The sequence below is a fragment of the Streptomyces triticisoli genome (assembly GCF_003270085.1).
Classification (GTDB): domain Bacteria; phylum Actinomycetota; class Actinomycetes; order Streptomycetales; family Streptomycetaceae; genus Streptomyces; species Streptomyces triticisoli.
The window spans coordinates 1-53,510 of sequence record NZ_QFDQ01000069.1 but is presented as its reverse complement, the minus strand read 5'-3'; the positions used below and the strand labels follow the sequence as shown (position 1 = coordinate 53,510).

At 70.3% G+C, this 53,510-nt stretch carries 40 protein-coding genes and 7 pseudogenes; 21 read left to right on the top strand and 26 right to left on the bottom strand.

Features of this window, described 5'->3' with window-relative positions:
- Positions 1-110: 110 nt before the first annotated feature.
- The gene (locus tag DEP02_RS12675; RefSeq protein WP_112467417.1) at positions 111-869 is read right to left on the bottom strand and encodes a GOLPH3/VPS74 family protein; all 759 of its coding nucleotides are present in this window, start codon (positions 867-869) and stop codon (positions 111-113) included.
- A gap of 247 nt (positions 870-1,116) precedes the next feature.
- Here DEP02_RS12675 and DEP02_RS12670 point away from each other — a divergent pair, with 247 nt between their 5' ends.
- Complete coding sequence (locus DEP02_RS12670; RefSeq protein ID WP_112467416.1) at positions 1,117-4,005, top strand: D-alanyl-D-alanine carboxypeptidase; 2,889 nt, start codon at positions 1,117-1,119, stop codon at positions 4,003-4,005.
- A gap of 165 nt (positions 4,006-4,170) precedes the next feature.
- The gene (locus DEP02_RS12665; protein WP_112467415.1) at positions 4,171-6,066 is read left to right on the top strand and encodes a DUF8823 domain-containing protein; all 1,896 of its coding nucleotides are present in this window, start codon (positions 4,171-4,173) and stop codon (positions 6,064-6,066) included.
- 36 nt (positions 6,067-6,102) lie between these two features.
- On the opposite strand, the gene DEP02_RS12660 is transcribed toward DEP02_RS12665, so the two are convergent.
- The 7 genes from DEP02_RS12660 to DEP02_RS12630 form a co-directional block, all read right to left on the bottom strand.
- Positions 6,103-7,275: an MBL fold metallo-hydrolase gene (locus DEP02_RS12660; RefSeq protein WP_198668410.1), complete on the bottom strand. Its 1,173-nt coding sequence runs from the start codon at positions 7,273-7,275 to the stop codon at positions 6,103-6,105.
- A gap of 155 nt (positions 7,276-7,430) precedes the next feature.
- On the bottom strand, positions 7,431-8,435 hold the full coding sequence (hpaD, locus tag DEP02_RS12655; RefSeq protein WP_112467414.1) for a 3,4-dihydroxyphenylacetate 2,3-dioxygenase: 1,005 nt from the start codon (positions 8,433-8,435) through the stop codon (positions 7,431-7,433).
- Positions 8,432-9,928, bottom strand: a complete 1,497-nt coding sequence (gene hpaE / locus DEP02_RS12650) for a 5-carboxymethyl-2-hydroxymuconate semialdehyde dehydrogenase (RefSeq protein WP_112467413.1) — start codon at positions 9,926-9,928, stop codon at positions 8,432-8,434. Before hpaE ends, hpaD begins: the two co-directional genes overlap by 4 nt.
- Positions 9,929-9,940: 12 nt before the next feature.
- Positions 9,941-10,870, bottom strand: a complete 930-nt coding sequence (gene dapA, locus DEP02_RS12645) for a 4-hydroxy-tetrahydrodipicolinate synthase (protein WP_112467412.1) — start codon at positions 10,868-10,870, stop codon at positions 9,941-9,943.
- Positions 10,867-12,330: a fumarylacetoacetate hydrolase family protein gene (locus DEP02_RS12640; protein ID WP_112467411.1), complete on the bottom strand. Its 1,464-nt coding sequence runs from the start codon at positions 12,328-12,330 to the stop codon at positions 10,867-10,869. Before DEP02_RS12640 ends, dapA begins: the two co-directional genes overlap by 4 nt.
- A complete protein-coding gene (gene hpaB / locus DEP02_RS12635; RefSeq protein WP_112467410.1) occupies positions 12,330-13,781 on the bottom strand; it encodes a 4-hydroxyphenylacetate 3-monooxygenase, oxygenase component in 1,452 nt (483 codons plus the stop codon). The genes DEP02_RS12640 and hpaB overlap by 1 nt, the downstream gene beginning before the upstream one ends.
- Before the next feature lie 70 nt (positions 13,782-13,851).
- On the bottom strand, positions 13,852-14,307 hold the full coding sequence (locus DEP02_RS12630; protein WP_232839077.1) for a flavin reductase family protein: 456 nt from the start codon (positions 14,305-14,307) through the stop codon (positions 13,852-13,854).
- A gap of 530 nt (positions 14,308-14,837) precedes the next feature.
- Between DEP02_RS12630 and DEP02_RS12625 the strand changes: the two genes are divergently transcribed.
- The gene (locus DEP02_RS12625; RefSeq protein WP_112467408.1) at positions 14,838-16,220 is read left to right on the top strand and encodes an MFS transporter; all 1,383 of its coding nucleotides are present in this window, start codon (positions 14,838-14,840) and stop codon (positions 16,218-16,220) included.
- Positions 16,221-16,243: 23 nt separating this feature from the next.
- Entirely contained in the window at positions 16,244-16,783 is a 540-nt protein-coding gene (locus DEP02_RS12620; protein ID WP_232839076.1) for a MarR family winged helix-turn-helix transcriptional regulator, read from the top strand.
- A 237-nt stretch (positions 16,784-17,020) separates the two neighbouring features.
- On the opposite strand, the gene DEP02_RS12615 is transcribed toward DEP02_RS12620, so the two are convergent.
- The 3 genes and pseudogenes from DEP02_RS12615 to DEP02_RS12605 all read right to left on the bottom strand — a co-directional run.
- A complete protein-coding gene (locus DEP02_RS12615; RefSeq protein ID WP_438947757.1) occupies positions 17,021-17,869 on the bottom strand; it encodes a MerR family transcriptional regulator in 849 nt (282 codons plus the stop codon).
- A 128-nt stretch (positions 17,870-17,997) separates the two neighbouring features.
- Positions 17,998-18,507: a glutathione peroxidase gene (locus DEP02_RS12610; protein ID WP_112467406.1), complete on the bottom strand. Its 510-nt coding sequence runs from the start codon at positions 18,505-18,507 to the stop codon at positions 17,998-18,000.
- A pseudogene (locus DEP02_RS12605) lies at positions 18,504-18,752 on the bottom strand (helix-turn-helix domain-containing protein); the annotation flags it as partial. The gene DEP02_RS12610 and the pseudogene DEP02_RS12605, both read right to left, overlap by 4 nt.
- Between DEP02_RS12605 and DEP02_RS12600 the strand changes: the two are divergent.
- Positions 18,749-19,666, top strand: a pseudogene (locus DEP02_RS12600) (MFS transporter); the annotation flags it as partial. The pseudogenes DEP02_RS12605 and DEP02_RS12600 overlap by 4 nt on opposite strands.
- 131 nt (positions 19,667-19,797) lie before the next feature.
- On the opposite strand, the gene DEP02_RS12590 reads toward DEP02_RS12600, so the two are convergent.
- On the bottom strand, positions 19,798-20,226 hold the full coding sequence (locus DEP02_RS12590; RefSeq protein ID WP_232839078.1) for a hypothetical protein: 429 nt from the start codon (positions 20,224-20,226) through the stop codon (positions 19,798-19,800).
- A gap of 316 nt (positions 20,227-20,542) precedes the next feature.
- Here DEP02_RS12590 and DEP02_RS12585 point away from each other — a divergent pair, with 316 nt between their 5' ends.
- Positions 20,543-20,761, top strand: coding sequence for a hypothetical protein (locus DEP02_RS12585; protein ID WP_112467404.1), 219 nt, complete (start codon positions 20,543-20,545; stop codon positions 20,759-20,761).
- A 52-nt stretch (positions 20,762-20,813) separates the two neighbouring features.
- On the opposite strand, the gene DEP02_RS12580 is transcribed toward DEP02_RS12585, so the two are convergent.
- Positions 20,814-21,134 (bottom strand): GYD domain-containing protein, encoded by a 321-nt coding sequence (locus tag DEP02_RS12580; protein ID WP_112467403.1) that lies wholly within the window; start codon positions 21,132-21,134, stop codon positions 20,814-20,816.
- 659 nt (positions 21,135-21,793) lie between these two features.
- Between DEP02_RS12580 and DEP02_RS12575 the strand changes: the two genes are divergently transcribed.
- Positions 21,794-22,735 (top strand): NAD-dependent epimerase/dehydratase family protein, encoded by a 942-nt coding sequence (locus DEP02_RS12575; protein ID WP_112467402.1) that lies wholly within the window; start codon positions 21,794-21,796, stop codon positions 22,733-22,735.
- Positions 22,736-22,911: 176 nt separating this feature from the next.
- Here DEP02_RS12575 and DEP02_RS12570 read toward each other — a convergent pair whose 3' ends face one another.
- A complete protein-coding gene (locus DEP02_RS12570) occupies positions 22,912-23,136 on the bottom strand; it encodes a helix-turn-helix domain-containing protein (RefSeq protein WP_112467401.1) in 225 nt (74 codons plus the stop codon).
- Positions 23,136-23,756, bottom strand: a complete 621-nt coding sequence (locus DEP02_RS12565; protein WP_112467400.1) for a DUF2975 domain-containing protein — start codon at positions 23,754-23,756, stop codon at positions 23,136-23,138. Before DEP02_RS12565 ends, DEP02_RS12570 begins: the two co-directional genes overlap by 1 nt.
- 345 nt (positions 23,757-24,101) lie before the next feature.
- Between DEP02_RS12565 and DEP02_RS12560 the strand changes: the two genes are divergently transcribed.
- Positions 24,102-24,980, top strand: a complete 879-nt coding sequence (locus DEP02_RS12560; protein WP_198668408.1) for a universal stress protein — start codon at positions 24,102-24,104, stop codon at positions 24,978-24,980.
- Between the two features lie 78 nt (positions 24,981-25,058).
- Here DEP02_RS12560 and DEP02_RS12555 read toward each other — a convergent pair whose 3' ends face one another.
- Positions 25,059-25,217, bottom strand: coding sequence for a hypothetical protein (locus tag DEP02_RS12555; protein ID WP_232839075.1), 159 nt, complete (start codon positions 25,215-25,217; stop codon positions 25,059-25,061).
- Positions 25,218-25,627: 410 nt separating this feature from the next.
- Here DEP02_RS12555 and DEP02_RS35980 point away from each other — a divergent pair.
- A pseudogene (locus tag DEP02_RS35980) lies at positions 25,628-25,740 on the top strand (tyrosine-type recombinase/integrase); the annotation flags it as partial.
- Between the two features lie 253 nt (positions 25,741-25,993).
- On the opposite strand, the gene DEP02_RS12545 reads toward DEP02_RS35980, so the two are convergent.
- From DEP02_RS12545 to DEP02_RS12520, 5 genes are all read right to left on the bottom strand, one after another.
- Positions 25,994-26,515 carry a GNAT family N-acetyltransferase gene (locus DEP02_RS12545; protein ID WP_112467399.1) on the bottom strand — a complete coding sequence of 174 codons (522 nt, stop codon included), beginning with the start codon at positions 26,513-26,515 and terminating at the stop codon, positions 25,994-25,996.
- Between the two features lie 331 nt (positions 26,516-26,846).
- Positions 26,847-27,932, bottom strand: a complete 1,086-nt coding sequence (locus DEP02_RS12540) for a hypothetical protein (protein ID WP_112467398.1) — start codon at positions 27,930-27,932, stop codon at positions 26,847-26,849.
- A 792-nt stretch (positions 27,933-28,724) separates the two neighbouring features.
- On the bottom strand, positions 28,725-33,389 hold the full coding sequence (locus tag DEP02_RS12535; RefSeq protein WP_112467397.1) for a caspase, EACC1-associated type: 4,665 nt from the start codon (positions 33,387-33,389) through the stop codon (positions 28,725-28,727).
- 2 nt (positions 33,390-33,391) lie between these two features.
- Positions 33,392-33,835, bottom strand: a complete 444-nt coding sequence (locus tag DEP02_RS12530; protein ID WP_157977435.1) for an effector-associated constant component EACC1 — start codon at positions 33,833-33,835, stop codon at positions 33,392-33,394.
- A 1,016-nt stretch (positions 33,836-34,851) separates the two neighbouring features.
- Complete coding sequence (locus DEP02_RS12520) at positions 34,852-35,307, bottom strand: Lrp/AsnC family transcriptional regulator (RefSeq protein WP_112467395.1); 456 nt, start codon at positions 35,305-35,307, stop codon at positions 34,852-34,854.
- A 70-nt stretch (positions 35,308-35,377) separates the two neighbouring features.
- On the opposite strand from DEP02_RS12520, the pseudogene DEP02_RS12515 reads away from it, so the two are divergent.
- Positions 35,378-35,833 (top strand): annotated as a pseudogene (locus DEP02_RS12515) (Tn3 family transposase); the annotation flags it as partial.
- Between the two features lie 123 nt (positions 35,834-35,956).
- Here DEP02_RS12515 and DEP02_RS12510 read toward each other — a convergent pair.
- Both DEP02_RS12510 and DEP02_RS12505 read right to left on the bottom strand, forming a co-directional pair.
- The gene (locus DEP02_RS12510; protein WP_112467394.1) at positions 35,957-36,541 is read right to left on the bottom strand and encodes a DinB family protein; all 585 of its coding nucleotides are present in this window, start codon (positions 36,539-36,541) and stop codon (positions 35,957-35,959) included.
- Positions 36,542-36,653: 112 nt separating this feature from the next.
- Positions 36,654-37,442 (bottom strand): class I SAM-dependent methyltransferase, encoded by a 789-nt coding sequence (locus tag DEP02_RS12505; RefSeq protein ID WP_198668411.1) that lies wholly within the window; start codon positions 37,440-37,442, stop codon positions 36,654-36,656.
- Between the two features lie 269 nt (positions 37,443-37,711).
- On the opposite strand from DEP02_RS12505, the gene DEP02_RS12500 reads away from it, so the two are divergent.
- The gene (locus DEP02_RS12500; RefSeq protein WP_112467392.1) at positions 37,712-37,981 is read left to right on the top strand and encodes a type II toxin-antitoxin system Phd/YefM family antitoxin; all 270 of its coding nucleotides are present in this window, start codon (positions 37,712-37,714) and stop codon (positions 37,979-37,981) included.
- Complete coding sequence (locus tag DEP02_RS12495) at positions 37,971-38,438, top strand: type II toxin-antitoxin system VapC family toxin (protein ID WP_112467391.1); 468 nt, start codon at positions 37,971-37,973, stop codon at positions 38,436-38,438. Before DEP02_RS12500 ends, DEP02_RS12495 begins: the two co-directional genes overlap by 11 nt.
- A gap of 248 nt (positions 38,439-38,686) precedes the next feature.
- Here DEP02_RS12495 and DEP02_RS12490 read toward each other — a convergent pair whose 3' ends face one another.
- Positions 38,687-39,256, bottom strand: a complete 570-nt coding sequence (locus DEP02_RS12490) for a maleylpyruvate isomerase N-terminal domain-containing protein (protein WP_112467390.1) — start codon at positions 39,254-39,256, stop codon at positions 38,687-38,689.
- A gap of 264 nt (positions 39,257-39,520) precedes the next feature.
- The gene (locus DEP02_RS12480) at positions 39,521-39,838 is read right to left on the bottom strand and encodes a hypothetical protein (RefSeq protein WP_112467388.1); all 318 of its coding nucleotides are present in this window, start codon (positions 39,836-39,838) and stop codon (positions 39,521-39,523) included.
- Positions 39,839-40,119: 281 nt separating this feature from the next.
- On the opposite strand from DEP02_RS12480, the gene DEP02_RS12475 reads away from it, so the two are divergent.
- The 6 genes and pseudogenes from DEP02_RS12475 to DEP02_RS34640 form a co-directional block, all read left to right on the top strand.
- Complete coding sequence (locus DEP02_RS12475; RefSeq protein ID WP_112467387.1) at positions 40,120-40,536, top strand: hypothetical protein; 417 nt, start codon at positions 40,120-40,122, stop codon at positions 40,534-40,536.
- A gap of 608 nt (positions 40,537-41,144) precedes the next feature.
- Positions 41,145-42,590: a serine/threonine-protein kinase gene (locus DEP02_RS12470; protein ID WP_112467386.1), complete on the top strand. Its 1,446-nt coding sequence runs from the start codon at positions 41,145-41,147 to the stop codon at positions 42,588-42,590.
- 300 nt (positions 42,591-42,890) lie between these two features.
- A pseudogene (locus DEP02_RS35315) lies at positions 42,891-43,642 on the top strand (transposase family protein); the annotation flags it as partial.
- An 856-nt stretch (positions 43,643-44,498) separates the two neighbouring features.
- The gene (locus DEP02_RS12460) at positions 44,499-44,696 is read left to right on the top strand and encodes a hypothetical protein (protein WP_112467385.1); all 198 of its coding nucleotides are present in this window, start codon (positions 44,499-44,501) and stop codon (positions 44,694-44,696) included.
- Between the two features lie 681 nt (positions 44,697-45,377).
- Positions 45,378-45,578 carry a hypothetical protein gene (locus DEP02_RS12455; protein ID WP_157977434.1) on the top strand — a complete coding sequence of 67 codons (201 nt, stop codon included), beginning with the start codon at positions 45,378-45,380 and terminating at the stop codon, positions 45,576-45,578.
- Positions 45,579-46,125: 547 nt separating this feature from the next.
- Positions 46,126-46,315, top strand: a pseudogene (locus DEP02_RS34640) (glyoxalase/bleomycin resistance/dioxygenase family protein); the annotation flags it as partial.
- Between the two features lie 132 nt (positions 46,316-46,447).
- Here the strand turns inward: DEP02_RS34640 and DEP02_RS12440 are convergent.
- On the bottom strand, positions 46,448-48,145 hold the full coding sequence (locus DEP02_RS12440; protein WP_112467382.1) for a helix-turn-helix transcriptional regulator: 1,698 nt from the start codon (positions 48,143-48,145) through the stop codon (positions 46,448-46,450).
- 111 nt (positions 48,146-48,256) lie between these two features.
- On the opposite strand from DEP02_RS12440, the gene DEP02_RS12435 reads away from it, so the two are divergent.
- The 3 genes and pseudogenes from DEP02_RS12435 to DEP02_RS12425 form a co-directional block, all read left to right on the top strand.
- A complete protein-coding gene (locus DEP02_RS12435; RefSeq protein ID WP_112467381.1) occupies positions 48,257-51,490 on the top strand; it encodes a M36 family metallopeptidase in 3,234 nt (1,077 codons plus the stop codon).
- 60 nt (positions 51,491-51,550) lie between these two features.
- On the top strand, positions 51,551-52,636 hold the full coding sequence (locus DEP02_RS12430; protein WP_112467380.1) for a S8 family peptidase: 1,086 nt from the start codon (positions 51,551-51,553) through the stop codon (positions 52,634-52,636).
- Between the two features lie 205 nt (positions 52,637-52,841).
- A pseudogene (locus DEP02_RS12425) lies at positions 52,842-53,228 on the top strand (helicase-related protein); the annotation flags it as partial.
- Positions 53,229-53,510 lie beyond the last annotated feature (282 nt).

The following is a 53,510-nucleotide window of genomic DNA, read 5'->3' as shown; positions in this document are numbered from 1 at the left end:
GGCGGGACACGTACGGACTCGTACGGTCCCGCCGCCCCGCTCGGTCCGGCGGCTCGCGAACCGGGCCCGGGGGGACTGCGGTGCGACGTTTCTCCTCGGTACGGCGCGGCTCAGTGGACCACGGCACGGCCGGCCATGGAGCCGCGGTGTGGCTGCACGGGGACGCCTCGGGCCGGCTCTGCGGCCGACTTGGCTCGCGCACCGGTCTGACGGCCCGCCGAACCCGCACCGCGGCGCGGCTGGGTCGCCACGCCGTTCTGGACGTCCATCACGGCGTGCGCCACGAGTCCGCCCATGGGGTCGTGCCGGATCAGGTCCCTGAGCCGGGACCGCGAGGACCGCCCCTCGTTGCCCGGATACAGGTGCTTGCCCAGGCCGACCGCGTGCGCCAGCGCGGCGAGCGCCGCCGTCCGCGGGTCCGGCGGCACGCCGGTACGGATCGCGGAGTCCAACCGGGCCCTGATCTCCCGGCTGATGGCGGTGTTCGTCGCCTGGTAACGAGTCGTCGGCAGCACCCCGCACATCTGACCGGGTACGGCGGCGACCATGCCGCACCGCTCCAGATGCGAGAGGTAGGTCTGGCGTAGCCCGAGACGGGGTCCGCCGATCCAGTGGACCGCCCGTACCGGAGCGCCGCGCCTTCGCAGCAACTCCAACGCACAGTCCAGAGTCGGATCTCCTGTCGGCCGTGGCACCACCACGGCGATACGATCCCCGTCTGGGGCTATCCGTCCGGCCAGCGCCAGCTCCACCAGCTGTGCTCCGGCCAGACCAAGGTCGAGCGACTGCGGCTGCGCAGTGGTACCCGTCGCCGGGTCCAGTGCCAGCAGCAGAAGCTCCTCCGGAAGTGTTCTGCGGCTCCTGCCCATCCATGCCTCCCCGCGTGGATGAATGACAGGGTGACCCCTCTCACAACGGTCTGTCGAGGGTGCGTGACCGGTTCGTAAGGGAACCGGTAGGTATGTCGTTCTCGTCTTCCACTTGGGTTTGGTCCGCACACAGGACACTGGTACATGGTTCGGACAGCGGTACGGCCGCGTGGTACGGCTGCTTCGTCCGGGTGGCGGTTCAGATCGTGGTTCACGGTTCGATAGCCGCGCGCGGGGCGTGCGGCGCATGGAGGAGGCATCGGTGGCGGGCGAGTCCCCCGACAGGTCGAAGCAGCGCGAGTCGTCGGCACAACCGACGTCGGGGAGCGCGGGTCCGGTTCCCGAGGCCAGGAGCGGGGCGCGCGACCCGCGGCTTTCGCTGACGGGTGATGCGGAGGCGTCGGACGGGGCCGAGGACTCGGGTGCGTCCGGTGCGTCCGGTGCGTCCGGTGCCTCCGAGAGGCGCGGGGGCGTCGATACGGCCACGCGGGTGCTTTCGGTGCGGGACCTGGTGGCGGACGGGGAGGGTGCCGGGGACTCCGGGGACGGCGAGGGTGCCCAGGCGTCCGGGAAGGGGCAGGGGGGCCGGGACGCCGGGACGGCGGGGGAGCCGGGAAGGAGCGTCCAGGCGGAGAAAGCTGACGGCGCGAAGGACGACGCGGGGGCCGCCGACGACCAGTCCGGGGACGCCACCGCGCCGGAGAGGGACGGCGAGGCGGAGGCAGCGGCCAGGAGCGGCGAGGCTGAGGCCGGCTCGGCGGACAGGAGCGGGGACGCCGACAGGAGCGCGGAAGCCGCTGAGGTCCGGGGCGCCGGCAAGACCGTGGGCACCGGCACCGGCACCGGCACCGGCACCGGTTCAGCGGAAGGCGCGGCTGGGGATGCCGCCCCCGGGGCCGGCGACCGCGAGGCCGGGAAGGCCGGGGAAGCGTCGCGGGACTCGGACTACGGTGACGAGGGCGACGCGTCGGGTGACGCACGTCTGCGCGAGGCGGTCGCCGCGCGGGTGGACACCGCGGACGCCCCGGACGCCCCGGATTCCGGGAAGAGTCCGGCGGGCTCGAAAGCCGACGACGCCGGCAGGGCGAAGGGCGTGCGGGAGACCGACGCCTCCCAGGAGGCCAAGGGCACCAAGGACATGGCGGAGGCCGACGACGCCGAGCGCGGCGGGACCGCCCGGGGCGCCGCCCCGGCAACTGCCGACGCGGACGCCGCCGATTCCGATGCCGACGACGACGACGCCGCCGACGGCGACCGGAGCACCGACACGCCGTCCGGCACCGCCGACAGCCGCCCCGGGAAGGCCGCCCGCCCCGCCAAGGGTGCTGGGGACACAGAGGACGCCGAGGACGTCGTAGAGGCCGGCGGCGCGACCGCCGACGACAGCGCCGACGACGATGCCGAGGACACCGGCGGAGCCGACGACTCACCGAAGTCCGGCCCCACCACGGCCCCGGAGTCGAAGACCCCCCGTGGCGACGGCGACCCGCAGGGGTCGGCCGACGACCGGAAGCCCGGCGGCAAGCCGTCCGTGGATCAGCCCACCGCCATGCTCAGGGTCGGCGGTGCCGCCAAGCCCCGGGTCGACCAGCCCACCACCATGCTCAAGCTGGGCGGCGAAAGAAAGCAGGACGAGCGGGACCAGCAGGGCAAGCAGGGCAAAGAAAAGCAGGACACACGCCTCCCCGAGTCCGATGCCGAGCGCACCAGCAAGTTCGTCGCGCTCAAGCCGCTCGACCTCCCACAGCTCCCCGAGCCGAAGCCCGCACAGCCGGCCACGCCCAGGCCCCTGCCCGCGGACGCCACGGCCGCCGTCCCGCAGATCGGCCCCGAGCGCACCACCCAGCAGCCGCTGCCGCCCAAGCCGCCGCTGGACCTGCTGGCCGAGCTGACGAACACTCCGCCGCCCCCGGAGACCCCGATGCGCACCCTGGTGCGCCGGGTCAAGATCTGGACCCCGCTGGCCGTGCTCCTCGTGATTGTCTTTGCGATCGTGCAGGCCGTACGCCCGCTGCCGGCCCCCACCCTCGCGCTCTCCGCGAAGGACACCTACACCTTCGACGGCGACCAGGTGAAACTGCCCTGGCCGAACGAGGGCCAGGGCTGGATGGAGGCCGACGGCGTCGGCACGATGGACCACTTCGGCGAGCAGAACCCGGTGCCCATCGGCTCGGTCGCCAAGACCATGACCGCGTACATCATCCTGCGCGACCACCCGCTGAAGCCGGGCGAGGAAGGCCCGAAGATCGAGATCGACCCGACGGCGGAGAAGGAGGGCGGTTACCACAAGGTCGGCGAGTCCACGCTCGACAGCGTCAAGGCCGGCGACTCCCTCACGGAGAAGCAGGCCCTGTCCGCGGTCATGATCCCCTCCGCGAACAACATCGCGCGCCTGCTGGCCCGTTGGGACGCCGGTTCCGAGGAGGCGTTCGTCGAGAAGATGAACGACACCGCCAAGGAACTCGGGATGACCAACACGACGTACACCGACCCCTCGGGCCTGAAGGAGACCACCGTCTCCACCGCCGAGGACCAGGTGAAGCTCGGCAACGCGGCCATGAGGATCCCGGCCATGGTGGCCATCACCAGCGCGGCCAGCTGGACGGACCCGACCGGGAAGTACTGGAGCAACTACAACGAGTTGCCCTACACCATCGGCGCGATCGGCATCAAGACCGGCTCCACCACCAAGGCCGGCGGCAACCTGCTCTTCGCCGCCCACAAGAAGGTCGGCGGCCGGACGGTGACGATCGTCGGCGCGATCCTCGGCCAGCACAAGCCGCCGATCCTCACCACGGCCAACGCGGTCAGCAAGACCGCGCTGCTCGCCGCGCAGGACGTGCCGACCTCGGCGAAGATCCTGAAGAAGGGCGACGTCGTCGGCTACGTCGACGACCGGCTCGGCGGCCACACCCCGGTCGTCGTCACCAAGGACGTCACCGCGGTCGGCTGGGCCGGCCTGAAGGTGAAGCTGTCCCTCGTCGCCAAGGACGTCCCGTCCGTCGGGAAGGTCGGCGACGAGGTGGGCACGCTCACCGTCGGTGACGGTTCGGACGGTGCCGTGAAGGTCCCGGTCGCCCTGCAGGAGGACCTCGTCGAGCCGGGCTTCACGGCCAAGCTGACGCGCCTCGGCTGACTCGTGCGTCACCCGGCGCCACAGCCACCGCCCGCGCAGCCCGTTCGGGCAGCCCCCACCCGGGAGCTGTCCGGACGGGCTGCGTGCTAGCGTCACGAATCGGGCACGTCGCCGGTCGCGGGACGCGGCCGCGGACAGAGGACAGGACACGGGGAGTGCCTTCAGGTGGCGACAGCGGAGCCGACACACGCCGACGACGCCGATCGGGGCCCGAACGACAGCCCGGGCGACGGCCCGCGAATAGACGTGTCCACGACTGACCCGGAGTCCACGACTGACCCGGAGTCCGCGACTGACCCGGAGAGCGACCGCACGAACGGTCACCGCTCCCGCACCCGGGCCACCGCCATGGCCGTCCGGGAGCGGATGCTGCGGCACCCCGCCCTGTCCGTCACGGCCCTGGCGGGCCTGCTGCACATCGCCTGGTTCTTCACCTTCGCGAACAGTGGCGGCGATCTCGCGGCGCAGGACGCCTGGGCCGAGTTCGTCGGCCGGCACCCGGACTCGGCGTACAACCTCGCCTGGTACGGCGGCATGCACCCGGTGTCGTACAGCGTGGTCTCGCCGTATCTGATGTCGGTCCTCGGCGTCCGTACGACGATGATGATCGCCGGCACGCTCTCCGCGGGCCTGCTGACGATGGTCCTCATCCGCAGCCGCGCGGTCCGGAACCCCCTGTGGGCCGCGCTGGCCGGCGTCTTCGGGCTGCTGTGCAACGCGCTGTCGGGCCGGGTGACGTTCGGCCTGGGCACGCTGTTCGCGCTGGGCGCGGTCGCGGCCGTGTTCTGCTGGCCGTACCGCTGGCGCCACAAACGCTGGGCGAAGGCGCTGATCGCGGCCCCGCTGGCCGCGCTCGCCACCATGTCCTCGCCCGTGGCGGGCCTGTTCGTGGGCCTGGTCGCGGTCGCGCTGTTCCTGCAGAAGCGCCGCCCGGGCGCCTGGGCGCTGGGTCTCGCCCCGGCCGCGGTGGTGGCCGTCTCGGCCTGGCTGTTCCCCTTCTCCGGCACCCAGCCGATGTCGTTCGCCTCGGTGGTCCTGCCCCTGCTCTACGCCGTCCTCGCCGTCGTCCTCGTCCCCCGGGAGTGGAAGACGGTCCGGATCACGTCGGCGGTGTACGGCCTGGGGGTCGTCCTGGTGTGGCTGATCAGCTCCCAGATCGGCTCCAACATGACCCGGCTGGCGATGCTGTTCGCCGGAGTGACGCTGGTGGCGGCGCTGCCGTACGCGGTCCCGCGCTCGCGCAAGTGGTACGCGATCGTGCTGGCCTTCCTCGGCTTCGTCGGCTGGATCGGCTTCAAGTCGGTCGACGACATCGTCAACACCACCCCCGCCGCCTCCTGGGCGCGCGAACTGGCCCCCCTCGTCAACCAGCTGCAGCAGGTCGGCGCGGAGAAGGGCCGCGTCGAGGTGGTCCCCGCCCGCTCCCACCGTGAGGCCTCCGCGCTGGCGCCGTACGTCAACCTGGCCCGCGGCTGGAACCGTCAGGCCGACATGCAGCGCAACCCGCTCTTCTACGACGGCACGCTCAACTCGGCGAACTACCACGAGTGGCTCCAGCGCTGGGCCGTGCACCACGTGGTCCTGCCCAAGGACGACCTGGACGGCGACGGCGGCGAAAAGGAACGCGCCCTCGTGCAGCAGGGCATGCCGTACCTGAAGCAGATCTGGGGCGACGCCAACTGGCAGCTGTTCGAGGTCACCGACCCCACCCCCCTCGCCGAGCCCGACGCGGTCGTGATCCGCGCCGAGCAGGACGGGATGACCCTCCAGGTGCACAAACCGGGTCGCGTCCTCATCCGCATCCCGTACTCGCCCTGGCTCAGCCTCGTCGACGACAACGGCAAGAGCCTCAAGCCGCCCCAGGAGACGGACGCCTCCAAGGACCGCGCCGAGGGCGAGCCGAAGACGTACGACAACGTCAACGGCTGCCTGAGGGAGACGGAGGAGGACGCCGAGGGCGACAAGTGGACGATGCTGCTCGCCCCGGAGGCGGGCACGTACCGGCTGGCGTCGCCGTACCAGCTGCCGCGGGGCACACCGTGCCCGGACGAGCTGAAGTGACCGTCCGCCGGCCCGGGAGTCGCCCCGGCCATGCGATCACCGGGCAGGGCGGCCGACCCCGATACGGTCGAGGTCACGGCCGACGATGAGCCGGCCGGAGTAGGTCTTGCGAGCCTGTGCCCAGCGGGATTCCGGGATGTTGCCGGGCACGAAGTGGTTGAGGACGAGGGTGGGCACGCCTGCCCGCTCGGCCACCCTGCCGGTGTCGGCGACGGGGGTGTGGGCAGTGAGGTGGTGGTTGATCAGGGCTTCCTGGTCCGGTGTGTAGGGCGGTTGGCCGTAGCGTCCGCGGATCCACTGGTCGTCGACCACCTCGTGGACGAGGACGTCCGCGCCGGTGGCGAGCCGGACGAGGTTGTCGCACACGCCGGTGTCACCGGAGAAGACGACGGATCCGTGGTGCGAGTCGAAACGGAAACCGAAGGCCGGGGCGGCGGGTGCGTGCTTCACCAGGGTCGCCGAGACCCGCACCCGGTCGTCCTCGTGGACGACGAACGGCGCCATGTCCGGTGTCGGGTTGTCGTTGGGGTGGAACGGCACGTCGGCCGGGATCTCGATGTCGTGGGGGACGACCAGTCGGCGCAGGTCGGTCTTCAGGTTGTCCCGCATGCGGTCGTTGATGTCGGTGGCGTAGGCGCGCAGGAGGGAGTCGGTCATGCCAACGAGCCCCGGTGTGGGGTCGTCGGGGCTGATGACCGGCGGTACCTGCTCGGGGTGGCCGAAGAGGGGCGGCAGCGCTCCGCGGTCGCCGGGGCCATAAGCGTGGACGGGCCGGTGCGCCTTCTCGAGGTTCTGGTACCAGCCGTAGAGCTGCAGGGTGAAGTAGTCGCTGATGTGGTCGGAATGCAGATGGGTGATGAAGATGGCCCGCAGGTCGGCCAGGTCGAGCCCGGCGCGGAAGAGCTGCCGCCCGGCTCCCGCTCCGCAATCGACCAGGTAGACCGCGCCGTCGACGACGACCGCCGAGGAGATGCCTTCGCGGGTGATGCCGTTCCACCAGGAGGGGCCGCCCGCGGTGCCGAGGAGAGCCAGCCACATGGGGTACCGGTCGGCCGCGGCGATGCCCCTGCCGCCGGCCCGAGCCGGCGCAGCCGTGACGGCCGGTAGGCCCAGGGCGGTGGCCGTGGTCGCGCTGCCGGCGAGGAATCGACGGCGGTTGAGTCCGGTGGTCGTGAACCGCCGCATCGGGTTGTCCATCGGGTTGTCCATGGAGAGGGAACCTCTTTCGGTAGGGCGTCGGGTGGGCCGAGGCCGCGGTGGAGCGCGGTCGGGTGCCGTCCACCGCGGCCCGGACCCTCGATGCGCCGGGCTGCGTAAGGTCGCGGACCGGGGAGCGGGTTCGGGCTCCCCGGTCCGGTCCGCTGTCAGCCGAGGCCGTCGGCGCCGACGGTGACGGCGGACTCGTCGAGAAGGGTGTCGGTGACGGGCTGGGGGGTGCCGTCGAGGTCGAGGACCGGGGCGGCCTCCTTGTACCAGGACTCGATGACGGCGTTGCCCCAGAAGTCCCGGCGTCGGTCGTCGTGGACGTTCCACCGGTAGGTCTCGTGGTCGGGGTCGCCGGTGTAGTAGTCGGAGGTGTAGATCTCCACCCGGTGGCCGTCGGGGTCGCGCAGGTAGAGGTAGAAGGCGTTGGAGACGCCGTGCCGGCCGGGGCCGCGCTCGATGTGCTTCTCCTCGTGCAGCGAGCCGAAGAGGTCGGCGGTGCGCAGCACGTGGTGGGACTCGTGGGTGGCCACGCCGACGTGGTGCAGGCGGGGGCCGGCGCCTCCGGTGAAGGCGACGTCGTGGACGGTCTGCTTGCGGTACATCCAGGCCGCGTACAGCTCGTGTTCGTCGCCCTCGATGGTCTCCGAGCAGCCGAAGCCGAGATTCTGGTAGTGGGCGTAGGCGGCGGGGATGTCGGGAGTGCAGATGTTGAAGTGGTCCAGGCGGGCGATCTCGGCTCCGCGGCGCAGGTCGTAACGCTGGATGAGCCGCTCGCCGCGTTCGATGGTGTGGAAGAACTCCACGGGGAAGCCGAGCGGGTCGATGACGCGGACCGCGTCGCCGACGCCGCGGGCGCCCTGGCCGGCGGGGACGCGGCGGACGGGGCGGCCGAGGTCGCGGAAGTACTTCTCGGCGCGGTCGACGTCCTCGGGGGTGCGGACGCGGTAGGCGAGGTGGTCGAGCGCGGCCACCTCGCCCCGGCGCAGCACGAGGGAGTGATGGGTCAGCTCGTCGGTGCCGCGCAGGTAGAGGGAGTCGGCATCCTCGTACTGCACGTGGAAGCCGAGCATGTCGACCCAGAACCAGCGGGCCTTGGCCAGGTCGGTGACGGCGAGCTGGGCGTAGGCGGAGCGGACGACGTCGGGGGCTCCTGGTGCGGTCATGAGGCGGCTCCGAAACGGGGGGTGTGAACGTCGCCGAGGGCGACGTGGACGATCTTGGACTCGGTGTAGAAGTCGATGCTGTGCGCGCCGCCCTCGCGGCCGACGCCGGAGGCTTTGACCCCGCCGAAGGGGGTGCGCAGGTCGCGGACGTTGTGGGAGTTGATCCAGAGCATGCCGGTCTCGACGGCGTGCGCGACGCGGTGGCCGCGCTTCAGGTCGCTCGTCCAGACGTAGGCGGCCAGCCCGTACCGGGTGGCGTTCGCCAGTTCGACCGCCTCGGCCTCGGTGTCGAAGGGAGTCACGCACACCACGGGGCCGAAGATCTCCTCCTGGAAGATCCGCGCGTCGGACGGGACGTCGGCGAAGACCGTGGGCTGCAGGTAGTTGCCCGCCTCCAGGTGGACCGGGCGGGAACCGCCGGCGACCAGCTTCGCCTCCTTCTTCCCGATGGCGACGTAGTCCAGCACCCGGGCGTAGTGCTCGGGGTGGACCAGGGCGCCGACCTCGGTGGCCGGGTCCGCGGGCGGGCCGACCTTGACGCGCTCGGCGCGCTCGGCGAGCCGGCGGGTGAACTCCTCGTAGACCGGCCGCTCGACCAGCACCCGGGAGCCGGCGGTGCACCGCTCGCCGTTGAGGGAGAAGACGCCGAAGACCACCGAGTCCAGTGCCGCCTCCAGGTCGGCGTCGGCGAAGAGGACGACCGGGGACTTGCCGCCCAGTTCCATGGAGGTGGTCTTCAGGTGCTCGGCGGAGGAGCGGATGATGTGCTTGCCGGTGTCGGTGGAGCCGGTGAAGGAGATCAGCGGCACGCCGGGGTGGTCGACCAGGGCCTGGCCGGCCTCCTCGCCGATGCCGTGCACGATGTTGACCGCTCCGGCCGGGAGCCCGGCCTCGGCGAAGATCTCCGGCCACAGGCTTGCCGAGAGCGGGGTCCACTCGGCGGGCTTGAGGACCAGGGTGCAGCCCGAGGCCAGTGCCGGAGCGAGCTTCCAGCTCTCCAGCATGAACGGTGTGTTCCACGGAGTGATCAGCCCCGCGACGCCGACCGGGGTGCGCACCACGTAGCTGATCTGGCTCCCGCCCTGGCGGAAGGCCTCCTCGCCGAGCGCGACGATGACGTCGGCGAAGTAGCGGAAGTTCTCCGCCGCGCGGCGGGCCTGGCCGCGGGCCTGGGTGATGGGCAGTCCGGAGTCGAAGGACTCGAAGGCGGCCAGCTGTTCGTGGCGGGCCTCGACGGCGTCGGCGATGCGGTTGAGGACGTCGGCGCGCTCACGGTTGCCGAGCGCGGACCAGGCGGGGAAGGCGGCCCGGGCGGCGGCCACCGCGCGGTCGACGTCGGCGGGGCCGCCCGCGGCGGCCTCGGCGTAGGGGGTGTTGGTGACCGGGTCGGCGACGTCGAAGGTACGGCCCGATACGGAGTCGACGAGGTCGCCGCCGATCCAGTGCCGTATCCCGGTGGGCAGTCCTGCGGGGGGAGTGGTGGTGTCGGTCATGATCGTGTTCCCTCAGATCTGCTGGGTCAGGTCGCCGCCTTCGGCGAGCAGCGCGCGGATACGGGCCAGGCCCGTATCGGTGGGCGGGGTGAGCGGGGCGCGCACGTGCGGGGAGGCGATCCGGCCCTGCTGGGCGAGCACCCACTTGGCGGGGGCCGGGTTGGTCTCGACGAACAGCAGGTCGACCAGGGGGTGCAGCCGGTAGTGCAGTTCGCGGGCGGCGGCCATGCTCTCGGGGGTTCCGGCCTCCCACAGCTCGTACATCCGCGCCACCGCACCCGGGGCGAGGTTGGTCACCGCGGAGACGAACCCGGCTCCGCCCAGTGCCAGCAGCGGCAGGCACAGCAGCTCGATGCCGGACCACACCAGCAGTTCCCGGCCGCATGCGTGCAGCACCCGGGAGAAGTGCTCGAAGTCCTTCGTCGTCTCCTTGATGCCGACGAAGTTGTCGAAGTCGGTGAACAGCCGCCGCACGGTCTCGGGCGCGATGTCCACCGCGGTGCGCGAGGGCACGTTGTAGGCGACGATCGGCAGGTCCGGGAACTCCGCCGCCACAGTGGCGTACCAGGTGTACAGCGCCTCCTGGGTCGGCCGGGCGTAGTACGGGGTGATGACCAGCGCCGCGTCCGCGCCGAGCTCGCGGGCGGCCGCGGTCAGTTCGAGGGTCTCGTCCAGCTTGGCGCTGCCGGTACCGGGCAGGAAGGGCGCCCGGTCGGCGATCTCCTCGGCCACGGTGCGCATCGCGGCGATGCGCTCGGTGACCGTCTGCGCGGACGGCTCGCCGGTCGAGCCGCCCAGTGAGATGCCGTGCGAGCCGGAGTGGAGCTGCCAGCGGATCAGCTCGCGCAGACTGTCGTGGTCGACCGCGCCGTCCTCGGTGAACGGGGTGACGACCGGGGCGATCGAGCCGCGGATACCGGACGGGTCGCTGCGGAACTTCACGCCTGTTCTCCTTCGATGTCGTTCTTCTTGCACCAGGCCTCGTACTGCGCGCGCCAGACGGGGTCCAGCGGGTACAGGCCCTCGACGCTCTCGCCGGACAGCACCTGCTCGGTGATGAAGGCCTCCTGCCGCTCCTGCTCACGGCAGTCCGCGATCAGTTCGCTCGCCAGGTCCGGGGGCACGACCACCACGCCGTCCGTGTCGCCGACCAGGATGTCTCCGGGCTGCACCAGCGCTCCGCCGCAGGCCACCGGCACCCCGGTGTCCCACGGCACATGGCGTCGGCCCAGCACCGAGGGGTGCTCACCGCCGTGGTAGACCGGCAGGTCCAGGGCGGCGACCGCGGCGCTGTCCCGCAGCCCGCCGTCGGTGACCACCCCGGCTGCCCCGCGCTCCTGGGCGCGCAGCGCGAGGATGTCGCCGAGGGTCCCGGCACTGGTGTCCCGCCGGGCATCCATGACCAGGACCTGTCCGGGGCGCAGCTCCTCGATGGCCCGCTTCTGGGCGTTCATGCCGCCCCCGTATTTCTTGAACAGGTCCTCGCGCAGCGGCAGATAGCGCAACGTGTGGGCGACGCCGACCATCCGTGTGCCGGGCCGGGTGGGCCGCACCCCGTCGATGGACATGTGCGGCAGACCGTGCTTGGCGCGCAGCTGGGAGGAGAGGGTGGCCACGGCCACCGACTGCAGCCCCTGCTCGATCTCCGGGTCCAGCCGGACGGTGTCCGGCGACCCGGCCGTGTACGCCGACCCGTACGCGGCCGCGCGCTCCGCGGGATCGACCCGGGGCATTGCGCCCCAGGTCTCCAGGTCGTGCCCGGCGATCGCGACGCGGTTGCGCAGCCGTCCCGTGCTCAGCTCGTCGCTGCTGACCTCGACCTCGACGACGTCGCCCGGTGAGGCGACCGAGGCGCCCGCCGGAGTGCCGGTCAGGATGACGTCCCCGGCCTCCAGGGTGACCAGCCGGGACAGGTCCGCGATCAGATGTCCGAAGCCGAACAGCAGGGTGTCGGTGGTGTCCTCCTGCACCAGCTCGTCGTTGACCCAGGTCCGCAGCCGCAGTGCGGCCGGGTCGAGTGCGGATGCCTCCAGCAGTCGCGGGCCGATCGGGGTGAAGCCGTCCGCGCCCTTGGAGCGAAGGTTCGATCCGCGGTCGGCGTAGCGCAGGTCGTACACGCCCGAGTCGTTGGCGGCCGTGACCCACTTGACATGGCTCCAGCCCTGCTCCGGCGTCACCCGGCGCGCCGGACGGCCGATGACCAGCGCGATCTCCCCCTCGAACCCCATCAGTTCGCAGCCCCGCGGGCGCAGGATCGCGTCCCCGCTCCCCGCCAGCGAGGATGGCGGCTTGAGGAAGTACGACGGATGGTCCGGGACGCGACCGCGCTCCTTCGCCCGGCTGCGGTAGTTCAGATGGACCGCGATGATCTTCGAGGGGGTCAGGCCCAGCGGATGCGGCATCAGGCACGCTCCAGGAACGCCTGGACCCTGGCCTTGTAGGGCTCGCGGTCGTAGGACTTGACGTAGGCGCCGGCCATCCGCACCGGGTCGCCGAAGAAGTAGTACTCGTACAGCGACTGACGGCTGGAGAAGGCCGAGATGCAGGTGTCCCACACCAGGCGGAACAGCCTGATCCGCTCCGGGCCGGTGAGTGTCGCCGACTGCAGGTAGGTCGCGATGTCCGTGCCCGCCGGGCCGACGACATCGGCCTCGGTGGGGGTGGCCATCAGACCGCTGGCGCCGAGCTTGCGCAGGATCTGCGGCAAGCGCTGGTAGAGCTTGGGGTAGAGGTTGCGGGCGGCGTTCAGCGGGGCCCAGGCGGGTGTCAGCACACCGAATTCGTTGAGCTCCGCGTCGGCCTCGGCGGCGCGGAGGAACGCGCGCAGCATCTCCAGTGTGGAGATGACGTCGGCGATGTCCTCCTGGACGTGCTGGAACTGCTCGATGCCGATGGCCTCGGTCAGCAGCGAGACCAGCCCGAGGATGTACTCGGTCTTGGCGGAGGTGCGCGTGACCACCTGGTGGGTCATGTGCACGACCGCCGAGGTCTTGGCGTAGAAGCCGTTGCACAACTCGGCGTTGCCGATGGCGAAGCAGCGTTCGTAGGGCACGTGGACGTCGTCGAAGACGACGACGGCGTCGGACTCCTCGAAGCGGGAGGCGAGGGGGTGGTCATGGCGCGGTCGGTCGTAGTCCAGCGGCTCGCGTGCGATGTAGCGCAGCCCCTTGGCGTCGTTGGGGACGGCGAAGGCGTAGGAGTACGGTGCGTCCTCGGGCGTGCCGCGCAGCACGGTGGAGGGGAAGACGAGCATCTCGTCGGCGAACGGGGCGATGGTCGCCAGCATCCGGGCGCCCCGGATGACGATGCCGTTGTCGTCCTCGTCGACGATCCGGGCGGCCAGCTTGCCGCCGGCCTGCTGGGTGCCGGCCACCGCACGGTTGACCTGCGGCGGGATCAGGGTGTGGGTGCAGAGCAGGTCCTCCTCGCGGACCTTCTCGTAGTAGCGGCGGATGTTCTCGCCGAACGCCGGGTTGGCCTGGGCGAACCAGTCGGCGGCCGATGCCAGGGCCATCAGCGAGCTGTTCATGTAGTCGCCGGTGCGGCCCAGCATGCCGTTGCTGTGGTCGGCCCAGACCTTGTACGCCTGGCGGCGCTTGACGAGGTCCTCGGGTGTCTTCGGGGTGAGGAAGGAGGTGCCCACCGGCTCGCCCGAGGTCGGGGAGGTGTAGGTCAGGACGTCCTTGTGCTCGGGGGCGTGCTGGAGGTCGTACAGCTCGGCGTAGGTGCGGACCACGTTGCGGAAAGCCGGGTGGTCCTGGATGTTCTCGGTGACCGTCTCGCCCTGGACGTGAACGGTGGGGCGGGAGTTGGACAGTCGCTCGAGGAATTCCTTGCCGGTGCGTGCGGCCATGGGGAGTCTCCTTGAAGGGGCGGGCGGTTCAGAAGGGTGCCGGGTACGCCGAAAGCGTGGTTCTACGAGGTCAGATGAGGTGTTCGATGCCCTCGGAGCACTCGATGGCCCGGCCGAAGCGGCTCCAGGCGTAGGTGAGGGCGTCCCCGTCGCGGTGACCGAGGTCGGTGACCTGCCCCAGGACGAGGGTGTGGTCGCCGCCGTCGTACGAGCGCCATGGATCGCACTCGATCCAGGCCAGGGGATTCGCCAGCCGGGGAACGCGGGCGCCGGGCACCCAGCGGGGTTCGAGGAGGCCCTGGGCACCGGCGAACAGGCGGGCCAGCGGCTCCTGTTCGGCGCCGAGGATGTTCACGCAGAACGGGCGGAGCGCCAAATCGTCGTGACTTCGGGCCCGTTTGGCGACACTGACCAGCACCAGCGGGGGATCGGCGGAGACGGACGTGAACGAGTTCATGGTGGCACCGCGCGGCCCGTCGTCGCCCTGGAACGTGACGACGGTGACGCCGGTGGCGAAGCGCGACATGCAGGCCCTCAGGGCTCCGGGGCTCGGTGGGGCGAGGATTGGGGACATCGGGCGTACTCACCTGCTTTGCGAACGGGTGGTGCGGATGTGGCCGGCTGCGGCTCTCCCGGCGGGCGGGCCGGGAGAGCGTGCAGGGGGCGGAGAGGGCCGGGCATCGGGCGGGATGCCCGGCGACGACCGCCGCCCTGCGGGGGTGCGAAGACGGCGGATGTGGCACTGGAAGCAATTAATCAAAGCTTTGATTAGTCGGGGACGGTACTCCCACTGCGGCGCCGTGTGAACCCCCACCCGGGATTTTTTTCGCGCGGGCGGCCGACGGCCTTCTTCCACGGGCGGCTGACGGCGGACCCGATCACGGTCCTGTCCGGAGTCTTGCCAGGGTGGGAATCGTCACCTAACTTGTGCGCTCGAGGCCCGGGAGTGTCCAAGAAGCATCCGACGACGGCGTCCGATGGGAACCCCGCGCCACTGGTCGAACCGTGGGCGGACGGCTCGGCTCCTCTTCCCTGTCCCAGCTCGAGGAGCCCTTCATGGCCCGCACCCACGCCTGCCCATCCCCGGAAACAGCAAAAACGACGGAAACGGTTTCTCCTGTGCTGCGCCGGGCAGCCACCGCCAGTTTCATCGGCACCGCGGTCGAGTGGTACGACTACTTCATCTACGGATCCGCCGCGGCCCTGGTGTTCGGACCGCAGTTCTTCCCGCAGTTCTCCGCCACCGCCGCCACCCTCGCCGCCTTCGCCACCTACTCGGTGGGCTTCGTGGCCCGGCCCATCGGCGGCGTGATCATGGGGCACTTCGGCGACCGCATCGGACGCAAAACCATGCTGGTGGTCTCCCTCACCGTGATGGGCCTGGCCACCACCTTGATCGGCCTGCTGCCGACGTACCGGACCATCGGGGTCTGGGCCCCCGTCCTGCTGGTGCTGCTGCGCTTCGTCCAGGGCCTCGGGGTCGGCGGTGAGTGGGGCGGTGCCGTTCTCATGGCGGTCGAGCACGCGCCGCCCGGCAAACGCGGTTTTTACGGCAGCTTCCCGCAGATGGGCGTGCCGGGCGGCCTCATCCTGGCCAACGTGGTCTTCCTCGCCACCTCCCACGGCCTGGGCACGGCCGCCTTCGTCGACTGGGGCTGGCGCCTCCCGTTCCTCGCGAGCTCCGTCCTCGTCGCGGTGGGACTGGTGATCCGGCTCAAGGTCGACGAGAGCCCGGAGTTCTCGTCGGTGCGGCAGGGCGACGCGGGCCAGGAGCGGGCACGCATGCCCGTCGTGGAAGTGCTGCGGCGACAGTGGAAGGACGTGGTCCTGGCCGGCGGCACCTTCATCGGCAACAACGCCATCGGCTACATCTTCATGGTCTACATCCTGGCCTACGGCACCCAGAACCTCGGCTTCAGCCGCGATGACATGCTGGTGGTCGTCCTCGGCTCCGCCGTGGTGTGGCTCGGTGCCACGGCCTGGTCCGCACACCTGTCCGACCGCTTCGGCCGCCGCCGCGTCTTCGTGGCCGGAGCGGTCGGCCTGCTCGTCTGGTCCGCGGCCTTCTTCCCGCTCGTCGACCTGGCCTCCATGTCGGCGTTGGTCCTGGCCATGACGGTGATGGCCATGGCGCTGGGCTTCACCTACGGACCCCAGGCGGCGCTGTTCTCCGAGTTGTTTCCCGCGAAGCTGCGCTACAGCGGCAGTTCGCTGGGCTACCAGCTCGGTGCGATCCTCGGCGGCGGTCTCGCACCGACCCTCGCCACCGCTCTCTACGACATCGGCCACAGCAGCCGGCTGGTCACCCTCTACCTGGTCCTCATCACGGCCTTCAGCCTCGCCTGCCTGATCCTGCTGACCCGCAGGCCCACGGGCGCCGCGGTTTCGAACCGGGTCGTCGAGCGGGTCGGCGGGCAGGAACAGCCGAAGATCCGATAGGACGTCCGGCCTACACTCCTGAGGTGACCCAGGAACAGCCGGACCCCGGACAACTGCACTTCTGGTCCTTCATCGACCACGCGGTGGCACGCACGGGCAGGGAGCTGGCGGGCATCGATCCGCTGGCGATGCGGTTGGTGCTCACTCTGACCCGTGCGGCGAGCATGCTCGTCTACGACCTCGAGTCGACCGTGCACCGCCCCCGAGGCTGGTCCTGGCCCGGCTTCCGGGTGCTCTTCGCACTCTGGCTCGCCGGTCCGCTGGAGGCGAAGCAAGTGGCGGAGCTGTCCGGTATGAGCCGGGCCGCCGTCTCCGCACTCATCAACACCCTGGGACGGGAAGGGCTGGTCACCAAGGAACGGGCACCGCACGACGGCCGTGCGGTGCAGCTCGGTCTGACCACGGAAGGGATCGCGGCCGTCACCGGAGCCTTCCAGGCGCACAACGCGCGCGAACAGGAGTGGGCGGGATCGCTCAACAAGGAGGAGCAGGAGACCCTGATCAGCCTGCTCGACAAGCTCACCGCCCACTCCGTCCACTTCCAGGCCCGGCACCGCACCTGACCGACCCCCGCCCGACGTGCCGAGCGGCAACGGACAGCGGAATGCGGCTGAGCGGCTGCCTGCGGGCAGTCGTGCCTCCCCGCACGGAGCGTCTGGGAGCCCCCAGGGCGACGGGGTCCCCCTGCTCGTTCAGAGCTTGGGGGAGGGTGGGCTGGAGCTGGTCCCCCTGCTCGAAGAGCTTGCGGAGGCACCCGGCCGGCGCGGGCAAGCGCACTCACTCGCGCACCGCGACTCCGTTCACCTCACCGGAAACGCCACGTCGCACACCGCGTCACCCGGCCCCGACGCCTCCCAGTCGGCGAAGTACACCTCCCGGCACGGTCCCGCCTGCTCCAGCCCCTGCTCGGCGATCCACTGCTCCACCGCCCCGAACGCCGCCAGGATCTGCGGATGGGCCACCTGGGCCTTGGTGATCCGGGTGTACGCCAGCCGCCGGGCCGGCTCCACCCGCACCTTCGTCTCCCAGGCCCGCCCCCGCGCCTTCGCCCACGCCCGCGCCGCCGCCTCGTCGGCGACGGGCACGCAGGACTCGGCGGGCCCGTCGCTCTCCATCGAGACCTCGGAGTGGTAGACGACGAACGGCGCGCCCGTGACACCTCCGCACGTGCCCGCCGCGGCCTCCAGCCGGGTCAGCGACGCCCCGATCCACGCGGGCAGCTCACCGGCGAGAATGTGCCGGGTCTCGCTGATCACCACCTGCTCGGGCACGTCGACCGTCCCGACCTCGAACTTGCCGTACATCTCGGAGCTCCTCCCCGACAGTCGTCCACGGAGGTAGTCGGCGAGAGTCCGCTGCCCGGCCACCCGCGTCTCGACCTCCGCCCAGTAGGCGGTGAGCCGGTCGGCGGCCTCGGCCCCGTCCGCCTCGACCACCTCGGCGACCCGGGCGAGCGGCATGTCGAGCTGCCTCAGCAGGGCGACCAGCCGGGCGCGCTCGGTCTGAGAGGCCCGGTAGTAGCGGTAGCCGCTGACGGCGTCGACGTGGGCCGGGACCAGCAGGCCGAGACGGTCGTACAGCCGCAGGGCCTTGGCCGACAGCCGGGCCCGCGCGGCGAACGCGCCGATGGTGAGCAGCTCTTCGTCCACGCCCTCATCCTCCGTCACCGGGCGGCCTGTTCCGCCCGGCGAGAAGGACGCTCGCCCTTGCCCCAGGGGCAAGGTCAACACCCGTGGGACGGCACCTCGGACGAGCTGCGCCTCAGGCGAGGTGCGCCTCAGGCGAGGTGCGCCTCGACGGCCGAGACCAGCTCGGCGGCCTCCGGCTCGGTCTGCGGCGAGAATCGGGCGACGACCTTGCCGTCCCGTCCGACCAGGAACTTCTCGAAGTTCCAGCGGATGTCCCCGCTGTGCCCCCCGGCATCGGCGAAGCCGACCAGACGCTCGTAGAGCGCGTGCCGCCCCTCCCCGTTGACCTCGACCTTCTCGGTCATCGGGAAGGTGACGCCGTACGTCGCCGAGCAGAACTCGGCGATCTCCTCGGCACTGCCCGGCTCCTGCCCGAGGAACTGGTTGCAGGGCACTCCGAGCACGGTGAAACCCCGTCCCGCGTACCGCTCGTGCAGCTTTTCGAGGCCGGCGTACTGCGGGGTGAGCCCGCACTTGGACGCCACGTTCACGATGAGCACGGCCCGTCCCACGTACTGCCCGAGCTTCGCGGAACCGCCCTGAAGAGCGCCGATCTCCACATCGAGCGGAGAGGCGCCGTTGCTGTCTGCAGTGGTCATGCCCGGATGCTAGCGGTGCCGGGTGACGGAACCGCCCCAGCGCCGGACCCCGAGCCCGCCTCGACGAGGACCTGCCCGGCCCCCGTCCGCGAATACAGCACCGACCGCCCGGCCCGCCGCCGATCCACCAGCCCCGCGTCCAGCAGTACGCGCAGATGGCGGCCGACGGAGCCCAGCCCCTGCCTGGTCAGGGCGGTGAGCTGGGTGGTGCTGAGGGGTGAGCCGAGCAGGACCAGCACCTGGGCGAGGAGTCGGGTGGGGTCTGCTGAACGAGATCCTCGCCAAGGATGGTTACCTGCTGGGGCGTTCGGTGTTCAACATGATGAGCGAGGTCATGCAGATCACCGGATACGCGACCGGCGGAGTGTTGGTGGCCGCCCTGTCACCGCGGATCACGCTGCTGCTGTCGGCCGCACTGTACGCCGTGGCGGCCGGGGTGCTCCGCCTGGGCCTGAGCCGCCGCCCGCCCCGCTCCCGGGGCCGTGCGTCCGTGTCGGCGACCTGGCGCACCAACGCCCTGCTGTGGTCGTCGCGCCCGCGCCGTCTGACCTACCTGGGCCTGTGGCTCCCCAACGGCCTGGTGGTCGGCTGCGAGTCGCTCTATGTCTCCTACGCCCCCGCCGCCGCGGGCACGCTCTTCGCCTGCGGGGCCCTGGGCATGCTGGCCGGCGACGTGACAGTGGGCCGACTGCTCCTGCTCGCCGTACGCCGCCGCCTGGCCACACCGCTGCTGCTCCTGGCCGGCCCGTACCTGCTCTTCGTCCTGCACCCGCCCGTGCCGGTGACCGCCTGCCTGGTGACGCTCGCCTCGATCGGCTTCGGCGCGAGTCCGGTCCAGCAGGAACACCTGATGACCCTGACCCCCGACGACCTGAGCGGCCACGCCCTGGGCCTGCACTCTGCGGGCATGCTCACAATGCAGGGCGTGAGCGCCGCCCTGGCCGGCTCGGTGGCCCAACTGACGTCGTCCGCCGTGGCGATGACGGTGATGGCGACGGCGTCGACGGCGGTGACCCTCGCCCTGGCGACAGCCGCCCGCCGCTCTACCTCCGAACCCGCGAAACCTTCTGCTCCCTTCCTCCGTTCACCCACGCCCGACACACCCACCGGCCAAGCGCACCCACGGCCACAGACACAAGAAGAGCGCCCCAGTCGATGACGTGTGGCAATCCGGGAAAGAAGGCGAAGAACCCGATCGTCCCCAGAAATCCGACCGTGAACCCGAACCCTCCGGCCCACCGCCGCCGGCCCCGTACCCGACGGGGCTCCTGCTGCTCGCTCATGACCGGCTCACTTCGTGACGTGATGGCACTGGCTCACTCGCCGCACTCCGTTGACGTGGAGATGGGCGCATGCCTTGCCATAACGAGGCAGCGTCTGGGGGGAGTTGTTCCGCATGGGGTCGATCTTGCACTCGTCGTGTGTCCTGCCGCGTGAGGTGCGATAGATGCGGTTGCTGGTGTCGGCGTACGTGAAGTCGATACGCCAGTTGCAGAAACCGCTGCTGAGCGCCCCCACGAAGGCGCAGTCGACACCGGCGTTCTGGTACGTGATCTGCCGTCCGCTCCCGCGGACGATGTGCGTGAACATGCAGCCCGTAGGGACCTTCATCGTCACACCACCCACGCTGTACTCGAAGGTCCGCACGGGGGCCGAGCCAACCGCCGAGGCACGGGCGGCCGTCGGCGAGGTGAAAACGAGCGCGCCGGCCGCGCCCATGGTGGTGATGAGACGCGCGATCCGCGGAATGACCAAGGTGATCCCCTCCTGGATGGTCTCTTGCTGACCACCGGGGACAACCGCTCCCGGGCAGGGCGAGTTGTGGGAAGCCGATCTGGTTCACCGTCCCAGGTGATCACCAGATGACCGTGCTGACCTGCAGAAACGTTATACGTCACGCAAATGGCGGCATGTGGCCGCAGGAGTCCGTGTCACTGGTTGTCGGACGCCGTGGACTCCGCGAGTCGCATCTCCGATACCCCGCCCATTCCCGGGCCCGGCGGCGGAGATCGGTGATGGCCTGCTCGTCGAGCCTGTGAACCGTGAACTCCCGGTCGTCGATCCGCTCCGCGCCGACGAGGTGGGTCCGCAGGTCGGTGAGGTCGAAGGTGTCATCGGCGCGGCGGCGACCGAGCTCTTTGAGTTCCGGGTGGCTCCACCGGTCGGCGGGGACGTGGACAGCGACGAGGCCGGGAGCGAGACCTTGGCCGGAGAGCGCCGGCCCGTACGGCGCCCCCACCCGGCGGGGAAGTAGTGGTACGCGGGCCGGATGACCACGAGTCCGACCGCTTCATCCACCCTGTGGTTCACACGCCGGGCGCGCGGAAGGCGACCTGTCGGCGGGCGGCCTCGTCGATCTCGTCGAGGGTGAGGAGGGGGGTGGCCCGGGTGTGGAGGGCGCCGCTGGCCTTGACGGAGAGGCTGACGGCGGCCATGGAGACCGGGTCGGGGAAGTCGACGATGAGCACGATGTCGTCCTCGCCGAAGGCGAAGTACATGGCCTCGACCTTCCCGCCGAGACCGGTGACGACCTGGTCGACGGCGGCGCGGCGGCCACTCGCGCCTTCTTCGAGCAGGCCCTTGGTGCCCTCGGGCGTGTAGGTGGCCTGGATGAGGAACTTCGGCATAGGGGCGCTCCCTGCCCGTCGATCGTCCGGTACGCACAATGAGCTTCCCGCTGTCGCTCGGGCCGCCACTCACCGAGCGGCCGGATTCACCCGTTGGATGCCAAGCCCGCTTTCCGCTGATCGCAGAGTTGGGATGGGAGGGAGCGCGGGAGCTGGTGCCCCGCACGTTGCACGGCAGTTCCCGCGCCGCGCTGATCCACCCGCACATGATCGGGCCGTCACCCATCGGACCTGCTCCGCTGATTCCACTGCGGCGGACACCCCGAGCGCCCCTCCGCCGGAGCCACGGCCAGAGTTTGCCGCCACGGGACGGGATGTGATGCCGGGGTGGGGAGAACACGAGGTGGGCGACCGGGCCGGGCCGCCCGGGGAGGGGGTACAACCCCATGGCCCGGGTGCCGAGCATGCGGAAACCGCCCGAGCGGCGGGGAGAGCCGGCGCCGTTCGCCGGGCCCGAGGCCGTGGCCTGGGAGCGGCGCCGGCGGGAGGAGGGCGAGTGATCACGGTTGAGCGCGGCTGATCACGGCTGATCATGGCCCCGGAGGGAAACCGCTGCGAAGCGCTGTGAACCGCTGAAGCCGGCCGAACTCGTAGGTATGCGCCACCCGGTGACACGTATTCGACGCACCACCAACGCACGCTCGCGCTACTGTGCGAACGTGAGCCTTCATGTCGTTTTAGGTTTCGGACCCGCCGGGGCGGCCACTGCTCGACAGCTGGCCGAACAGGGTCGTTCGGTGCGGGTCGTCACCAAGTCGGGCCGAAGCCCGGAGCCCGGGATCGAGCACGTCGCACTGGACGCGAGGGACAACAGGCGGCTGATCGACGCCGTGCGGGGCGCGACCGCGATCCACAGCTGTGCCGCACCGCCCTACCACCGCTGGGCAAGTGAATGGCCGCCGCTGGCCTCGTCGGTCTGCGCGGCGGCCGAGGTTACCGGGGCCGTCCTGGTGATACTGGGCAGCCTCTACGGCTACGGTCCGGTGGACGGCCCCATGACCGAGCAACTGCCGCTCGCGGCGACCGGTCCCAAGGGGCGGGTGCGCGCCGCCGTCTGGGAGCAGGCGCGGAAACTGCACGAGCAGGGTCGTATCAAGGCGGTCGAGGTACGGGCCTCGGACTTCTTCGGGCCCGGAGTGACCGACGGCGGGCACCTGGCCGCGCGGGTGGTGCCACGGCTGCTGCGCGGCAAGCCGGTCTCCACGCTCGGGGATCCGGACACCCCGCACAGTTGGAGCTATGTCCCCGATGTGGCCAGGGCTCTGGTCGAGGTCGCGGGCGAGGAGCGGGCCTGGGGACGGCCCTGGCACGTCCCGACGGCGCCCGCGCTGTCCACCCGGGAGATGGTGGACCGCCTTGCCGCCGAGGCGGGAACGGAGCCGGTGGCGGTGCACAGGCTGCCGACCGCCGTACTGGGTGCCGCGTCGGTCTTCTCCCCGCTGATCCGCGAACTGAAGGAAGTCCGCTATCAGTTCGACCGTCCCTTTGTCGTCGACTCCAGCGCTTACGAGGCCGAGTTCGCGGTACGGGCCACGTCCCTGGACGAGCAGGTCAAGGCGACCGTGGACTGGTGGCGTGAGCGGTTGGCGACCACCGGGTGACAGCTGTCGCAGGGAGCCCTGGCAGGCCATACGGGCGTAGGGCCCGCACCGGCGGGAGACGGTGACGCACGGCACGGCCGGGGAGACGACGAAGACCAGGGGGCGGGTGAGGGCGGGCGGCCGGTTGCTGCCGGTGTTGAAGTCCGATGCCGACTAGGGCCGTCGGCCGGCCGAGGTCAGTCCTCGCGGACGCTGAGCAGGTCGCCGGGTTGGCAGTTCAGTTCGCGGCAGATCGCGGTGAGGGTGGAGAAGCGGATCGCCCTCGCCCGGCCGTTCTTCAGGACGGAGAGGTTGACGACCGTCACCCCGACCCCGGCCGCCAGTTCGGACAGGGTCATGCCGCGGTCGGCCAGCAGTCGGTCCAGGTGGACCTGAACCCGGTGTTCCTCCTCCGGCGGCATCAGACCAGCCCCTCGGTGTCGGCGCGCAGCTTCGTACCGCGCCGGAAGACCTCGCCCAGGGCCAGGACGAGGAGTGCGAGCAGGAGGTACTCGCCGGAGAAGGTGGCGGAGACGGGGATCCGGTCGGCGAGGGGGGTGCCGCCCACCAGCGCCTGCGTGGTGCTCGACAGCAGCACCGGGGAGAGGACGGCCTGCACCAGCACCGTGAGTCCTATGACGCTCAGGCGTCGGGCGTTCTCCGGTACGAAGACGTCGCCGCCGCGCAGAGTCCTGGCCATCTGCAGGAGGAGGACCAGGACGAGGAACAGCAGCAGGCTGTCGACGAACTCCGGCAGGGCGAGCAACAGGCGCTGGTGCAGGTCGGGGTCGGCGAAGACGAGGTCGGCCTGGTGAGTACCGGCGAGAGTCATGCCGTGGCCCGCCACCGTGTCGGTCATGGTGTCCGGCACCCGGGTCGGGGTCCCGACCTCGACCTCGCGGGTGTGCACCGGGCCGGCGAGGCCGGCCGCCCCGAGGGCCGGGAGCAGCATCCCGAAGACGCCGACCAGCGCGGCGGCCAGGCCCAGAACGGCCTCCAGCAGCCGACTGTCGGTCCGGCTCCACCAGGACTTCGTACCCATGGTTGCTCCCCTTGCCGCTCGCAGCGTGCTTATCGTTTGTCGATAGTATCGACAAACGATAAGCGTGCCGTCAAAGTCGGGGGTTCGTTCCTGAGTGCCGGAGGCTGCTGACAGTCCCGTGGACGAGTGCGGCATCCAACACCCCATACGGTCCGCCACACGGTCCGCCACACGGTCCGCCACACGGTCCGCCATACGGTCCGCCGTCCGTCTCGAAGCGAGCCGGTGGCCGGCCGGCCGCGCAGGGCCGCTACGGTTCTGCTGTGGTCCAGGATCTGCTGTGGTCCACGGCCTGGCCGCCCTCGGCCGGACTCGATCCGCGGCAGGCAGGAAGAAGGGTGTCTCATGGCAAACCCGGTGGTCGTCGGAGTGGACGGCTCGCCTTCGAGTCTGGAGGCGGTGGAGGCCGCGGCGCGCGAGGCCGCGCTGCGCGGGGTCGGACTGCGGCTGGTGCACGCCTTTGGGTGGCCGTCGCTGCACGTCCCGCCCGGTGTGCCCCCGTGGAACCCGAACACGGCGGGGGTGCGCGAACTGCTGGACGGCACACTGGCCGAGGCCGAGCAACGGGCGCGTGGTGTCGCACCGGGCGTGGAGATCACGCGTGAGGTCACCGTCGGCGAGCCGCTGATGGTGCTGGAGATCGAGTCGCGCACCGCCTCGCTGGTCGTGGTCGGCAGCCGTGGCCTGGGTGCGTTCGGCAGCCTGCTGCTCGGTTCCACCGCCGTGCACCTGGCCGCCCACGGCCACTGCCCGGTGCTGGTGGTGCGCGGCAGGCCGGATCCGGCCGGGCCCGTCCTGCTCACGGTGGACGGCTCACCGGCGGGCGAGGCAGCCGTCGAGTTCGCCTTCGCCGAGGCGTCGCTGCGCGGCGCGGACCTGGTGGCGCTCCACGTGTGGAACACCTGGAGCGAGCACGCCTACGAGGGTCCCGGTGATGCTCTGAACGTGGTGGCCGACGTCGAGCGGCTCCGGGAGGAGGAGCAGCGGCTCCTGGACGAGACGGTGGACCCCTGGCAGGCGCGCTATCCCGGAGTCACCGTGGAGCGGCGCCTGGTGCGTTCCCGGATCCGCCCGGCCCTGATCGAGGCCAGCCGGGAGGCACAGCTGCTGGTGACCGGTGCCCGCGGCCGCGGCGGCTTCACGGGTCTGCTGCTCGGCTCCGTCAGCCAGGCCCTGCTGCACCACGCGCACTGCCCCGTCACCGTGGTCCGCGGCAAGGAGTGACCCGGACCTGCCGGACACCACCGTGCGGTTGCCGCCGGAGGCGGGAGCGGCTTTCGACGCCCAGCGTCTCCGCGGCACCTACCGCTTCTGCGTCCTGCGGTACTTCAGCATCGCGGCGATCCGGGCTTGGTCCGCCTGGCCGTTGAGCTCGACCAGGAGATCGTCGGGGCACAACTCGTAGAGGTCACCCCACCATCCACGTCCTCGGTCGTCCCAGATCCGGTAGCCACCGGGCACCCCCTGGCAACGTAGCGTCTCCTGCTCACCCTTGCCCTGCTCCCGGCATGACCCGTGCCGTCATCCACCGTCATCCGCTGTCATCAGCCGCCATCCAACGGGACTTCCTGCGCGTCACCAGCCGAGCGGGCGTAGCCGCACGAGTGTGGCCGCACGAGTGCGGCACGGCGCCCGGAACGCCGAAGGGCCGACCCGGGAGGCCTCCTCCTGAGCCGGCCCTTCTCACGGTCGGGGAGCCGGTGAGCGGCCGGAGTGGGGTGTGGGCGTCTCGTCAGGCCTTCTCGACTCGCACGGGGTGGCCCGCGAGGAAGTTGGTTCATGTCGTCGGTGTCGGAGGTGAAGACGGTTGCCTGGGCTCCCTGTGCGGCTTCCCGCCCGGCCACAGCGGCCAGGACGGCGTCGTCGGCGTACACTCCCGGATCAGCATCACCATGGACGTCTGCACCACGTCGTGCAGGACACCCAGCGCGAGGCGATGAGCCACATGGGCCGCCTGCTGCGGGGGCGCCCCGGTCGTCAGTGACCGCTCCCGTTGATGTCAAACCTGGATGTCGAAGGCCCCGGAGCAAGATCAAGATCGGTCCGGGTCCTTTTGCCCGGTGTCCCGGCAGGATTCGAACCCGCGACACCCGCTTGAGGCAAGCCACGGTGAGGCGCAAATCGAACATTCACGAGTTCCGGCAGCACCCGCACCGGGGCTCAGGTAGTGAACAGCGCCCGAAGGAGGGCAGCTGACCGCTTGGCTGACCCTCGGGCATCCGCCGTCGAGCGGTGACTCAAAGATTCTTTCGCAAGAGAACGCACACCGTCTCGTGGCGATGGATCGACCCGTCGGGTCCTTCCTCGTCCCAGGCATCGGGCCTGCAGCCGTACGCGGCATAGCCCAGGCGCTCATACAGGGCGCGAGCCCGAGGGTTGTTCTCCTCCACGGCGAGTTCGGCCCTGCGCAGGCCGCGGTTCCTGATTCTCTGCTCGGCGGCTCGGATCAGCAGCGTTCCCAGACCGCAGGACTGCAGTGCCGGGGACACGGCGAGCTGCCACAAGGTTCCGGCTCCCTCGGAAACCTGATAGTCGATGCCACCGATCGCCACCGGCAGATCCACAGGAGTGCACACAGCCAGGTAGTCCACCTCGCCGGCCGTGGCACGCGCCAGCGCTCGCTCTACCTGGCGCAGGTGAGTGGCCGAGCCCGACCAGGTGCAGGCGGGCAGGTCTCGGGGCAGCAGGTCACGCACGCTGACGGGAATGACGATGGTGGCATCGGTGGATTCGTGTGCAGTAATCACGGCTGTGAGCATGCCGACCGACGCGATTGCATGGCAATGCATTTCTCCTGCCTGGAACCGCGCGCCGGCGCCAATGTGGCCGGCGGCGGAGTGCTGCCGCTTCTCGGGTTCTGGCTCAACCGTGACGTTGGTCCAGAAGACACGGATGACCGACCCCTTCGTCCCGAAGCAACTTGCGTGGGCGGTCGACCAGGGGCCGGTATGACTCCTACCTGGTGCGATGATCCACAGGCTCCGCCCTTGTTCGCTGGTGTGCATGGGCGTTGTCACCCGGTCAGACGCTCACCGAACCGTGACGCTTGAGGTTTCCGACCATGCGGTTCTGATTCCCCGCAACTGCCGCTCACGACCGTGTGGCAGTCCCGCACCCCGCATCGCCGGCCTCCCGCATGCGTGTTTCCATCGACGTGCTCCGGTCGTACGGGTCGACCTCGGGACCGTCTCCCGGGCGCGAGGCCGCGCGCTCTGCGCTGAACTCGGGGGTGAGGTAGCCGGTGAAGGTGTCGCAGCCGCCGTTGGTGGTGTCCACCTTGTAGGAGACGAGGGAGAACGTACCCGGCTCGACGACGACCTTCGCCGGATCGTCCCAACTCATCACGACCTCGCGGCGCGCGACTTCGTCGCTTCCCGCTGCAGCGCGTACGACCGGATACACGTACGTGACATCGGTGGTCACCTCGACCGCACCGCGCCTGCCTTCTCGGTACGTGATCCGCCCTCGTGTCTTGACCACATCCCCGACAAGCCGGACCTTCGTCTTCTCGAACCGGCTGAACAGCAGCAGAGGATCGTTCTCCCGGTTGGGCGCACGGAACGCGGTCGCCAGGTAGTCCTGGACATCCTGCTGATGAGGATTGATCAACGCGATCGCCTTCCTCGGCCGCTCCCCGCGCAGCACACCAGGATCCAGACTGGACGCGGCGAGGAAGTCCCGGGTCTTCTCGAGCGCCTGCGCGACCTGACCCTTGCTCATCCAGCCGGTCGCCCGTGCCTCGGGCAGGCCGATCCCAGCCGTCCCGTCACCCCACTGCGCCGCGGGCGACCCCCTGAACGGCTGCTCCGCGGTCGGACGTTGGACTGCCGCTTCCGTCGGCGGCGGTTGATCCGGACGTTCCGACTCCACGGCGAGCGGCACACTCTCGCCGCCTCCGCCTCCGAACCATCCAGCCACCCGCCCGGGATCCAGCGCCACGACCAGCAAGGCGACCGCAACCAGCAGACCGACCGCGTACCAGCCCTTACCACCTTGCCGCCGGGCCGGTTGGTGACCCCGCCACGGCTCCGGCCGGCCGGTCTCCTCCCGCAGCCGCCGCGCCACCATCCGGGCCCGCGCCGACGGCTCCTCGGGCGCGTCCTTGGTCCCCGCCCCGGCTTCACGAAGGAAGCGCTCCCACTCCTCGTCCGGTATGGACTCCCCACCCTTGCCCACGATGGGCCCCCGCCCTTCTTACGTACCCGGCCCCACCCCAGGGCCGGTCATCTTCCGCATCATCACACAGCTCGGTTTGGCTCCATGACCGCCGCATGCGGGACTCCGGCTCGGGGAACTTGCGCGAAAGGTCGGTACGGAGCGGCTTCGAGCTCCTCCTGAAACGCTGCCGAGAGGACGTAGTGGCACGCCGCCTGGAACGGCAAACGGCGAAGGGCCGGCCTGGGAGGGAAACCCCCTGAGCCAGCCCTTTCCTTCTGTGCCCCCGGCAGGATTCGAACCTGCGACACCCGCTTGAGGAGTTTCCATGGGCCGGGCTGACCTGCGGAGACGTGGGCCGCAGCGTGTCTGACCAGGGGAAGGACTCCTCCGCGGTTCTCACGTGTTCACGGTGTTTCCCGTCCTTGTGTGTGCTGAATACGTGCCGGTGGATGCCGTCCGACGAAGGCATGGGTTGCTCGGGGGAGCCGATGAGCGGCCGGAGTGAGGTGCAGGCGTCTCGTCAGACCTTCTGTGGAGGACATTCAGGCGTACCTCGCGGGCGAGTCGGTACGCCGCCTCGGCCGACCGGTGCCGTGACCGGCCGCCGATGCAGCAAGACCGCGTCCGTGCCGGAGATCACGGAAGGCCACCCGCGTGCCGCCCAGTCGTGGACGACGGCGTGGAGAGCGGGTGTCTGTGCCTCGTGCCATCGTCCTCGCGTGCTGGAGATCCCCGGGCGAGAAGACGGCCCACCACCGCTTCCCACCCAAGCTCCCCCCAAGGAGTTGAGCTCACCAACACCGCTTGGTGTCAGTCGCAGGACGTGCGGTAGGTCAGGTGCGGGAACAGTTGTTCCCACTGGTCTTCGGGGACGCTCAGGGGATGGGACCTGCACAGGGCTTCGTAGAGGCGGTCGGTGTCGAAGTCGAGCACGTAGGTCCTCCCGCCTGTCAGGCCGGGGCTGCCCGAGCCGGTGACAGCCAGCCAACGAGGGCCCTGCGGCGAGGTTGCCGGGGGCACGTATACCGCATCTGCGGTCTTCAGCGTGACGAGTCCGGGAGTGCTCCACCGCCCGTCCTTCCCGACGGACCAGACGCGATAGGGCTCGCTCGTCACCGCGTAGCGACCGTCTGGGGTCATAGTGATCGACGTGACCTCGTGGTCGAGTAAGAGGTCGCCGCGCTTCTTCCGGGGATGAGCGGGATCGGTGACATCCCAGAACTCGACGGTTCCATCGCGGAGTGTCGCCGCCAACTCCCCCTTGCGCGTGGGGAAGTAGCCCCCTGCGGCTGCCGGAAGCAGGCCGCCCCTGGCGGGGTGCGCGGGCCGGGAGAGGTCCCAGAGCCGAATATTGTCCGCCACGTCCTCGGTGACGAGAAGCTGGGACGAGGGGACGGACATCGAGCCCTTCCCCGTCGCCGCGCCGTCGATGCGCCCGCCCTTGAGAGGCCGGGCAGGGTCGGAGACGTCCCAGAGCCTGATGTGCCGTCCTTTCTCCACCGTCGCCAGCGACCGCGCCCCGGTGAACCACAGGTTCCCCGTGGCCCCGAGGCCCCCACTCGCCCGCGCCTCGATCGTGCCCCTGCGCACGGGCTTCGCGGGATCCCCGATGTCCCACACCGCGATGTCGGGCTCCTCCCGCGAACCCACCGTGAGGAGACGGTTGTCGGGACTCACGGCGACGCTCGGGGCGTCGGCGGTGAGCCGGATGCCGCGGCCCTTCTTCAGGGCTCCGTCGGAGTCGAACCGCCACAACTGGAAGGTGTGGTCCAGCCCCTTGGTCCAGTGATGCGCCAGGAACACGGGCGTCTTGTGCCGGGTCAGGAAGTACTTCGCCTCCCATGCCCTCGGCAGGGTGTACCGGACCCTCGGTGCGCCCGGGGCGCTGACGTCCCACACCCTTGTCGTGCTCGTGTGGTCCGCGTTCACCTGCGAGGTGATGACGAACTCACCGTCGGGACTGAACGGGCTGGTCCCCGCCTGGGGCGTGACGTAGATGCCGCCCTTGAGCGCGGGCGCCCAAGGCCGGTCGGGCCACAGCCGCACTTCTCCACCCACCTCACCGGCCGCCAGATACCGGCTGTCCGGGCTGTAGGCGACCGACTGGGCCGGCTCGCCCGTCGGCAGGGTGACCTCGCGCATGCTGTCCACGAGATCCGATACCTTCCTGTTCACATCGGCCCGCCTGACGCCGCTCTTGCCGTTCGCTCCGGCAAGGTGTGCGCCGTCCCTGCTGAACGCGAGCGACGGAATGCCGTCCTGGTTGTAGCCCCAGTAGTCCAGGTGCTCCTCCGCCTTCACGCGCCGCAGCTCCCGTCCGTCCGCCACCTCCCACCAGGCGATCTTCCCCTCCGCACCGGTCGCGACCACCAGGTCGCGCCGGGGATCGGCCGCGACCGCCATGACCGTGTCGGCCCGCTCCGTGTCCCGCAGCACGGGCCGGTCCCGATCGCTCACGTCCCACAGCCGCACCTGTGCGGGCTGCCCGCTCCCTGCTTCTCCGCTGCCGTTGCCTGTGATCAAGTGGTGCCGGTCGCGGGTGAACGCCAGGGAGATCACCTCCGTCTTGGCGATCGTCCGCTGGGTACGCAGTGCGGGGTGGACGGGGTCGCTCACGTCCCACAGCCGCAGCTGTCCCTTCCGACTGCCCGCCGCGACAGTTCGGCCGTCCGCGCTGAACGCCAGCGTGTACGTCACACCGTGGGCGATCCGAACCAAGGAGAGCCGCCGTGGCTTCACCGGGTCCGTGGTGTCCCACAGCGTCAGTTCGTCCGCCGACTGCGCTGCCAGGAGCCGTGAACGTGGATGGTAGGCGATGGCCGCACCGCTCCTCAGCGTGAAACGGCCCGCCTCCACCGGCACGGCCGGCTCGGACAGGTCCCACAACTGGACCCGGCCGCCCCGGTGACTCGCGGCCAGGACCTTGCCGTCCGGGCTGTAGGCGACGTTGAGCACCGGCTTGCGGTACGGCTCCTTCGGGACGAGGCGGGTCGGCGCGACGGTCGTCGCCGCCGTGTACAGGCTGGAGCGGGTCTCAGGGGTCACCGCGGTGCGGTAAGCGGCCAGGCTGAGGCGGAGCGCGGTCTGTGGGTCGCCTTCACGCATGGCGTCGGCTTGGGTGGCCAGTTCCCTGGCGATCAGACTCTCCTCCCGGCTCGCCGCCCGCTGGTTCTCGTGGAACGCCCACCCGAAGAGTGATGCGGCCACCAGGGACAGGGCCGAAAGGCCCGCGATCCAGGCACGGGTGACGAAGCGTCTGCGCTGTTGCGCATGACCGCTCGCGGCGACGAAGTCCCGTACCACCTGGCGGACTGGTAGGCGGACGGCTGCCGATGCGGCTGCGACGGTCGAGTCGACTGCGACCACCGGCCGGGCTCCCTGGACCGCGGGGGCGTCGTCCGCCGTGAACTTCTTCGCCTCCTCCAGGGCATCGCCCTGGTAGAGGCCGCTCGGCTTCCGTCCCGCCTCGGCCCAGCCCTCCGCCGCCGCGGTCAGCCGCCGCAGTCTCAGCAGGTCGTCCCGCACCTCGTCGATCCAGCCGCTCAGCCTCCCCCACGCGTGCAGCAGCGAGTCGTGGCCGAGTTGGGCCCCGCCCTCCTCGTCCACGACGACCAGGCGGGCGTCCGCGAGCCGGCGCAGCAGGTCCTCGCTGCCGGCCAGTTCCTCCCGCTGTACCCTGCGGCGTACCAACCGCCCCTCGCCGTCGACCACATGGACCATGGCCAGCAGAAGGCTCCGCAGAGCCGCGCGGCCGGTGTCGTCGAGAGCGTCGTAGATCCTGTCGGCGGCCCTGGCCACCGCGCCCCGTATACCTCCGGCGCCGACGTACCCGGCGTACGTGAGCGTCGTCCCCTGCCGCCGCAGCCAGATCTCCGGCAGGGTGTAGGCCAGGAAGGGCAGTGCCGCGGCGTCTCCCACGGTGTGCCGCTCCTCGTTCACGTCGCGCAGCAGGAGCTGCGGTACGCCCTCCTCCCACTGCAGGCCCGCGTACTCTGCCGGGCCCACGATCGCCGCCTCGACCTCCTCGTCGCCCAGCGCGGGCACGGCGAAGTGGCCCGTCCGCACGACAGGCGCCAGGCGGGGATCGCTCAGGGCGTCGCCGTAGTAGTCGGCGCGCAGAGCCAGGACGAGACGCGGGCCGTCCCCGTCCCCGTTCCCGCCCCGCTCTTCGTCCGCTCCCGCGGTGAGGGCGGCGGCGAACCGCTCACGTTCGGCCGCGTCCGAGCAGAGCGTGAAGTACTCCTCGAGTTGGTCGATGACGAGGACGCGCGGTGCACGGCCGGCCGTGGCTCCCGTGGCCGCGGGGCGGCTGAAGCGCCCCCGCTCCAGATCCCGTACGACCTCGGAGGGCTCCCTGCCCACTGCCCTCGCCCACCCCTCGGCAAGCGTCCGGAACGGCCGCTGACCCGGAGAGGACACCATCCACACAGGGCTGAGCCCCGCCTGTTCCGCGGCCACGCTCAGCCCTGCCCGCAGCAGCGAGGACTTGCCGACTCCCGACGGCCCCACCAGGACCACCGGCTCACCGGGCCTCGCCCGCTCGACACGCCGCAGCAGCTCCCGGGTCAGCTCCTCCCGGCCGAAGAAGAGACGGTGCTGCTCGGGGAGGAAGGGGAGGATGCCGGGGTAGGGGCAGACTGCGTTCGGATCCGGGACGTCGACCATCGGCAGCCCGGTGTCCAGGCACGGCCGCGCCTCGTACCGGCGGTTGACGGCGAGGGACAGCTCCCCCATGCGCGCGGTGCCACCGCCGTACGGGCGGGCCGCGTTGCCCTGGAGCCGCTGGTCGAGCAGCCGGTAGACCTCGCCCAGCGTCAGCCACTTCGGGCCGCCCGCGTCGCCTTCCCGCAGCAGGCTCAGCAACTGGCCGCTGAAGAGGGTGTGCTCCGCGTCCGGCGGGGCATACGCCAAGGCGTTGCGCATCGCGGACGCGAGCAGGTAGCTGCCGGCGGGCCGCGCACCGGCGAACGGGTCCATGGCGGTCGGCCGACCCGGCTCCTGGGCGTTCCCCGCGAAACAGCAGTCGAGGATCACGACCGGGTCGGCGGCGGCGTCGCTCAAGTAGCGCTCGATCTCCGTGTAGGGGATGGAGTGTGCCGTGTCCGCCTGGGACTTGGTCGTCGCTGTCGCCAGGTACAGCTGCTGACCGGGTCCGCGCAACCCGTGCCCGACGAAGTAGAAGAGGACGGTTCCTCGCTCGTATCGCTCCTCCGTGGGCTCGGCCCGGCCGATGGCCTCCGCCAGCGCCTCCAGGACATCACTCGGTGACGTCGGGTCAGTGATCAGCCTGACCCGATCGCCCATACCGCACACCGTGCTCAGCGCCTCGGCCACGTCCTGCGCCGACCGTAGAGCGGACGGCAGACCGGGCAACTGGTGCCCTGGGTGGGTGGCCGTCCCGATCACCAGCGCGTGGCAACCGGCTCCGGCCAGATCCGCTCCCACCCGCGGATCCCGCGCCCGCCGCGACGGCATGGTCAGCCCGCCTCTCGCGACGGACCGACCCGACCGTCATCCTCCGCTGTATTCCGTATCCCCTGTGGGTTCCGCTCCTGCCCGAGCGCTGCAGCGACCCGCTCGGCCAGCTCACTGGTGCCCTCGGCGGTCAGGCCGCGCACCTTCTCCGAGGAGACCACGACCTGCGTACCGTCCGGCCGGATGATGGTGACGGTCTGATTGCCCCGGCGGTTCTGCAGCCACATCACGACGGCCGCGCCCAGTGCAGTCGTCGGACCACCGGGAGCCAGCAGCAGTGCGATCAGCTCCCCCAGCGCGCCCATGGCTCCGTCCGTCGGCGCGGCGGGAGTCTCCCTGCGGACGAACACGCGCAGATCGGGGTCCTGGCGCAGCCACTGGTACAGGTCGTCCGAGGCTCCGGCCGAGTCTCCGTTCCCGGCGTCAACGGCCAGCGTGACTCTCATCTCTTCCCCCTTCAGGTGCAGCACATTTCGTTCTGTCTCAACTGTTCATTGCAGCCTGCTGAGTTGGCAACAGATGAAGGCGCCTGAGCGGCGATGAGGAACATCGGAGGCCGGGACTGCGAGGACCTGCTGGACGTCCTCGGCGTGGACTGTCCTGCCCCTGTCCCTGCGCCGGCAGGGCCGGTGGCTGCGCGGACGGCGGCGTCGTTCAGCACGGAGGCAGAACGAGCTGATCGGCACTCATCCCTGGCCGAGCCGGGCCACCGCCCACACCGCGATCCTCGAGCGAATCGAAGGACCCTGTTGCCCGATTGGGTGAATGCGCACCCCTTCGGTCGTGGGGCGGAGTGGTGTGGTGTCGATGGTGATGGCGATTCTTGAAAACGGCCAGGCATACTCGTCGCCCCACTTGCTCCGGTCTTCAACCGTGTGGGGAGTTGGGGCGAGCGAGGCGAGCCGGGGCCGCCCGCTCGTGGAGTGTGCGGGCCGGGCCGGCCGGTCAAGGGCGCCTGCGGCGGCGCTGCGCGCTGGCCTTCGGCCACCCTGGACAGTCCGTCCCGTCCCTGGATCTGGCTGGCTATCGGGCGGCCCCTCCCTTGTGGCGCCCGTCCGCAGGTCAGGTGCCCTGTGGGTGGGGGGGGATCCACTGAACAGGTGTGGGGTCACCCCCGAGCAAGGGGTGGCCGTTTTCAAGGAGCGTCATCAATGGGAGCTCGGCTCGGGAAGTCCTCGGGCGAGATAGGTGGTCGCGCGTGCGGCACTTCCGAAAGGGTGCATGGCGATGCGGGTGAGGGACGCGTTCGTCCTGCTGTTCGACGACGAGGGCTTCAGGTCTCCGCTCGGCGTCCGTGGCCGCCCCGGTGTCGCTTCCGGGCAGCTGGCTTTGGTGTCCATGTTGCAGTTCGCCGAGAACCAAGGCTGGGCGGCATCGGCTTGGGAAGCTGCGGACATCGAGGGCCTGATGTGGAAGCTTTCTGCCCCGTTGGTCCGTGGAGTCACCCGAGGCGGTGCTGCCGTCACCTTCCGGGCGGGGGCACGTCGGACTTGAGGGTTTTCATCGCGAAGCGGGACTGGAGCTTGGCCAGGCCCGGCGGGGCGAGCAGCCGCTGGGTCATGAACTGCTCGTAGGTTTCCAGGTCGGCGACCGAGATCAGCGCGTGGTGGTCGGGAGCGCCGAACATGCGGTGGCCTTCGACGACCTCGTCGAAGGCCACCGGCTCGGCTTCGAACCGCTCGACCGTGGCGCGGGCCTGGTCGGTGAGTTCGAAGTCGACCTGGACCTCGAAGCCGCGGTTGAGGGCCTTGGGCGTGATGCGGGCGTGGTGGCCGAGGATCACTCCCTGCTCTTCCAGGCGCCTGACTCTGCGCAGGCAAGGCGAGGGCGTCAGGCCGACCCGGTCGGCGAGTTCGGTGTTGGTCAGGCGGCAGTCGCGGCGCAGTTGCTCGATTACTGCGCGGTCGATGCGGTCCACGCACGAAATATGCCGTGGCCGCTACCAGGTGGGCAATGTTCGCAATCGGGTACCCCTGTTCGGACACGAGGGGCGCCTGACTCCGCTGGGTGCGGCGTTCGCGGAGTACGGGCGGACCGCCAAGACCGAGCACCTGCTGCGCGTGGTCGACCCGGTCGACGGCACCTACCGGAGGCAGATGAACCGGCGGCTCACCGTCCAGGAATCCCGCCACAAGCCGGCCCGGGACGTGTGCCACGGCAAGCGCGGCACCATCCACCAGGCGTACCGGGACGGCACGGAGGACCAACTCGGCTCGCTCGGCCTGGTCCTCAACGCCATCGTGCTCTGGACGACCCGTTACATCGACGCCGCCGTCGCCCAGCTCCAGGCCGGGGGCCACCAGATCCGCGAGGAGGACATCACCCGGCTCTCCCCGCTCAAGCACCGCAACCTGAACCTGCTCGGCCGCTACAGCTTCACCGCCTCGGCCCCGGCCGCCGGCGCCCTGCGCCCGCTGCGCGACCCGGACGCGCCCGAGCTGGACGAAGACGACGAAGGCGTGGACGAACGCCCACATCGGGTGGCGCGGGCATATCAGGTGGCCGGGGTGCTCGGAAATCGCAAGCGCCGGTAGGGGAGCCGATGTCAGGCTGCCCGGTATGTCCGACTAGGCCTTGATCGGCGCGGCCGTCCTGGCGGCCTGCTCGATCTTCGCGCAGTAGGCTGCACGGGCTTCCTCGTCGATCTGCTTCTCGTGTTCGGCGCGCAAGCCGGTCCGGCCGTCGAGGCCCTCGCGCAGGATGTCGGCGTGCCCGGCATGCCGGATGGACTCGCCGAGGACATGGACCATGACGGCGAACAGGTTGGTGTCGGCATGAGGCTCCGGCCACCACGGCACGTGGCCGGGGGCGTCGAGGGGAAGCTCGTTGATCGTCGCGTCCGAGTGTTCCCACGTGCGCCGGTAGAACCCGATGATCTGATCGCGGGTCTCGTCCTCGGTCGCCCACAGGTCGCTGCCGTCGGAGTCCTGCCACCGGCACAGCGGTTCCGGGGAAGGGCGGTCGAAGACCTCGCCGAAGTACCTGGCCTCGACGGTGGCCACGTGTTTGACCAGGCCGAGGAGGTTGGTCCCGGTCGCTGTCAAAGGTCGGCGGGCGTCGTATTCGGACAAGCCGTCGAGTTTCCAGAGCAGCGCCTTGCGGTCCCGCCGCAGTCTCCCGTGCAGGTTGACTTTCGCGAATTCATCGATCACGCGGCATGAGCCTGCCATGGGCTGCTCGTGGCCTCAAGATCCGAGCGCCGACGAGGAAGCGGCCGACGGCGAGGACAGCTGACCGCTCCGCAGGGACTGGTCGTTCTGGTTGCTACTCGGCCTGCAGGACGAAGAACAGGAAGCACAGGAAGCGTGGCTTGGCCGCGATGGCCTCGGGGAACATCTCGCGGGCGGCGGGATCAGGATCCGGCTCGCTGACGGCCGTGATCCGGAAACCGGCCCCGGTGAAAGCCTCGATCATCGCGTGCAGCGGCCTGTGCCAGCGACTCACCAGGGCGGTCTGGCCGCCCATGGTCCACTCTACGGTCCAGTTGGTGGTGTCGAAGTAGTTGCACTCGGCCTCGCGGCCGGCCTCGCGGTGTATCAGGTTGATGGCAAAGGGATGGTCGACGGAAGCGATCAGCCGACCGCCGGGCTTGAGTGTGCGTCGCAGCTCGGCCAGCGCCGGCCCCCAGTCCTCCAGGTAGTGCAGCACCAGGGACGCGACTACATCGTCGAACGTGTCATCAGGGTAAGGAAGCGGACTGCCCAGGTCCGTCACCTGCAGGTCCGCACCGTCGCCGAGCCGCTGCCGGGCCAGCTGCAGCATCCCGGCACTCGCGTCGAAGCCACTCACAATGGCGCCACGGTCGCGCAGCGCGGCAAACAGGAGCCCCGAGCCGCAGCCGGCGTCGAGGATCCGCCGGTCGGCCACGTCTCCAGCGAGGGCCAGCATCGCGGGCCGCTCGTAGTAGGCATTGACCAGGTTGGTTTCGTTTGCGGCCGTGTACGCCTCGGCGAAGCTGTTGTAGTCGTTGACCTTCGACGGATCCCCGCTCGCCGCGGACGGCGAGGCCAGCCTGACGGAAATCGCGTGCTCTTGGGGCTCGCTTGAGATCATGGTGCGGAAGACGTGTGCTGCAGCAGTTCGGTTCCTGGCTGCGGCCAACTGCTGCGCAGCGTCGTCGTACGGGTCGATCTCGTCCACCCCGGAGCCCTCTCCCTGTCCGGGCCGCACCGATGCAGTGCACGCTGACCGGAGCGCTTCAGGCCGCCCATGACGACCGCCGGTCCGCCCCGGTCGCTCGCTGCGTTCGCGGCCGGAGGCTTGGCAGCGCAAGCCTTCGGGCGTAGTGCTACCTGGTAGCACAGGGTGCTACCGTGGTCGGTATGAGCGTTCAGCCCGAAATCACCCAGCGGGATCTGCGCAACCGGTCCCGAGAGATCATGGACGCCATACAGGGCGGCCAGTCGTTCACCGTCACCCGTGACGGACACCCGATCGGTCAGCTCGTCCCTCTGCGGCGACGCCGTCGGTTCGTCTCCCGCCAGGAGTTCGCCGCGATGTCCAGGACCGCCCCCGACATCGACCTCGACACGTTCCGCGCCGACCAGGACGCCACGGCCGACCCCTACCTGGACGATCCCTATGCCCGCTGACCGCTCGACGTACGAGCAGGGCCTCCTCGACACCAACATCATGATTCTGCGCCGGTGGGTGGCCCCCGAGGAACTGCCGGACGAAATGGCGATCACCGCCGTCACCCTGGCCGAGTTGTCCGCCGGTCCGCACGAGGTACGTCGCAACGACGAACAGAGCGGCTACGACGAACACGCCGAACGCGCCCGCAGGCTCGATGTTCTGCAACGCGCCGAGAACGAGTTCGACCCCGTCCCCTTCGACGCCGAGGCGGCCCGCGCCTACGGTCGCATCTGTGCCGCGGTGATCAGCGCGGGCCGCAAGCCGCGCCGCCGGGTGGCCGACCTGATGATCGCCGCCATCGCCGTGGCCGAGGGCCTTCCCCTCTTCACCACCAACCCCGACGACTTCAAAGGGCTGGACGACCTCCTCACCGTCGTACCGGTCACCCGCCCGAAGACGCCCCACGAAGGCTGATGCCAGGGCACCGGGTCGGTGGAAGCGCATCGGACTTCGTGGGGCGAGCGTGGCACGGACGCGATCATGCAGCAGGGCCGGTTGGGGGATCAATCCCCCTGACCGGCCCTCGGCGCAGTGTTGTGCTGTGATCGCCCACGAGTCCCCTCCCACAGCAGTTGGGCAAGGGCCACCAGCGCTTGCCCACTCAGCGCTTCGACTGCGCTGCCCAGTGCTGTGACCGCGAAGGTTCGCCGGGGTCAGCTTGGTCAGTCCGATCGGGCTGCTTCCCACCTCCATGAGGTTTGGCGAGGGAGCCCGTCGAGGTCCCCGCGGCCGGTGCACCAGAGAAGTACCTGGGTGGGGTCTCCGGGCGGGCCGCCGGGGAAGAGCCGGTTGAGTACGGCTGCGCTCAGCGGTGCTGGTGGCAGCCAGTCCACGGACAGTCCCTGCGTGATGTCGTAGGTGTGCAGCAGGGTTTCGGCGACGCCCATTGCCGCGAACCCTTCGGGGTCGCACGGGCCCCAGTGCCAGGCCCTCAGGGTCGGGGCGGCTGTGGCCAAGGCACTGCTGAGCAGCCCGCCGCAGGCGGTGACGGCCTGGAGCACCTCAGCCGGTGAGGCGGTGGGGCGGACGTTCAGATCGAAAGGGAGATAGGCGTCGGCGGGCTGTGCCGCCAGCTGCCCTGCGTAGGCCAGCAGGTCGTGGCCGATGTGGGCTGCTGTTTGCCAGCAGGTCCATTCGAGCGGCCCGGCCGGCACCGTCCAGTCCTCGGCGGTATGGGGTCCGAGCACCCGCAGCATCTCTGCCACGGCGGCGTCGACGTCCTGATGGTCCATGCAGAGCTCCTCGCGGTCCGTGTGGTGGGACTGGGCTGTGCCGGCTGTCGATCCTTCACGCCGCCGGGCATCTGGCACGTCCGCCCCAGCGGATGCCCTTCTCGCTGCGGATGCGGGCGCGTTCTTTGCGCTGGGCGCCGAGTACGTCGGGGTGGCGGGCGTTGGTGTTGCGCCGGCATCGAGTTCGAGGAGAAGCACTACGCCAACCAGGCAACAGCCGAACCGGTGAATCTGAAACCCCGCCAAACCGCCCTGACCAGCTAGTCAGCACCTCCCGCACAACGGGGGAAGCTCAGTGGCCGGCGTGGCGGAGGGGCTGATCTGCGGGGCCAGTCCGTACAGGATGCTCGGGCGGATCTCCGGCTGGCCGACGTGGCCGCAGGCGTGCGGGCAGGGCACCCACTTCCGGGGCTGGGCGTACGGCGCGTGCAGGGACTCGCGGGAGTGGGGGGCGGGGGCGTCGGCCGCGCAGCGCCGTTCGACGCGGATCGTGGCGGCCTTGATGCCGGTGGCCTCTTCGACCTCGCGGGCGGTGTGGAGGGGCGGGGCTCCGGCTCTGGGGCCGGAGCTCGATGTGGTCACGGACGGACACGGCGACGGCCGCCTCGCCGGCCAACGCTGCGCTCTCATGGCCGCACATTTGTTCGATCCAGAGGGGTGGGGTTACTTGGTGGTGTTCGCTGGTGGCAGTCGCGTCCGTGGCTCTCATGCGGATGCGGCCGCCGGGCTGGGGCGATGGGCCACGGGACAGGCGAGGGAGCCGGTCAGACACTGGAGTACGATTCCCGTTCGATTCATCGAACGGCTCTGGGGGGTGGGCCTTGAGCGCTCAACTGAGAGAAACCGCAGTGCAGTTGGCAGGCATGCTCTGGAGTCGGCACACCGTGTACCGGGACCGGGCCGGGGGTGTGGTCATCCGGGCAGAGCATGTACAGCGCTGGATCAGCCTCGCATCCTCGGGGCGCAGGGACGAAATCCTGCTCCGTGCGGGCCGGATCCTCGACGGCGGCACCACCGCTCCGGCGCGTGCGGAGACGGTCGTACCGCTCGGTGCCGGCACCGGCGAGCTCGCCACGGCCTGCCGCCGCCTGCTCGCCGAGACCGCCGCCGCCGCACCGCCCGCCCCGGCGGCTCCCGGCCGGACCGAGCGGTCCGAGAAGCCGAAACGGCCCGGGCGGAAAGGGAAACGGATGAGCCTCGCCTCCTGGACGGTCCTCGCCTGTGTGGTCGGCGTCGTCGCCCTGTACGCCTACAGTGCTGCGACGACCGGCGCGGGCTGAGCCCACGGCCGGCATCGGCGAGCCGCCACGCCCGGTGCGCCTCCTTGGGGAAGGCGACCTGGCCGCCGTCGTCAGCAGGTGGCGTCGCTTGGGGCGTGCATGCTTCGTGTCATGGCTGTGACGTTGGTAGAGGCGCTCTTCACAAGGGTGTTGACCTCGCAACCATCCACCGTCACCCGTGACACTCCGGCTTCATGTCGCGCTGTACGTAGTGACCCCGGGCGGGGTCGGGCGCCTGCACTCCGGGGGGAGGTCCGCGGGCGCCGACGTGCAGGGGCAGGCCGGCTCCCCCGTGGCGGGTCTGCCCCTGCACGAAAGGCCGGCCTGGGCGCCCCACACGTGGCAGGGCGTCCGGATGCAGGCATCCGCACTCCTGGCGCGTGAGCAAAGCGACACTCTCCGTGTTCGCTTGGTCGAACTGGTGGGCGGGGTCCTGATAGCCTGCTGCGATCTTGGAAATGGGACCCCGTCGGTGCGTGCCGGCGGTCCGGCTACCGCGCGGTCGCTGCCCTTGACCGGGCGGTATCTCATCGCGCGAACGAGAGGAACCCTGGTGCCCCCGGCCTGGCAGGGTTCGGTCCTGGCAGTCCACTTGGAGGGCGTTCGGCGTGCTGTTGGCGGCTCGGTACCAGCTCGAGGAGCTTCTCGGCCGAGGGGGGATGGGAGAGGTCTGGCGCGCGCGAGACGAGGTCCTTGGCCGTCCGGTCGCGGTCAAGCTGCTCCTGGCCGGCGGCATCGACCCGTCGGCCGCGGCCCGCTTCCGGCAGGAGGCGCACACGACCGCTCGCCTGAGCCACCCCAACATCGTCGCCGTCTACGACTTCGGCCAGGCCGACGACCGTCTGTACCTGGTCATGGAAATGGTCCAGGGGCGCAGCCTGGCCGACCGGCTGGCCTCGGCGGGGGCGCTCGCGCCCCGCGAGGTGGCCGCCATCGGCAGCCAGACCGCCTCAGGCCTGGCCGCCGCACACCGGCAGAACGTCATCCACCGTGACATCAAGCCCGCCAACCTTCTGCTCGCCCCCGACGGCACGGTCAAGGTGGTGGACTTCGGCATCGCCCGCCTCGCCGACGACACGGCGGCCGGGCTCACCAGCGCGGGCATGATCGTGGGCTCCGTCTCCTACCTTGCCCCGGAACGAGCCCTCGGAAAGGACGCCGGCCCGGCCTCCGACATGTACGCCCTCGGCTGCGTCCTGTACGAGCTCCTGGTGGGGCACCCGCCCTTCCGCGCGGACACCCCGACCGCACTGCTCTACCAGCACGTCCAGGAGCTGCCCGCACCGCCGCGCAGCATGGGCGTGGAGATTCCGGCGGAGCTCGAACAACTCGTCCTGGCGCTGCTCGCCAAGGAACCGGAAGCGCGTCCCGACGCCGAACAGGTCGCGGACTGGCTGTCCGCTCCGGGAAGGCGGGGCGCGCCCGCGACGGCACAGCCCACACCACCGCCGTCCTCACGACCGACCGCCGCGGTGGGGCGCACGGCCGTGCTGCCGGCTCCTGCCACACGACGATCCCGCAGGCGTGACTCCCGGTCGCGCACGGTCGCCATCTCGGGACTCGCAGCGGCCGCCCTCGCGACCGTGGGATACCTCCTCTTCCAGCCGGACTCCGCACAGGTGGCCGCTGCCGACTCCCCTGCCACGGTCCAGGGAGCAACTCCGTCCGCCACCGCCCCTGCTTCCTCGTCGCCCGCTGCTTCAGCTGCTTCTCCTCCGTCGAGCCCGTCCGCTGCCGTCGACACACCCGCAGCGTTGTCGAACGACCCCGGGGTGCTGCTCGGCCAGGTGTCCCAGGAACTGAGCACCGCCGCCGGCGAAGGTCGGCTCGATCCGCACCTCGCCGACGATCTGGAACAGAAGGTCTCCCAAGCCCGGGACAAGCTGGCTGAGGGCAGAGAGAAAGGGAAGGACAAGACCAAGGACGTACGCAAACGGGTCCGCGACATCCGGCACAAACTCGCCGACGCCGAGAAGCACCAGGAGTTCACCAGTACCCCCGGGTTCGACCGGCTCCTCGATCACCTCGCATCCGTGGTCGGGGAAACCGACTAGCGATCTTGGTCGCTAGGCCGTTCAGGCCATCCAGGTCAAGCACCGCCGCGCGAACCGCAAGACCGGAGACCCCAGAGCCACGACTCGTGCACACAGCCACGTCGGCGATGTTGCTGGCGTAGGGATACTGGTCGGGCTGCAGGCCTTCGCGGAGGGTGCCTGTGCGCAGCAGCTCGTTCACGTCGGTCTTGGTGGCGGTGCGGACGATGGGTTGGTGCCGCTGCGGGATGCCGTCGAGAGGCATGGCGGAAATGGGGTTCCTTTCGCTTGGTGGGGCGGCCAGACCCGGGGCGGTTCAATCTCGCCGACCTGATACGCGGCCACTTGAAGAAGATCGGCTCCAGATGGCGGGCACTGCCCGCGGGAAAGATTGCGGGCATCGTGCTGGCGGTGCTGCGCTGTGACCAGCGGCCCGGCGACCTGGCCGGCGGCAACCAGATACACCGCACCACCGTCACCCGCTGGGTGCGCGAAGTCGTCGGCCTGCTGGCCGCCCGCGCCCCACGCCTGGACCGCGCCCTGAAGAAGATCGCCCGAACGGGCGGCGGAGTCGTAGTGCTGGACGGCACGCTGATTCGCACCCGGCGCAGGACCGGGAAGGAGAACCGGAAGAACTACTCCGGAAAGCACAAACACCACGGCCTGCTCGTGATCGCGCTCACCGACGACCGGGGCCGGCTGCTGTGGGTCTCGGCGGCCCGGCCCGGACGCACCTCGGAGATCACTGCCTGCCGCCACGACCAGCTTCCCGCCAAGCTGCGGGCGGCCGGCCTCGGGGCCATCGCCGACCTGGGATTCGTCGGCCTCGACGACGGTGATCCCGACGCCGACCCGGCAGTGATCACCGGCTACAAGGCTGCCCGGAACGGCCCCTGACGCGAGGTCAGAAGCTGTCCAACAAGGCGCTGGCGGCCGTGAGGGCGCCGGTCGAGCACGGCTTCGCCCACCTGAAGAGCTGGCGGGTCCTCGGCAAGGTCCGCACCGACCCGACATGGGCGACCGCCCTGGTCAGAGTCCTGCTGGTCCTCACGAACCGCGAAGTCTCCCGATGACCGACGATCTTCACCGAAGTCATCCGCCCACGACCAGCACGAGCATCCCGAACCCCCACGCACACCAGACCCGTGACCAGCAATTTCACGATGCACACCGCTCATTGAGATTCCCCTCGTAGCGTGGGTCTGCCCCTGCTCGAAAGGCCGGCCTGGGCGCCCCACACGTGGCAGGGCGCCCAGGCCTCTTCGGTGGGCGGGGTGACAAGGGGCCGCTCTTCAGACCCGCGGCAGCCTGCCGGCGCAGTCGCCCGGACCGGTCTGCCCATCCCTGCGATGCGTTGCGGCCAGAGGCGGGAACTGGGTGCGGGCGTTCTCCTCTGCGGAGGCGGTCCGGCCGTAGGGACCCCACCCAGTGACCACATGGATGGAGGCCTTGCCGCCGACCAGTGTCGTGGACTCGCTCGCCGAGCAACTGGGCGGCCGGTCCCGCCTTCGCGCGGAAAGTAAACAGAGGGCCGGGCTCTCGCGGACCCGATGGGATGCCGAAAATCCGGTAAACCCTTACACCGTTCACCGTCAGGTCATACCGAACCTGAATATCCGTCATGAATGAGTCAGGAGCCGCTGACTTCGGCGCAGGAGTGACCGCCCTGAGTGCCGGTGGCAACCGTCACGTCTGCACCTGCTCAGCAGAACATGTGAAGGAGTCGGTGTGCTCGGTCACTGCGCGGTCACACCGGTGAAGGCACATTTCGAGCTGCGTCCCGTCCGGGGCTCGGGCGACTGGCCGCCCCCTGGCCGGCCTGCTTTGATCCTCCGCGTAGCGGCAACTCGCGGACACGGATTCGGTACCGGGAGCCGAGCGAGCGAACGCTGCCATTCAAAAGTGCTCATTCGAAGGGAACCACGCGTGATGAACCCCGCCCCCCAGGTTGCGACAGCCGAGATCTCCGACGCCGACCTGGACAACGTCTCCGGTGGCCTCGCGGCCGGCGGCTCCGGCGATCTCTGCGTCGAGACGCCGGTCGCAACCGTCACCTCCGACCTCCTGGCCGTCGCCACCCCCGAGGGCGTTGCGGCGGGCACGGCCGTCCACACCGCCGCTCACTGACAGCAGCGTCCAGCCCGATGGGTCCCGGATCCCCTGGTCCGGGACCCATCGTGGTCTTTGCGCGCCGCGCGGGCGGCAACTACTCGGGAACGCTTCCTGAGATCATCTGGCAGCGCGGTGCGGCTGAAGGCCTCCCCAGTGGCGAGGACGCTGCCCACGTCATGGCGGATGGTGAGCGGTGGTTCTTCGAGTCTGCAGGCCGGCCGGGACCCGGCCGTATCGGCCTACGCAAGGGTTGCAACCGCAAGCCGGGCTGCATCGACCAGGTTGCCCCAGCGGGAGGGCACCGCCACGTGTTCGTGTGGGAGAGCCTCGAAGACTTGATGCTGGTGGCTTCGTTTCAGGCAAGTGATCAGCGGGGCCCCTGGTGCAAGCAGTGGCTCCGGCTTTGTCGGCTGCGCGCCGGTCCCTGGACTGATCACCCAAGTCTGTCCCCGGAGCGCCTCCGGCGGGGCCCTGATCAAGTCCCGCCGGCCTGGACTTGCTTCTACGCCACGGCTGCGCCTCTTCCATTACGGAAGACTGAACCGGTCACACCCCTACCGCTGGGCCTGGATGGCGTGCATGATCCTTTCAAGCCCCCCGCGCACAACGACACACAGACAGAGGGGGCGGTATGAGCCTGAAGGGTCACGGCAGACCCGAGCCAAGGTGGTACGCGCCGGGGACACCGTGACGCTCGTGTCCGTCGAGGGCTGGTACCGCAGCCAAATCCTGGCCCCCGTCGACACGGCGATCACCGAGGCGGCGGCCGGCAAGCTGCGCCAGCATTTGATCGAAACGCAGCTGTGGGTGATGGCGCGGCTCGCCGCCCAGTCCGCCGAGGACCTCGACCTCCGCCAGTGGAACATCTGCCAGGGCGTGGATTCCCGTGCAGCGTGACGGCAGGGCCAACGGGTGATAGCACATCGGCGGAAAACGGCTCGTTCCGGCCGCAGGTACCTCACCATCGGCGACGCCTGTGTCAGAGTGGATCCCACGCCCTCCGACCGGACAGCGGTCGCTCATCAGGCCCGCCTCACTCACCTTTCACCGGCGAGGCGGGTACCGCCCGCGCGGCCGTCAGCAGTCCGACGCGCGTCTTCGGCGGCCTTCGTCACCTGAGGGAGTACGCGATCTGAGTGCTGGGGCCGTTCTATCGCCTCGTCGCAGGCGTCGCTGTCCACGGCCCGCACCTGGCGGAGGATGGCCTTGAACTCCAGCTCGTCGCTGACGTCGGCCGGCGCGGTTCCGGCCCGGCGAGCCCGGGCCACCCAGCTGGCCAGGGTGGTCTCGTTGATCCCTCGCGACCTCGGCTATCGACTTGCCGGTCTCCGTCACGATCCGTACAACCCCCCCCACGGAACTCCGAATCGAACTTCCGTCGCCCCTCCGCCATGACTCCCAACTTCTCCTGCAGTCACGGTTTTCACGCTATGAGGGGAGGGTCAAGGCAGGCCTCGCCATCACCGAGGAGAACGACGACCACCTGTTGCTACGCCCTCCAGGACAAGGTCTGGGTCCACGGCCCGGACCAGGAGCCGCAGGAGGTGTACATCGTCAAGGCGAACGCCGGCACCATGGCCGTGAAGAAGGGCAGTACTTGCTGCTCCGGTCCGGCGTCCGCGGCCGGCTGCTGACCCGCCCATGCCCCATCTGCACATCGGCGAGGCCGCGACCGGAACGGGGGGCCGGTCGCGGCCTCGCGCCGCAGCTTGAACGCCCGGCTGCCGGTCCGCGCCACAACCCGGTGCGCGTTCGTGCTGCCGAGTTCAGTCGAGCTCGCCGACGATGCCGAGTACCAGCGCCAGGCGCCGCTTGGGTACCGAGCCGAACTTCCGGCGGACGTTCATGACGTAGTTGCGCGCGGTGCCGACTGTGATGCCCAGATGGTCGGCGATCTCCACCGCGGTGAGCCCCTGGGCCGCGAGCAGTGCGACGTCGCGCTCACGGGGGGTGAGCCCGGCGTTCACATGGTGGCGCTGGTTTTCCGGCACATGCAGCAGGCCGCGGTGCAGTGAGCGGTTACGGGCGAGCGCGGCGAGTGATCTGTCGGCTCCCGCGGTGGTGAGGAGCTCGGCGGCGCGGTCGCGGGCGCGGGCCCGTTCGGCCGGAGAGGGTGCCACCTTCGCGGCTGCGTGGTAGGCGCGGCCTGCGGTGATCGGCTCGCCCATCTCGACGAGGGCGTCCGCGCCCTCGATCAGAGACGCCCAGCCCCGCTTGCCCGCGAGGTGTCCCTCGACGATCGAACGGATCGCGGCGGCGCGCGGATACGGCGACCAGAGCCGGGACATGGCGGCGGCCTCGGCCCGCGCCGCGTCGGGTGCGATCTCGGTCAGCGCGAGCAGGGCGTCCTCCCAGCCGAAGTGGTGCTCGGTCTCGCGTGCCTTCCGCAGGATCCGGGGCAGTCCGCGCGCCGGGCGCGGCTCGCGGCGAGCATGGCGTGTGTACGCGAGGGTCGCCGCCGCGCTCGCCCCGCACGGGGGCGAGGTCGCGTACGCGACCGTGACGACCGCCTCGAGGTCGTCGTGCTGGAGGCGGGGGGCCGTCTCGAATGTCACCGCGGCGGCGACGGCCGCGCCGAGTTCCCGTATGCCCGGTGCGGCGCCTGCCATCGCGACGGCGGCCTGCTCTCTCGCGGCGTCCAGGTGTCCCGTACGGTGCCGTACGAGCGCCTCGATCGCGGCGAACTTGTTGACCCAGGGGCCCCGGCCCACCACCCGCCCACGGGCGACGGCCTCCAAAGCGGTCGGATAGTCGCCGACGTACGCGGAGGTCAGCGCCCAGTTCAGATAGTTCAGCGCGGCGATCTCCCCGGTGACCGCGTCGAGGTCGGCCGGCAGCAGTGAGGCGGCCTGTTGCCAGCGCTTGGGTGCGCGTTTGCGTCCCTGGTAGGTCTCGACGGCGGCCAGCATCCCGGCGACGAGGGCGATGATCCATGGTTCGCCGGACTGCTGAGCCAGGGTCAGGCCCCGGCGGGCGAGCTGCCGCCGGTAGGAGGGGCTGAGGCCGGCGTCGGAGGGGAAGGACATCCGGCTCAGGGCGAGGGCCTGTCCCCCGATGTCTCCCGCCGCGGTGAACTCGAAGAGGGCCCGGGTGCCGTACTCGGTTATCGCCTTTCCCCGGGCGGCGCGTGCCTGTGCGAGGAGCACGGCACCGCGTGCACGGGGGGTGTGGCATGCGGCGGCCAGGTCGTCGAGGAGCGTCCAGGGGACGGGGCCGGGTGCTCCCCAGCGGGTGAGCATGGAGACCATCTCGGCCAGGGCGACCCGGTCGTCGTCGGCGAGCGGCGGCAGCGACACCAGGGACCAGTGCAGCGCTTCGAAACCGAGGTCGACCCGGCCGCGGAGCGCGGCCGATTCGGCGTGCCGTACGTGTTCCTGGACGGCGGCCGACACGTTCTTGGCGAAGGACGCATGGGGCTGGCCCGGAAGGAGCGGGGGCCGGGCACCGGACACGTTGTCGCTCATGTGCGAGCAAGAATAGGTGCAGTTCTTGGATTGTCCAAGAAGCGGAGTCGAAGCTTTCATTTCCTTCGACGGGACCGCGGCCGTCGCCTCTCTTCCAGCCGAGGACTGCCCATGAACGCATCCCGCAAGTTGGTTGTGTCCGCGCTCACCGCCGCGCTGATGGCGACACCGACGGTCGCCGGCGCCGCAATCGATGACCAGCCGTCCGGCCCGGCGCCGGCCGTCGCCGGTGACATCCCGCGCGAGTCCACCGACGTACGGCGCGACCTGCCGGCCCTGCCACCCACCGAAGAGCAGCTCGCGGCCGTGGCGGCGCTGCTGAGATCCACCCCAGGAGATATATCGCCGGAAATCACCTGGAACGCCATCTACGGCACGCCGCGGACCGTGCGTGCGCCCGGCGGATATCTCACCGGCCCTCAGTCCGGCGAGCCGCTCGCGATCGCGAGGGGCTGGCTGCAGGAGCACCGCGCGGTGTTCGGCCTGTCGGCCGCGGACGTCGAGGCGCTTGCGGTGCGGCGCAACCATGAACTTCCGGGCATCGGCGCCCGGGTGGTGAGTTTCACGCAGACCTTCGACGGCGTCGAGGCCGCGTACGGCGGCGTGATGACGGTGACCGTGTCCAAGGACGGCCGGGTGCTGTCCTACGCCGGCGACCCGGTACGGAGCGGCGGCATGCTCGCCGGGTTCGACAAGTCCCCGGCCGACGCACTCACCGCCGTCGTGTCGTCACTGTCCCCTACGTCCAACTTCGCCCCCAAGTCGACGGGTGAGACCCAGGCCGGCTACCAGGTGTTCGCGGCCGGGCCGTTCGCGCAGGTGCAACGGGTCCGCAAGGTCGCGTTCCCAACAGCCGGCGGCGCCCTTCCGGCGTACAGCGTGCTGTTCATCAAGAGCCTCGACGAGGCGTGGGGCGTGGTCGTCGACGCGGCGACCGGCAAGACGTTGGCCAGGCACTCCCTGGTGCAGCACGAAGGCCCCCTGGAGCCCGAGGGCACGGTATACGAGAACTTCCCGGGCGCTCCTCAGGGCGGCAGGCCGGTCATCAAGAGCTTCGGTGCGAACGCATCGTCGCCGGGCGGCTGGGTCGACCCGACCGGGGCCGCGGGACTTCCCGGCCCCACCACGCTCGGCAACAACGCCAACACCTTCGCGCAGTACACGGCACCCCTGGCGCCGACCGACGAACACAACCGGCCCGTCAGCCCGACGGCGCAGTTCAACTACGCGTTCGGCTCCAACTGGGCCCGCACCAAGGGCCAGACGCTGCCACCCTCGTACGTGCTGGACCGCGACCCCGCCGTGACCAACCTCTTCTACCACCACAACCGGATCCACGACGAGTACTACCAGTTCGGCTTCACCGAGACCGCCGGCAACTTCCAGATCAACAACTTCGGCAAGGGCGGCAAGGGCGGTGACCCGATCAGCGGTCTCGCGCACTCCGGTGCCGCGACCGGTGGCGTGCCGACCTACCTCGGCCGGAACAACGCCAACATGCTGACCCTGCCCGACGGCATCCCGTCCTTCTCCAGCATGTACCTGTGGGAGCCGATCAACGACACGTTCGAGGGCCCGTACGCCGACGGCAACTTCGACCAGACCGTGATCCAGCACGAGTACAGCCACGGTCTGTCCAACCGGTACGTCGGCGGCGGCGGCCTCGGCTCGCTCGGCGGCGAGCAGTCCGGCGCGATGGGCGAGGGCTGGGGCGACTGGTACGCCATCAACCACCTGGGCCGCGAGGGGCTCTACGACAAGGCCGTGGTCGGCGAGTACGCCGTGGGGAACGCCGAGCGGGGCATCCGCAACTGGTCCTTCGACAAGAGCCCGCTGACGTACGGCGACTACGGCTACGACATCACGGGCCCTGAGGTCCACGCGGACGGCGAGATCTGGACCGCCATGCTCTGGGACCTGCGCCGCGCCCTGGTCGACCGGCACGGCAACAAGGCGGGCAGCGACATCGCCGAACACCTCGTGACCGACGCCATGCCGCTGTCCCCGCCGTCGCCGTCGTTCCTCGAGATGCGCGACGCCGTCCTCGACGCAGACACCCTCCGGTTCCACGGCGACAACACCGACGCCGTCTGGACCGCGTTCGCCCGCCGTGGCGCGGGCCTGTCGGCCGCGACAGCGGGACCCGACGACACGGACCCGAAGCCGGGCTTCGACCATGCGGCCCCGTCGCGCAACGGCATGCTCGCCGTCAAGCTGGTCAACGCCTCCACCGGCGAGCCCATCGCCGATGCCCGGGTGATCATCGGTGAGTTCGAGGCCCGGGTGACCCCGCTCGGAAGGACGGGCCCGGGCGGTGCCGTCTCGGCGCCGATGGTCGACGGCACCTACACGATGACCGTCCAGGCACGCGGCTTCGGCATACAGAAGTTCCGGGGCCTTCAGGTGCAGTCGGGCCAGACCACTGCGCGGACCCTCAAGCTGGCGCCGAACCTCGCCTCCCAGCACAACGGCGCGACCGTCGTGAAGACCTCCAGCCAGGACGACGGCCTTCCCGCGAGCTTCCTGATCGACGACACCGAAGCGACCGCCTGGAAGACCAAGGACGAGGGTAAGCCGTACAACGCGGGCGCGAGCCACGTCGCCGAGGTGAAGCTGGCCAAGCAGGCACAGGTCTCCCGCATCGCGGTCAGCACACTCAAGCCGACGACGGCCGGACGTTTCAACGTGACCAAGGACTTCACGGTCCAGACCTCGACCGACGGTGTGCGGTGGAAGACGGTCAAGGCGGGCACGTTCGGTGCCCCGGCTCCGCGGCCGACGGCGCCGGACATGCTGATCCAGACCCTGAAGCTGGACACACCGGTCACGGCGAGCCATGTCCGGGTCTTCATCGACTCCATCCAGGGCGAGACGAAGACGTACGGCGTGCTGTCCGAACTGCAGGTGTTCGGCAACGCCTCCGGTGTCGAGCCGATGCCGTTCACGCCGGGCGAGCCGGTCAGCGAGTCGGGAACGATCCAGGCCGGTGAGCCGCAGGGACAGTGGTACCTCCCCGGCACCGAGCCCTACCGCCCCGGCGCGACCGTGGCCTCGTGGCAGGCCGCCTGCGGCACACCGCCGGCCGCTCAGGGCGCCGACGCGTGGATCATGAAGCTGCCGGCGGGCTGGGGCGACGGACTGCACGTGGCGTCGTACACCGAACCGGAGAGCCAACTGGGCGAGATGCAGATGTTCTTCTACGACTCGGCGTGCAAGCCGATCACCGGCGACTTCGCGGTTCCGGGCCAGAAGGTCGTGATCGCCCCGGGCGCGGCGTACGTCGGACTGCTCTACCTGTACGGCGCCGACTACCAGTTCACCCTTACCGCGCAGCATGCCGGCTGAGTACCCCGTCCAGGCCGTCACCCAGGAGAGGAACACATGTATCGCAGCAGCAAGTTTGCCATGGCCGCGTCACTCATCGGCGCCGCCGCCCTGTTGAGCACATCGGCAGGCCTCGCGCATGCCGGCACCAATGACCCGCTGAGCGGCGACCAGTGGGGCCTGAACCAGGTCCGCGCCGAACAGGCCTGGGCCACCAGCACCGGTGGGGGTGCCGTCGTCGCCGTCGTCGACACCGGGGTGGACCTGACCCACCCCGATCTCAAGAGCAACCTGGTGGCAGGCGCCACGTTCACCGGCTGCGCCACGGCGGGCCAGCCGTGCGGGAACGGTGACTTCCGCGGTCCGGACGGACAGAACAACGGCGACGAGCACGGCACCCACGTCGCCGGCATCGTGGCCGCCGTCGCCAACAACGGCACCGGTGTCGCCGGAGTCGCGCCGAACGCCAAGATCATGCCGGTCAAGGTGCTCGAGGAAGGCAGCGGCACCTTCGAGGACATCGCCGCCGGCATACGGTGGTCGGTGGACCACGGCGCCGACGTGATCAACATGAGCCTCGGCGGGCTCGCGGGAACGCAGGTCATCACCCTCACCGGCCTGGAGTCGTCGGTGACCGAAGCGATCAAGTATGCCAACGCCCAGGGCACCTCGGTCATCGCCGCCGCCGGGAACTCGGCCACCGCGGTCTGCAACACCCCGGCGTGGGAGCCCGGCGCCATCTGTGTGGCTTCGACCGACCGCAACGAGCTGAAGAGCTGGTTCTCCGAACTGCCGAACAAGCTCGACCTGAAGGCCGTCGCCGCTCCAGGGGGCGCGGGACTGACCTCGTGCAAGGACGACATCGTGTCCACCGTGCCGGTCGGCACCGGATCCGCGTCCTGCGGCCAGAAGGACTACGACTACTACGCCGGCACGTCCATGGCCACGCCGCACGTAGCGGGTGTCGCCGCCCTGCTCTTCGCACAGGGCCGGACGCTGGCCAACGTCGAGGACGCACTGCTCGACACGGCCCGCCAGCCGGGCACCGGCATGACGGGCGTCTACTCGCCGGTCTACGGCTGGGGCATCGCGGACGCTGCTGCCGCCGTGAAGTACGCGGGCGCTGCCGCCGGCAAGGCCCGTAAGAGCGGTACGGAGAAGCGCTGAACCGGATCGCTCTCCAGCGAGTGCGTGGGGCGGCCACCCGGGTGTCCCGGGTGGCCGCCTCGCCTTCCACGGGCTCCCAGCGCTCGGTACGGCCCGACAGCCATCCGATCCTGCCTTGACCGACGAGTGCGAGGCCCTGGTACGCCCGACACGGCATCGCCGGATCGAGCTCATCCGGTGAGCGTCCGGAGCGACCGCTTCCGCGCAGCGGCTCGGGGCGCTCCAGGCCGCGCTCCTGCGGGCCATGGCGGACCACAAACTGAAAACCTGCATCACCTTCCACCACCGGACGACGGAGGCGCAGGCGTACGCCGAGGGCCTGGAGCGCGTCACCGGGAAGCTGCACGCGGACCAGCCCGAGAAGTACCCGAAGCAGATCTGGGCGGACTGGCTGTGCGGCGAGCACGTCCCCGAACATCGGCGGCAGGTCCTCGGCGGCTTCGGCACCACCGCGCGGCGGACGGTCCTCTCGAACTGCCGCGTCCTCGGGGAGGGCGTGGAAATCCGGGCCGTGGACTCCGTGGCGCTGCTGGACCCCAAGGGCGCGCCGCACGACATCGTGCAGGCCATCGGCCGGGCACCCAGGCAGAGATGACGTCCCGCGTGATGCAACACCGTTGCGTTATGTCGACTGGCGCTTTGTCAAGTCGATGAACGAGAGGACGGGGCCCCTGGTAGATCCCTGTGGTGTCGAGCCCAGGGATCGTCGCACCGGAGGCCCCGTTGCCGCGCAATTCTGCCAGCTGTGCGCCCACCGCGTCAGATACGTCTGCCCATGCCCCCGGCCACTTAGAGCCCCTAACAAAATAGGGTGTTTGCATTATTCTGGGTGTACTGGTGCGAGTTCGTGCCGATCGGGAGGTGTGTGATGTCC

Coding starts and splice junctions, on each gene's coding strand:
- DEP02_RS12610 (WP_112467406.1), bottom strand. CDS start 18,507: ATGACCACTGCAGACAGCAACGGCGCCTCTCCGCTCGATGTGGAGATC.
- DEP02_RS12630 (WP_232839077.1), bottom strand. CDS start 14,307: ATGTCGCGCTTCGCCACCGGCGTCACCGTCGTCACGTTCCAGGGCGAC.
- DEP02_RS12545 (WP_112467399.1), bottom strand. CDS start 26,515: ATGCTCACAGCCGTGATTACTGCACACGAATCCACCGATGCCACCATC.
- DEP02_RS12495 (WP_112467391.1), top strand. CDS start 37,971: ATGCCCGCTGACCGCTCGACGTACGAGCAGGGCCTCCTCGACACCAAC.
- DEP02_RS12430 (WP_112467380.1), top strand. CDS start 51,551: ATGGCCGCGTCACTCATCGGCGCCGCCGCCCTGTTGAGCACATCGGCA.
- DEP02_RS12640 (WP_112467411.1), bottom strand. CDS start 12,330: ATGCCGCATCCGCTGGGCCTGACCCCCTCGAAGATCATCGCGGTCCAT.
- DEP02_RS12500 (WP_112467392.1), top strand. CDS start 37,712: ATGAGCGTTCAGCCCGAAATCACCCAGCGGGATCTGCGCAACCGGTCC.
- DEP02_RS12505 (WP_198668411.1), bottom strand. CDS start 37,442: ATGATCTCAAGCGAGCCCCAAGAGCACGCGATTTCCGTCAGGCTGGCC.
- DEP02_RS12670 (WP_112467416.1), top strand. CDS start 1,117: ATGGAGGAGGCATCGGTGGCGGGCGAGTCCCCCGACAGGTCGAAGCAG.
- DEP02_RS12490 (WP_112467390.1), bottom strand. CDS start 39,256: ATGGACCATCAGGACGTCGACGCCGCCGTGGCAGAGATGCTGCGGGTG.
- DEP02_RS12475 (WP_112467387.1), top strand. CDS start 40,120: ATGCTCTGGAGTCGGCACACCGTGTACCGGGACCGGGCCGGGGGTGTG.
- DEP02_RS12435 (WP_112467381.1), top strand. CDS start 48,257: ATGAACGCATCCCGCAAGTTGGTTGTGTCCGCGCTCACCGCCGCGCTG.
- DEP02_RS12625 (WP_112467408.1), top strand. CDS start 14,838: ATGGCCCGCACCCACGCCTGCCCATCCCCGGAAACAGCAAAAACGACG.
- DEP02_RS12570 (WP_112467401.1), bottom strand. CDS start 23,136: ATGCCGCCGGAGGAGGAACACCGGGTTCAGGTCCACCTGGACCGACTG.
- DEP02_RS12675 (WP_112467417.1), bottom strand. CDS start 869: ATGGGCAGGAGCCGCAGAACACTTCCGGAGGAGCTTCTGCTGCTGGCA.
- DEP02_RS12535 (WP_112467397.1), bottom strand. CDS start 33,389: ATGCCGTCGCGGCGGGCGCGGGATCCGCGGGTGGGAGCGGATCTGGCC.
- DEP02_RS12460 (WP_112467385.1), top strand. CDS start 44,499: ATGAACCCCGCCCCCCAGGTTGCGACAGCCGAGATCTCCGACGCCGAC.
- DEP02_RS12660 (WP_198668410.1), bottom strand. CDS start 7,275: ATGGACAACCCGATGGACAACCCGATGCGGCGGTTCACGACCACCGGA.
- DEP02_RS12580 (WP_112467403.1), bottom strand. CDS start 21,134: ATGCCGAAGTTCCTCATCCAGGCCACCTACACGCCCGAGGGCACCAAG.
- DEP02_RS12565 (WP_112467400.1), bottom strand. CDS start 23,756: ATGGGTACGAAGTCCTGGTGGAGCCGGACCGACAGTCGGCTGCTGGAG.
- hpaB (WP_112467410.1), bottom strand. CDS start 13,781: ATGGCCGCACGCACCGGCAAGGAATTCCTCGAGCGACTGTCCAACTCC.
- DEP02_RS12560 (WP_198668408.1), top strand. CDS start 24,102: ATGGCAAACCCGGTGGTCGTCGGAGTGGACGGCTCGCCTTCGAGTCTG.
- DEP02_RS12440 (WP_112467382.1), bottom strand. CDS start 48,145: ATGAGCGACAACGTGTCCGGTGCCCGGCCCCCGCTCCTTCCGGGCCAG.
- DEP02_RS12590 (WP_232839078.1), bottom strand. CDS start 20,226: ATGGGCGCGGCCGGCGCGCTCGTTTTCACCTCGCCGACGGCCGCCCGT.
- hpaE (WP_112467413.1), bottom strand. CDS start 9,928: ATGACCGACACCACCACTCCCCCCGCAGGACTGCCCACCGGGATACGG.
- hpaD (WP_112467414.1), bottom strand. CDS start 8,435: ATGACCGCACCAGGAGCCCCCGACGTCGTCCGCTCCGCCTACGCCCAG.
- DEP02_RS12530 (WP_157977435.1), bottom strand. CDS start 33,835: ATGAGAGTCACGCTGGCCGTTGACGCCGGGAACGGAGACTCGGCCGGA.